The organism is Sphingomonas sp., assembly GCF_042091075.1.
Lineage (GTDB): Bacteria > Pseudomonadota > Alphaproteobacteria > Sphingomonadales > Sphingomonadaceae > Sphingomonas.
In genome coordinates, this window is the sequence record NZ_JBELIE010000005.1 from 1 (window position 1) to 41326 (window position 41326).

Consider the following 41326-nt stretch of genomic DNA (forward strand, 5'->3'; position numbering starts at 1 on the left):
CGTATACTCACTTTCCAGGCGAGCGCCTTCGACCACTCGGCCACCGCTCCGCATTCCCCGGGGCGTCAGGCCCTAGTGGAGCGCGGCGGATGGTGCAAGCGTCGGTTGTGCGCTTCGCTTCGCCCTGCCCCCTTGGCCCCGTCGCGCACCGGCGGGGATCAGCCGGCGCGAAGCCAGTCGGCGACCTGCGTGGCAACGTCGTTCGCGGCCTGGCTGAGCGCGCTGCCCGCCTGGACCGCGTCGATCGCGGTGACCGGCACCCGCGCCTCGAAGCGGCGCTTCTCGACGGTCTGGCGGCCCGCGCGGGTCAGCGAGGCGTCATAGATCACCACCGCCTGCCGTTGCGTCGCATCGAGGCCGAAGCTCCGCAATTCGCCCGACAGATCGGCACTCGGCTCCGAGAAAGACTGCGCCGCCGACAGCACCACCATATTCGCGCGGGCCGTCAACGTATCCGCCAGCAGGCGCGCAAACAGCCGCGCGGGCGGCTCGGACCATTGCGCGTCCTTCACATAGGCGATCTCGGTCGCGCTCGCCTGCACCGGCACGCGCACGGTGGAGATCGCCTGCGGCACGCTGGGCACCTGTACCACGATCGCCCGCGCGGTCGCCGAGGATTGCACCGCGCCAGGCTGCGGCTGCGCCACGGCGGATAGCGTCAGCAACTGCTTCGGCGGCTTGGCACCGAAGCTGAAACACGCCGCCAGCGGCAGGGACGCGGTAACGACGATCAGGCTCGCGGACATCCGACGCACGGTCATTTCCCCTTATACTCCGGCAGCTTCTGCTGGCCGATCAGCGAACTGGCGCCGCCCTGCTCGACACGTTGCGAAATCGCGGAGAGCGAGCCGGCCGTGACGCGCAGGTCGCGAACCAGCTGGTTGATCTGCGGAATCGTCTGCTTCGAGAAGGTCGTCAGGCCCGGTCGCGCATCGCCGATCGCGGCATTGAGCGTATCAGTGCTCTGCTTGGCGGAGCGGATCGTGTCGTTGAGGTTCGCCAGCGTCGGCTTGACGTCCTGCGTCATCACGCCGTTGGTGGTTTCCGCAAGCTTGCCGATCTGTTCCGCCGCGACCCCGGCCTGCGCGATCGCCACACGGGTTTGCGCCAGCGTCGCCGCGATTTCCGGCCCGCGATCCGCCAGCGCATCGGTCAGGCGGTTGGTATTGTCGAGGATGCCCGCGATCGACGCCTGGTTCTTGTCGCTGAGCATGCCCGTCAGCCGCTCGGTCAGCGTCGACAGCCGCTCCAGCAATTGCGGCGCGGAATTGAGGATCGCGCCGATCCCGCCGGTCTTTGTCGGGATCACGGGCACGCCCAGAGGGCACACGCTTTCGGCATTCTCTTCGGGGCAGGAGACCGGCGGCTGGCCCTTGATCGCGCCATCGAGGCTGACCGTGCTGGTGCCGGTGAAACTGCCCTGGATCGTCGCGGTGGTGCCGCGCAGGATCGGCGTATCGTTATTCACGCTGATGCGGACACGCACATATTGCGGATCGGGTTTCCACAGCGAGATCGTCTTCACCTGTCCCGACGGCACGCCGGAGAAGGTGACCGAGGACCCCTTCGCCAGCCCGTCGACCGCCTGACGAAAGAAAATATCGTACTCACGCTCCTCGTTGCCGCCGATTCGCGCGATCCACACGGTGAAGATCGCGACCATCGCAAGAAGGATCAGCACGACCGCGCCGACGAGGACATGGTTGGATCGCGTTTCCATCAGTCAGCCCCTGAAGCCCTGCGGGCGTTATTGTCGGCAAGGCCGCCCTGGCTCGCCTGCCCGATCGTCGTGGTCATCTCGTCAGCGGCCGCGGCGGCGCGCTGCGTGGCGGCCGTCGGCGCCGCATCGCGGTGCGCCTCCTGCGTCGCCACGGCGGCGCGGCCGCGCGGGCCGTTGAAATATTCCTGGATCCACGGGTGATCCAGCGCCAGCAGTTCCGCGATCGTACCCACCGCGATCACGCGCTTGTCCGCCAGCACCGCCACCCGGTCGCAGATCGCATAAAGCGTATCGAGATCGTGCGTGATCAGGAAGACGGTCAGCCCCAGCGTTTTCTGCAGCGACGCGGTCAGTTCATCGAACGCCGCCGCGCCGATCGGGTCGAGGCCAGCGGTCGGCTCGTCGAGGAACAGCAGGTCGGGATCCAGCGCCAGCGCACGCGCCAGCCCGGCGCGCTTCTTCATGCCGCCGGACAGTTCGGCCGGAAACTTCGGCCCCGCGTCTGACGGCAGCCCGGTCATCACCACCTTGTAGGAGGCGATTTCGTCGAGCAGCGAGAGATTGAGGTCGGGATAGAATTCGCGCAGCGGCACCTGCACATTCTCCGCCACCGTCAGCGTCGAGAACAGCGCGCCACCCTGGAACAGCACGCCCCAGCGTTTGCGGATGTCGACCGTCTCGGTCTCACTGCGGTCAAGCGTCGGCTCCCCGAACACCTCGACCTCGCCCGCGTCCGGTGATTGCAGCCCGATGATCGAGCGCATCAGCACCGACTTGCCCGTACCCGAGCCGCCGACCACGCCAAGGATCTCGCCGCGACGCACCTCCAGATCGAGGTTGTCATGGATCACCTGATCGCCAAAGCTGTTGCGCAGGCCGCGAACGCGGATCACGGGCCCGTCGTCGCGATCATCCTGTCGCTGATGTGCCGGCATCACAACCAACCGATCTGTTCGAAGAAGACCGCGAAGAAGGCATCGATGACGATCACCATGAAGATCGCCTGCACCACCGCCGCCGTCGTCTTCAAGCCGACCTGTTCCGCGTCGCCCTTCACCTGCATTCCCTGGAAACATCCCGCGATCGCGATCATCGCGCCGAAGACCGGCGCCTTGATCAAACCGACGAACAGATCGGTGATCGGCACCACCTCGCGGATGCGGGCCACATAGGCGACGGGCGGGATATCGAGCGAAATCCAGCACAGCAGCCCGCCGCCGATGATCGCGATGACCGACGAATAGAAGCCGAGCAGCGGCATCAACACGATCGCGGCGATCGTGCGGGGCAGCACCAGTGCCTCCATCGGCGATACGCCGATCGTCCGCATCGCGTCGATTTCCTCGGTCAACTGCATCGTGCCGAGTTGCGCCGCAAAGGCGGAGCCGGAGCGACCCGCGACCATGATCGCGGTCATCAGCACGCCCAGTTCACGCAAGGTGAGGCGGCCCACCAGATTGATCGTGAACGCCTCCGCGCCGAACTGCCGCAACTGCACCGCGCCCTGTTGCGCGATGACGATGCCGATCAGGAAGCTCATCAGCCCGATGATGCCCAGCGCGGACACGCCCACCACCTCGAACCGTTGCACCGTCGCGTTGAAGCGAAACCGCTTGGGGTGCCGGATCACCGCGCCGAACGCGATCAGCGTGGCGCCGAGGAAACCGAGCAGGCCAATTGCGGTCCGCGCCGAATGCATCGTCGCGTCGCCGATCTCCCCCAGCACCCGGCGGAAGGACGAGCGTGACGGCGGGCGCATCTGCACCGGCTGGTCCGCCGCGACGACCTGATCGAGCAGATGCTGTGCATCGCCCGTCAGCCCGGTAATGTCCGCCCGGTGCTGGCGAGCGAAGCGGTGGATCACCCAGGCGCCGATCGTGTCGATTCGCTCGATACCGGACAGGTCGAGCGATGCGACCTCCCCTCCCTCGCGATCCAGACGCTCGGGCACGTCGCCCAGCCGGGCCAGCGACATGTCGCCGGAAAAGCGCAGCACCCGCCCCGCCCCGTCCGAATCCTCACGATAGTCGGCTGCCGCACTCATCCAGCGATCCATGCGGCGACTGTCATGAGAGGGCAAGCGCTCCGCGACCCAAATCGTTCCGCGCGCGCATTGACTGCCGGTGCCGCGCCCGCGCGCCGCGGGCTCACAGCGCCACATCGACAATATGGATCGCCACCCCGACCAGCCCGCCGACCAGCGTGCCGTTAATGCGGATATATTGCAGGTCCTTGCCGACCGCATTCTCCAGCCGGTGCGTCACTGTGTCGGTATCCCAGCCCCGCACCGTTTCCGACACCAATCGCACGATCGCGTCGCCGTAATCGGCCGCCGCCCCCACCGCGGCGCGGCGGACGAAACGATTGATCGTGCGCGCCAGCCGGGGATCGTCCTGCAAGGTGATGCCCAGCTGGCGCAGCGCCTCGCCCAATTTGCCGCGCATCAGTTTTTCCGGATCACGCGCGGCCCGCAGCATCGCGACACGCGCCTGTTCCCACAGCCCGTTGATCCAGTCCTGCATGGCCGGATTCTCGAGCAGCTCGATCTTCACCCGTTCCACCCGGGCGCGCACCGCCGCGTCATGTTGAAGCTGCTGCGCCAGCGATCGCAACCCCTCCTCCACCTTCTGGCGCAACGGATGCTCGTGGTTCTCCGCCATCTCCGCCACCAGCCGGTCGAGACCCTGGATGATCTTGTTCGCGAGCGTTTCGTCCAGCCCTGTCCAGCGCAGGATCGAACCCGCGCGATCGTGCACCATCGCGCGGACGAGATGATCGTTGGCGGCCAGCGCGTCGCGCGCCCACCGCGCCGCATGATCGATCACCGGCCGATGGCGATCCTCCGCCACCGCCGCCTCAAGCGCGCGCCCCAGCATCGGCGACAGTTCGGTTTCGCGTACACGGGTCACCAGCATCGCCCGCACCATCCCGCCCAGACGCTCCTGATCGAGCGCCTGCAACACCTCCTGCGCGAGCCGCGAGGTGCCGCGCGCCAGCCGCCCGCCTGCCGCGCCCTGCGGCTGCGTCAGCCAGCGCCCCGCGGCGGCGGCGATATCCATCCGCCCCATCCGCCGTGCCACCACCGCCGGGGTCAGGAAATATTCGCGGAGGAACTGCGCGAGCTGATCGCCGATCCGGTCCTTGTTGCGCGGGATAATCGCGGTGTGCGGGATCGGCAGATGCAGCGGATGGCGGAACAGCGCGGTCACCGCGAACCAGTCCGCCAGCCCGCCGACCATCGCCGCCTCCGCGAAGGCGCGGACGACATCCCATGCCGGGTGACGCTCGGCGAGCAGCCGCGCCACCAGAAAGGTCGCCGCCATCGCCAGCAGCAGCCCCGTCGCTACCCGCCGCATCCGCACCAGCGCGGCCGGCGGAGGTGCCACGGCGCGGGCAGAAGGACGGATCGCAACGTTCATCGGCAGGACAATCCGCGATCCGTTCGAATGTTCAAGTCGTTTGGCGTACCAACCGAAAGGAAACCCGCCCGCCGACCGGCGCCTATTCCGCCGGATCGACCCCTTCGTCGCGGAAGCCGATCCGGCCGTGTGGTGCGCCGATCGCGCCGGCGGGGGCGTGATGCTCGATCACGCCTTGCTCGTCCCCGGGGCGATAGGTCAACAGGCGGCGACCCAGCCACGGCCCCAGCCGCCGCTCGACCCCGATCGCAAGCGAGAAGCACGCCGGCACGATCAGCAGCGTCAGGAGCGTCGACACGGACAGGCCGCCGATCACGACGATGCCCATCGGCGCCCGCCACGCCCCGTCCCCGGAGAGCGACAGCGCGGTCGGCACCATGCCGGCGACCATCGCCACCGTCGTCATCACGATCGGCTGCGCGCGCTTGTGCCCGGCGTCAATGATCGCGGCGCGCGGGGTCACCCCCGCCGCCATCTCCTCCAGCGCGAAGTCGATCAACAGAATCGAATTCTTGGCGACGATGCCCAGCAGCATCAGCAAGCCGATGAACACCGGCATCGACAGCGGATCGCCGACGACCAGCAGCGCGAGCAGCCCGCCGAGCGGCGCCAGCAGAAGCGACCCCATGTTGACCAACGGCGGCAGCAACCGGCGATAGAGCAGTACCAGTACCGAGAAGACGAGGAAGACGCCCGCGATCACCGCGAAGACGAAGTTGACGAGCATTTCCATCTGCCACTTCGCCTGGCCGACGTTCAGCTCCTGCACCCCGATCGGCAGCTTCTGCATCACCGGAAGCCGCTTGATCTGCTTCATCACGTTGCTCGTGACGATGCCGGGGGCAAGATCCGCCCCGACCGTCAACTGGCGCTGCTGATTGATGCGCGTGATCTTGGTCGGGCCGGAGCCGAAACCGATCTGCGCGACGAGACTGAGCGGCACCGAGCCGCCCGCCTGTGTCGCCACCGGCAGGTTCAGGATCGTATCCAGCCGCGAGCGCGAGCTTTCCGCCAGCGCGACGCGAATCGGCACCTGCCGGTCCGAAAGCGAGAAACGCGCGCTGTTCTGATCGAGATCGCCCAGCGTCGCGATGCGGATCGCGTTCGACAGCGCCGATGTGGTTACCCCCAATTGCGCGGCGAGGTCGAGCCGCGGCTTGATGATGATCTCCGGCCGGTTGAGATCGCCGGCGATCCGGGGCGCGAGCAATCCGGGCACCTTCGCCATCTGGCCGACCAGTTGATCCGCGGTACGGCGCAGCAGCACCGGATCGTCGCCGCCCAGCGTGATCGAGATGTCGCGATTGTTGTCGCCGAAACCGAATTGCGACTGGAAGTTCACCCGCGCGTCGGGGATTTCCGCCAGCGCCGGCGCAAGACGCCGCTCGAACTGCGTCGAGGTGATGTCGCGCTTCTCCTTCAGCGTGGCGATCACCCGGCCGTTGCCAACGAAGGTGCGGGTATAGAGGCTCTCCACCTCCGGCTGGTTCTTCAGGACGGCATAGACCTTGTCGACCACGTTCTGCGTCGTCGCCAGGGTAGCGCCCGGCGGCATCGTGATCGTCACCGCGCTGCGCGGCTGATCCACCGCCGGCTGAAACGTCATCGGGATGACGCCGAACAGCAGCAGCGTCAGCGCGAAGGCGATTCCGCCGATGCCGAGCGTCCACACGCGATGGTCGCGCCAATAGCCCAGCACGCGATGGATCCCCCCGCGCGCCCGCGCCGCCGGCGCGCCGCCATCGTCAAGCGTCCAGGCCAGCACGCGCTCGTACAGGCCGAGCAACCTGCCGCCATGATGATCGGCGTGGCCCGAGGATTTCAGGAAATAGGCGGCGATCATCGGCGTGATGAGCCGCGCGACCGCAAGGCTCATCAGCACCGCCACCACGACGGTCAGGCCGAAATTCTTGAAGAACTGCCCCGATATGCCCGGCATCAAGCCGACCGGCAGGAACACCGCGACGATCGCCATCGTCGTCGCCAGCACCGCGAGGCCAATCTCGTCCGCGGCATCGATCGACGCCTGATAGGCGCTTTTCCCCATCCGCATGTGCCGGACGATATTCTCGATCTCGACGATCGCATCGTCGACCAGCACACCCGCGACCAGGCTGAGCGCTAGCAGCGTCATCTGGTTCAGCGTGAAGCCCATCAGGTCCATGAACCAGAAGGCCGGAATCGCCGACAGCGGAATCGCCAGCGCGGATATCAGCGTCGCGCGCCAATCGCGGAGGAACAGAAAGACCACCACGACCGCGAGGATCGCGCCCTCCAGCATCGCGTGGAGCGCGCTCTTATATTGCTCCATCGCATATTTCGACCCGTCGACGCGCATCTTGAAATGCACCTTCGGGTTGCGCTTCTCCAGCGCCTCCAGCCGCTGCTTCGCCTCGCGGAAGACGGTGACGTCGGATGCGCCCTTCGCGCGCTTGAAATCGAAGCTCAGCGCGGCATGGCCATCGACCGCCGCCGCGCTGCGCTGTTCGGCGTAGAGATCGCGTACCGTCGCGACGTCCGACAGGCGGATCGTGCGGCCATTTCCGACGCTGATCTGCGTCTGTCCGAGTTCGTAGGCGTTGGCGGCATTGCCCAGCACGCGCACCGATTGCTCCGCACCCGCGATTTCCGCACGGCCGCCCGCGGCATCCAGGTTCACCTGCCGTAGCTGCTGGTTGATCTGGCTGGCGGTCAGACCATAGGACGTCAGTTTCGCCGGATCGAGGATGACGCGAATCTCGCGGCTGACCCCGCCATTACGCTCGACGCTGCCCATGCCCGGCACCGACAGCAGCTCCTTGGCGACGGTATTGTCGATGTACCAGCTGAGCTGTTCCAGCGTCATGTCGGTCGCGACCGCGGTGAAGCTGCCGAGATCGTCGTCGTTCACCTTGACCCGCTGTACCTGCGGCTCGAGGATCCCCTCGGGCAGGTTCGCGCGGATCTGCGTCACCGCGTCGCGCGACTCGTTCACCGCGCGATCGACCGGCGTGCCGATCGTCAGCTGGACAAATGTTGTCGACACGCCCTCGGACACGAACGACTGGATTTCGTCGACGCCCTCCAGCGTCCGAACCGCCGCCTCGACGCGCTGCGTCACCTGCGTTTCCAGCTCGCTCGGCGCGGCGCCCGGCTGATTGATCGTGATCGTCACCGCCGGGAAATCGATGTCCGGCTCCTGATTGACGTCCATGCGGATGAAGCTGACGATGCCCGCGACCGTCAGCATCATGAACAGCACGATCGACGGCACCGGATTGCGGATCGACCAGGCGGAAATGTTGCGGAAGCCCATGACCTGGCTGCTCCTCAGCGTGCGCCCGTTTGCCGCACCGGTTTGACCAGCTGCCCGGGGTTCAGGAACGCCCCCGCCGACAGCACGACGCGCTCGTCGCCGTTCAGGCCGCTGGCGATCGCGACCTTGTTTTCGGTCACGGAACCCAGCGTCACCTCGCGGCGCCGTGCGCGATTATCGGCATCGACGATATAGACGTAATTGCCGCGCGTGTCGCTCAGCAACGCCGATTGCGGCAATTCGGGCTGGCGCGCGCCGCCGGCGACGATCGTGGCGGACGCGAAGCCGCCGGGGCGCAGCGCCGGATTGTATGACAATTGAATGCGCGCGATCCCCTGACGCGTCTGTGGGTCGATCACCGGGGCGATCTGCCACACCGTCCCGGCGAAGCTGCGTTGCTCTCCCACCGGCGTCACCTGCGCGCTCGATCCGACATGGATCGTCTGCAGATCCGATTCGGACAGCTGCGCGCGCATTTCCATCTGGCCATCGCGCGCCATGCGGAACAGCACGCCGGTGGCGGAACTGACGATCTGCCCCGGCTCCACCCCGCGGGTCAGGATCAGCCCGGCGGCGGGCGCGCGAATATCCAGCCGCGCATTGCGTGCGCGCTGCTCGGACAACGCCGCCTGCGACACCCGCACCCGCGCCGCCGCCGCGTCGCGCGTGGCAATGCGGCGTTGCACGTCCGCCTTCGAGATGAAGCCCCGATCGACCAGGCTCCGCGCGCGATCCAGCTCCGCCTGCGCCAGCGTCAGATCGGAGCGGGCGACGTTGATCTGGCTCGCCAGCGAGGCGGCAGTCTGCGTCTGGACCGAGCGGTCGATCGTCGCCAGCACCTGGCCCGCACGGACCCATTGGCCGGGTTCGACCAGCACCCGCGCAACCATCCCGCCTTCGCCCGCGACGCCGACCGGCATCTCGCGCTTGGCCGCGAGCGATCCGGTCGCCGCGATCGTCCGCTCGACATTCTGCGCCCCGGGAACGACGACGGTGACGCTGGGCGCCTGATCCGCGGCGGCGGGAGCGTCCGGCGCATCCTTCGCGCGGAACGCGACATACGCGCCGATCGCGGCCAGCAGCGCGACAATGCCCGCCAGGACGAACCACCGCCGCCGGCGGCGCACGGTCGTCTCACCGATGGCCAGCTGCTCCCCCTCCAGATTACCGCTCACGAACGTCATGGTCCCCTTTCCCGAGCGGCGTGTATTACGATGGTAGATCACCGAACACAAGGGGAGCACCGCCGAAGTGGATCAAGACCCGAACGCCTCCGTCCGGCGCGTTCAGCTTGCGTTTCGACGCGGGATTGCACAGCCCGGGCATCACAACGGGAGATCATTGATGCGTGTACCTTCGGGCTGGCCGACCTTTGGCGCGATCGCCGCGCTGTCCGTTCTCGCGACCGCGGGGACGGCCTCGGCGCAGATCGCGCTGCCGATGGCGACGGTGGTGCCGGACGGCACCGTCCTAGACGTCACCGCGACCGGCATGGTCAGCCGGACCCCCGATATCGCGACGATCCGCGCGGGCGTCGTCACGCAGAACGCGATCGCCGCGACCGCCCTGTCGAACAATGCGACGCGCATGGCGTCGGTGGTCGGCGCGCTGAAGGCCGCCGGCATCGCCGATCGTGACATCACCACCAGCAACGTCGCCCTCTCGCCGCAATATCGCTATGCGGACAACCAGCCGCCGGTCGTCACCGGATATCAGGCCAGCAACACCGTGACGGTGAAGTTCCGCGACGTGAAGAAGGCCGGCCCGGTGCTCGACGCGCTGGTCCGCGCGGGCGCCAATCAGATCGACGGCCCGTCGATGTCGCTCGCCGATCCCGACAGCGCATTGGATGAGGCGCGCGCCGATGCGGTGACCCGCGCGCGCGCGAAGGCGGCGCTGTACGCGAAGGCGGCGGGCATGACGGTGGCGCGGGTCGTGTCGATCAGCGAGACGGGCGAGAATGGCGGCGAACGCCCCGAAATGCCGATGTTCCGGGTTCAGGCGATGGCCGCGCGCGACTCGGCGCCGACGATGGTGATGGCGGGTTCCACCGACGTCACCGCGACGCTGAGCGTGCGGTTTCTGCTGAAATAGGAAGATCAATGCCGGGGTGGCTGCCGCCCCGGCATGCAGACGCAACGAAACGGCCGCCCGGTTGTCCGGGCGGCCGTATGTTCATCCCATCCAGGCGCGGTGGTTAGCGAACGCTACCGCGACGGACGAGGTTGACGATCGCCAGCAGAACGACTGCCCCCAGCAACGAGACCAGGAACGAATAGATCGTCAGCGGCTGGTTGTTGATAGAACCGCCAGTGAACAGCAGTCCACCAATGAAGGCGCCGACGATGCCGACGATGATATTCAGGAAGATACCCTGCTGCGCGTCGGTGCGCATGATGATGCTGGCGAGCCAACCAATGACACCGCCGATGATCAGCCAAACAATAAGACCCATAGCTCATCTCCCCTGCGTTGCGCTCGACCGGCGAGGCACTCTGGCGGAAAAGACTCACGAAGCCACGGAATTGTTCCGGTCCCGTATTCACACAAAATCGCAATCAATATTTTTGCTGGCGCTCGTATAATGACTTGTAGTGCTGGATGCGCGTGACGCGCAGGCCCGGCATGCCGGAACGATCGATCGCGCGTTGCCAGCCGGCGAATTCCTCCACCGTCAGATTATAGCGCTGGCATACCTCATCCACCGTCAGCAGGCCGCCATTGACGGCCGCCACCACCTCCGCCTTGCGCCGCACGACCCAGCGCGTGGTGTCGGCTGGCGGCAGCGACTCGATCGTGAGCGGCTCGCCGAGCGGGCCGATCACTTTGGCGGGGCGGATTTTCTGGTTCTCGATCATTCCATAACCTCGGCTCGGGGCGTGGCCCCCAATCCCTGTCTCGGGTCCTCGCTACGGACCATCGCTTGAAGACTACCTAAAATGGCTCGGTTAACGGGCCGTTCACTGTTTTCGCCAGCTGAGCGCCAGGGCCGCCGCGGCCGGATTGAACGCGCCCGCGCCCTCCGGCAGCGGCGTGCGTGCCGCCAGTTCGCGCGCCAGATGCGCGGTTGGGGACCCGGCCTGGCGGGCCCGCATTTCGGCCAGCGGCAGCGGTTTCGGCGGGTGGCTCATAGTGCGTCATCATCGTTCGCCATCAATTGGTTCGAGGCGTGTCGCACAAGGCTGCTGAAGGTCTCGTAAAGCCCGATGAAACGCTTCGTTCATCAGGGTTTACGGTGACCATGCCGACACGGTAAAAGAGCCCATCATGGACATGGTGGATTTTCAGTTGCCGACGGGCGCGCGGCGCATCGTGGTGGCGATGTCGGGCGGGGTCGACAGCTCGGTGGTCGCGGCGCTGGCGGCGGCGAGCGGCGCGGAGACGATCGGCGTCACGCTACAACTCTATGATCACGGCGAGGCGACCCGGCGCGCCGGCGCGTGCTGCGCGGGCCGCGACATCCGTGATGCGCGCGCGGTATGCGATCGGCTGGGCATCGCCCATTATGTGTTCGATCATGAATCAAGCTTCCGCGAGCAGGTGGTCGATCGGTTCGCTGACGAATATCTTGCCGGGCGCACCCCGATCCCGTGCGTGCAATGCAACATGGGCCCGAAATTCACCGATCTGTTCGCCCTCGCGCGCGATCTGGGTGCGGACTGCCTCGCCACCGGCCATTATGTGCGACGGGTCGTCGGGACGGACGGCCCGCAACTGCATCGCGCCCTCGACCCGGCCCGCGACCAGAGCTATTTCCTGTTCGCGACCACCCGCGCGCAGCTCGATTTCCTGCGCTTCCCGCTGGGCGGGCTGCCCAAAAGGCGGGTGCGCGAACTCGCCACCGAAATGGGGCTGATCGTCGCCGACAAGCCCGACAGCCAGGATATCTGCTTCGTGCCCGACGGCGATTATGCCTCACTCGTCAAGAAGCTGCGTCCCGAGGCGGCGGCGACCGGCGATATCGTCGATCTGTCGGGGCGCAAGCTGGGCGAGCATCGCGGGCTGGTGCATTATACCGTCGGGCAACGTCGCGGGTTGGAGATCGGCGGCACGCCCGAGCCGCTCTATGTAGTGCGGCTCGATCCGCAGGCGCAGCGCGTGGTGGTCGGCCCGCGTGCCGCGCTGGCGGTGGCGGCGGCACGGCTGGACGATCTCAACGTGCTGGGCCCGCTCGACGGCGCGCTGACGGCGAAGGTGCGCTCGATGGCGAAGCCGGTGCCCGCGCGTATAACGGGGGACCTGCTGGAGTTCGCCGCCCCCGAATATGGCGTCGCGCCGGGCCAGGCCGCGGTGCTGTACGATGGCGAGCGCGTGCTGGGCGGCGGCTGGATCGCGACGACGCAACCCGCGCTGGCCGCCGCGTAACACCGACGTCGCTACCGCGCGGGTCAGGGCAGCAGGAACGCGCCCTCGATCACCGTCACACACTGCCCGCGCAGATACACGCGATCGCCCGCCAGACGGCAGCCGATGCGACCGCCGCGCGCGCTCGCCTGAAACGCGCTGAAGCTGTCGCGGCCGAGCACCCCGGCGTAATAGGGCGTCAGCACCGCATGCGCCGACCCGGTCACCGGATCCTCGGGAATGTCGAAATAATGCGTGAAGACGCGGCTGACGACATCGGCCGAATCGCCGCGCGCCGCGACGATCAGCACATAGGGGCCGAGCGCGCGGACCTTCGCCGGATCGGGGGCGGCCGCACGCACCGCCGCTTCGTCGCGCACCACCACCAGCGCATAGCCCTTGTCGTGCCACAGCGTCTCAACCGGCTCCACGCCAAGCGCGGCGACGATCTCGGGGATGGCTTTGGGCTGCGCGATCCAGGCGGGCAGCGCCATCTCATAACCCGTTCCCGCCCCCGGCGCGCGCGCGACCGACAACAGCCCGGCCTGCCGCGTGCGAAAGGTGACGCGGTCGCGCGTCGAATCGGAGGCGAGCACGACATGCCCGCTCGCCAGCGTCGCATGGCCGCACAGCGCGACCTCCGCCGCCGGGGTGAACCAGCGCAGTTCGTAATCCGCCGCACCGCTGGCATCCGCCACCAGAAAGGCGGTTTCGGACAGATTGTTTTCCTGCGCGATCCGCTGCAGCATCGCATCGTCGAGCCATTGCGCCAGCGGCATCACCGCGGCGGGATTGCCTGCAAACGGCGCATCGGCAAAGGCGTCGACCTGCGTGAAGGATATGCGCACGCGCGCCACTCCGTTCGTGATGGCGCCGATCAGACGCGCTTGGAAAACCAGTGCGGCGTCACATCCGCCTCGACCAGCGGATTGTCGGTGTCGACATGCCCTTCCGGATCGAGGTGGATCAGCGTTTCGACACGCGGGAAGGCGCCACGTAACGCCCCCTCGACCTGTTCAACGATATGATGCGCGTCACGCACCGACAATTCCGGATCGACCTCCATATGGAATTGCGCGAATTCATGGCTGCCCGCGCGGCGGGTGCGGAAGTCGTGGATACCGCGAATACCGGGCTGCCGCGCGGCCACCTCCATGAAGGCGGCGCGCTGATCCTCGGGCCACTCCTTATCCATCAGCATGTCGATCGCCTGGCTCGATGCCGAGAAGGCACCGAACGCCAGCCAGCCGGCAATCGCGATGCCGAAGATCGGATCGGCGCCCGCCACGCCGAGATATTGCTCCAGCACCAACGCCGCGATCACCGCCACGTTCAGCAGCACGTCGGACTGATAATGGACGTTGTCCGCCAGGATCGCGACCGAGCCGGTACGCCGGATTACGTGACGCTGATAGGCCAGCAGCGCGAAGGTGGCGAGGATCGCGGCGACCGACACGCCGATGCCCAGAGCCGCATCGTCGTTGACCGCCGGCGCCGACAATCGTTCGACCGCACGCCACGCGATGCCGATCGCGGAGGCGGTGATCAACACCACCTGGAACAGCGCCGCCAGGGCCTCCGCCTTGCCATGCCCGAAACGGTGATCCTGGTCCGCCGGCTCCGCCGCCAGCTTGACCCCGTACAGCGTGACGAGGCTAGCGAGCAGATCGAGCCCGGTGTCCGCCAGACTGCCCAGCATCGCGACCGAGCCGGTATGAAGGGCGGCATAGCCCTTGATGAGCAACAGCGAGCACGCCATCGCCACGCTGGCCAGCGCGGCGCGCATCGCCATTGGAATCACACGGCGGCGTTCGTCCTGCGTCATGGATACAGGAATCCCTCATCCCAGCCGCCGCCCGCAGCGGGCAGGAACAGGCGACGTTCGTGCAGACGGTGCGCGCGGTCCTGCCAGAATTCAAGTCGTTCCGGCGTGACGCGATAACCGCCCCAGAACGGCGGGCGCGGGACGTCCTGTCCGTCAAAGCGCGCCTTCATCTCCTCGAAGCGCGCCTCGAATGTGGCACGGGCATCCAGCGGGCGTGATTGCTCCGAGGCCCATGCGCCGAGCTGCGAATCGCGCGACCGGGTCGCGAAATAGGCGTCGCTCTCGTCATCGCCGACGATATCGACCGGGCCTTCGATTCGAACCTGCCGCCGCAGCGATTTCCAGTGGAACAGCAACGCCGCGCGCGGTTGGGCCGCGAGGTCGTCCGCCTTGCGGCTGCCGCGATTGGTGTAGAACACGAAGCCGTCGCGCCCGTGCCCTTTCAGCAGCACCATGCGCAGCGAGGGCTGGCCGGCGGCATCGACGGTGGCCAGCGCCATCGCATTGGGATCATTCGGTTCGCTGTCCCGCGCCTCGGCATACCAATGATCGAACAGCAGGAAGGGATCGTCGGCCATGACGCCCCCATACCGCCCCCCGCGCACGCCGTCACCTGCAGGCGTGATATAACGATTGGCCGACGTCATGTGCACGTGACGTGCGTGATACGATCGGCGGCCGATCGGCGACGATATCGCCCGCGACCATCCGGCTGCCGTGCCCTGAACGGAACTCCCCCTGTTTCAATGGATTGAATCGGCTTCGCAACGAGAGGCACGGCGATGGCGGCGCGCGCGTATTGGCAGGGGCAGATCCGGTTGGCGCTCGTATCGATCCCCGTGGAGATCTATTCTGCGACGCGATCGGGCGCGCAGATCAGCTTTCACCAGATTCACGAACCTTCGGGGAAGCGGATCAAATATGAAAAGGTCGCACCCGGTATCGGCCCCGTTGACGCCGATGAGATCATCAAGGGCTTCGAGGTAGAGAAAGGCGAATATGTCCTGCTCGACCAGGACGAGATCGACGCGGTCAAGCTCGAGTCGAAGAAGACCTTGGAACTCACGCAGTTCGTCGATGCTCACGAAATCGACGTTCTTTATTACGAAAAGCCCTATTTCGTCATCCCCGCCGATGATCTGGCCGAGGAAGCCTTTATCGTCCTGCGCGAGGCGCTGCGGCGAACGAAGAAAGTCGGGCTGGGGCAATTGGCGATGCGCGGACGCGAATATATCGTCAGCCTGAAACCGTGCGGCCGCGGCATGGTGCTGGAAACCCTGCGCTACGCCGATGAGGTGCATCGCGCGCAGGGCTATTTCCGCGACATCCCCGACGACAAGCCGGAACCCGAGCTGCTCGATCTGGCCGAGGCGCTGATCGAGAAGAAGGCCGCCGCGTTCGATCCCAAGGAGTTTCACAATCGCTACGTCGATGCGCTGAAGGAGCTGATCGAGCGCAAGCGAAAGGCGCATGGCAAGAAGATCATCGAGGAAAAGGACGACGGACCCGTGCGATCGGGCTCCAACGTGGTCGACCTGATGGCCGCGCTCAAGAAGTCGATGGAAAAGTCGGGGAATGCCACCGCCACGCGCGCCGCGTCGACCAAGAAGGCGCCCGCGAAAAAGCCCGCCGCGCGCAAGACGCCCGCCAAAACTCCGGCGAAGAAAAGCGCCTGACCGGCAATGGAAAGCGCCACCGATCCGCTTGCCGCCTATAACGCCAAGCGCGATTTCTCCCGCACCGCCGAACCGGCGGGCACACTGGCGCCCGGACATGGCAACAGTTTCATGGTGCAGAAGCACGATGCGACGCGGCTGCACTGGGACTTCCGGCTGGAGGTGGACGGCGTCCTGAAAAGCTGGGCGGTGACGCGCGGCCCCAGCCTCGACCCGGCTGAGAAGCGGCTCGCGGTGCGCACCGAGGATCACCCTTTATCCTATGCCACGTTCGAGGGCACGATCCCCGCGGGTGAATATGGCGGCGGCACGGTGATGCTGTGGGATCGCGGTACCTGGGCGCCGATCAAGGGCAAGAGCGCGAAGGACATCGACAAGGGCCATCTGCATTTCGTCCTCGATGGCGAGCGCATGAAGGGCGAGTGGCTGCTGATCAGGCTGAAACCGCGCGGCAAGGAAAAGCGTGAGAACTGGCTGCTACGCAAGATCGACGATGCCTTCGCGGGGCCGACCGACCTGCTGACCGAGGGCGCGCTGACCAGCGTGGCGAGCGGGCGGACGATGCAGGAAATCGCCGAGGGCAAGAAGGGTGCCCCGGCCCGCGCCTCCACGACGAAGGCGCCGGGGCGTGGCAAGGCAAAATCGAAACCGGCACCCTCATCCCCTCCCCCGTTCGAGGCGCCGCAGCTCTGCACCCTCGTCGACGCCGTACCGGGCGGCAGCGAGTGGCTAAACGAGGTGAAATACGACGGTTATCGCGCGTTGATCGCGATCGGCGGTGGGAAGGCGCGCGTGTTCACCCGCAGCGGGCTCGATTGGACCGACAAATTCGCCGCGATCGCCGACGCTGCCGCGCGCCTGCCGGTGGGCAGCGCGCTGATCGACGGCGAGATCGTCGCCTTTCGCGACGGGCGCCCGGATTTTTCGACTCTGAAGGACGCGATCTCCGGCGGCGGCGACATGACCCTGTTTGCGTTCGACGTGCTGGAGCTTGATGGCGAAGATCTGCGCGCGCTGCCCAATATCGATCGCAAGGAACGATTGCGGCCCCTTCTCGCGAACGCGGCGCCGCGGCTGCAGTTCGCCGAGCATGTCGTCGGCGCGGGCGAACGCCTGTTCGAGACGATGTGCAACGAAGGCCTTGAGGGGATCGTGTCGAAACGTGCCGACGCGCCCTATCGCGGCCGCCGCACGCAGGCGTGGCTGAAGATCAAATGCACACGCCGGCAGGAATTCGTCATCGTCGGATGGCTTCCGTCGGACAAGAAGCGCGGCTTCCGCTCGCTGCTGCTGGGCGTGCACGAGGACGGCGCGCTGCGATATGCGGGGAAGGTCGGCACCGGCTTCTCCGCCGAGCTGATGAACGATCTGCGGACGCAACTCGACAGGCTTGCCCGCAAGACCGCGACCGTCGCGGCGCCGCGCGCGGCGGTGCGCGGCGCACATTGGGTAACACCCCGGCTGGTGGCCGAGATCGCCTTTACCGAAACGACCCCCGATGGCGTATTGCGGCATCCGAGCTTCCTGGGGCTGCGTGGCGACAAATCCGCCAGCGACGTCACGCTCGAACGCCCCGCTCCTTCCTCGGCCGCGACGCCGCCCGCCAGCGCGGTCAAGGTGTCGAGCCGCGATCGGGTGATCTTTCCCGACAGCAAGGTCACCAAGGGGCAACTCGCGGATTATTATGCCGCGATCGCGCCGATCATGCTGCCATGGGTCGCGCGCCGCCCGATCAGCCTTGTCCGCTGCCCGCAGGGGCGCGGCAAACAATGCTTCTTTCAGAAGCATGACGCGGGGTCGTTCGGCGAGCAGGTGCATCGCGTGCCGATCCGCGAAAAGGACGGGTCGACCGAGGATTATCTCTATCTCGACAGCGCCGACGGGCTGGTGGCGTGCGTGCAGATGGGGACGATCGAATTCCATGGCTGGGGCGCGACGGTCGATGCGCTCGAATGCCCGGACCGGCTGGTCTTCGACCTCGATCCCGACGAGGGGCTGGACTTCGCCGATACCAAGCGCGCCGCCGAGCATCTGAAGGCGCAGCTCGCCGAACTGGGGCTGGTCAGCTTTCCGTTGCTGTCGGGTGGCAAGGGGGTACACGTCGTGGTGCCGCTCACCCCGCGCGCGGATTGGCCGGCCGTCAAGGATTTCGCGGATCGGTTCGCGCGCGCACTGGCGCAGGCGGAGCCCGACCGTTTTACCGCGACGATGGCCAAGGCGAAGCGCAAGGGGCGGATCTTCATCGACTGGCTCCGCAATCAGCGCGGCGCGACCGCGATCATGCCTTATTCGGCCCGCGCGCGCGCCGGCGCGCCGGTGGCGGCGCCGGTTTCATGGAGCGAGTTGCGCGATCTTGACACCGCCGCGCGATGGCATGTCGAGGATCTCGACGATCTGCTGGCGCGCGCGACATCCCGCGCGTTGCAGGGGTGGGGCGTGGCGGATCAGACGCTGCCGGATCTGTAGGCCCGCGCGCCCGGATCGCGCACCCCATAAGCCCCCTGCAAAACCTTTGTCTTGCATCGCAGCATCGCCTAGGGTCGCTGGCCGCCAGTTGAGGGGGAGTGCGTGGCGACCCAACCTGCTGACACCGATGCCGCTGCGCATGCGCTTCGCTGGGCGGCGGATCATGCCCGCGGCGGTGGCGCCGCCGACGTGTTCCATGATCCCGCCGATCCCGCCTGGCGCGCGATGCTGGAGGAATTGTCCGCGGTCGCGGGCGACGATCTGGGCCATGCGCGCGAACGGGTGCAGCGCCATGCCGCCGATATCGGCACGGGCTTTCGCATCATCGGCGAGGAAGCCGAACGGCCCTGGCCGCTCAGCCCGGTGCCGCTGCTGATCGAGGCGGCGGAATGGCGCACGATCGAACGCGGCGTCATCCAGCGCGCGGAGCTGCTCGAAACGATCCTGCGCGATCTGTACGGCGACGCGACGCTGGTATCGCGCGGGCAATTGCCCGCCGCGGTGGTGGCGGGCAGCCCCTTTTTCCTGCGGCCGATGGTGGGACAGGAGCCGCCCGGCGGGTGCCATCTGCATTTCGTGGCGATCGACCTGGGGCGTGGGCCGTCCGGGGAGTGGCGCGTCCTGGCCGATCAGCTGCGCACCCCGACGGGCGCCGGCTACGCCCTGGAAAACCGGTTGGCAATCAGCCGCACGCTGGGCGGCCTCCAGTCGCGGCTCAACGTGCGTCGCCACGCCCCCTTCTTCGCCGCGTTCCGCGACGGCCTGGCGGCCGCCTGCCGCCGCGCCGATCCGCGCATCGGGCTGCTCACCCCGGGACGCTATAATCCCAGCTACGCCGAACAGGCGCATCTCGCGCGCTACCTCGGTTTCCTGCTGGTCGAGGGCGAGGATCTCGCCGCGCTGGACGACAAATTATACGTTCGGACGATCGGCGGGCTGAAACGGATCGATGCGTTGTGGCGGCGGCTCGATCCGCGCCTGCTCGATCCGCTGGCGTTCGATTCCACCTCCCGGATCGGCGTGCCGGGCCTGATCGATGCCTGGGCAGAGGGCAATGTCGTGCTCGCCAACGCGCCGGGCGCCGGCGTGCTGGAAAGCGCCGCCTTCGCGGCGTTCCTGCCGCAGCTGGCGACCCGGTTGACCGGCGCCGACCTGATCCTGCCCAATATCGCCACCTGGTGGTGTGGCCAGCCGGTCGAGGCGGCGCATGTCGCGGCCGAATTCGGTTCGATGCTGCTCGCCAGCGCATTCGGCGCGCGGACGCTGGGTCTGCCGGGCGATCGGCCCGTCGCCGGGGCGGATCTCGACGCCGCCGCCCGCGCCGCCTTCATCGACGATCTGGCGCGGCGCCCGCAGGATTATGTCGGGCAGGAAGTGGTACGGCTCTCGACGATGCCGGTGGTGATCGGCGACCGGCTGGAGCCGCGCCCCTTCACGCTGCGGGTGTTCGCCGCGCGCGACGCGGCTGGCGCGTGGCAGGTGATGCCGGGCGGCTTCGCGCGGATCGGCGAGCATCCCGATCCCCGCGCCGCGGTGCTCGGCGAAGGCACATGGTCCGCCGACGTATGCGTCTATGGCAGCGATCCGGTCGCCCCGATGTCGCTGCTGCCGGCCGCCGATTCGCTGCACGTCCGCCGTAATCCGGGAACGCTGCCCAGCCGGGTGGCGGACAATTTCTTCTGGCTCGGGCGGTATCTGGAACGCGGCGAGGCGTTGCTGGCGATCATCCGCGTGATGCTGGGCAATTCGATCGATGCCGATGCCGGCGCGGCGCTGGGATCGGATACGGTCGGGCGACTGGTGGGGGAGATCGTCGCCAGCAACGCCGCCCCGCGCCCCGACAGCCTGCGCCGCGCCGACCTGACGCAGTTTGCGCGCATCGCGATGGAATCGACCGGCGATACGTGGCAGTCGGTCGCCGCGATCAATGCGCATGCGGCGCGGATCGCGGCCGGATCGCGCGACCGGCTGTCGGCGGATATGGTCCGCCTGCTCGACGCGCCCTTCCCCGCGCATCGCGGCATGCTCGATCGGGCGGGATCGCTGCAACGTCGCTATGCCGCGATCGCCGGCCTGTCCTCGGAACATATGGGCCGCACCGCCGCCTGGCGGTTCCTCGATCTGGGGCGCCGGGTGGAACGCGGCCAGGCGACCGCGCGCGCCGCCCGCGCGTTCGGCATGGCGGGCGCATCGCTCGACGATCTGTCGACGCTGCTCGATCTTGCCGACAGCCAGATCAGCTATCGCCAACGCTATCTGACCGGGATCGCGCGCGTCCCGGTGGTCGATCTGACCGTGCTCGACCCCGGCAATCCGCGCGCGCTGGCGTTCCAGGTCGATGCGATCCGCGAGCATCTGGCGAAGCTGCCTGTTCTCGACGACGACGGCATGGCCGAACCGCAACAGATCGAGGCGACCGGGATCCACGCGCTGGTGGCGACCGCGCAGGCCACGACGCTCGACGCCGCGATGCTGGGCGAAGTGGAGCGACGCCTCGCGCGGCTCTCCGAAGCGATCGCGCGACGCTATTTCCTGCAGGGCGCGGAGCCGCTGCGCGCGGGCGGGCTGACGCTGGCGTGAGCGCGGCGCCCTTCCCTTCGTCGCGCGTGGCATGCCCGGGCATGCCCGGCACAGCCGATCGCGACTGACCATCATGCGCTACGACATCCGCCACATCACCCGTTTCGACTATGGCAATTCGGTCAAGTTCGTGCGCTGCAACCTGCGGTTGCGGCCGATCGACTGGCCGGGGCAGAAGCTCGACCACTACGAACTGATCGTCTCCCCCGCCGGGCGGGCGACCCCGGCGCGGGCGGAGGCGGGGCTGGCGCATGTCACCCGGCTGGTCGTGTCCGAGCCGGTGCGCCGGCTGACGATCGAGAGCGTCGCACGGATGACCGTCGACCGGCTCGTTCCCGTGCCCGATGCGGGCGATCCGACGCTGGGCGATATCGCGGCATGGGCACGCGCCTCGAACGATCTGTCCGCCGCCAGCCCCGCGCCCTATCTTTTCCCCTCCCCGCTGATCCCGCTCGACCGCGAAATCGCCGCCTATTGCGCGCCCGACCTGTCGCCAGAGCGCAACGCGCTCGAGGCCGGGATCGCGCTGGCCCAGCGCATCCAGCGAGACTTTGCGTTCGATTCCACCGCCACGGTGGTGGACACCCCCCCGCACGAGGCATTCCGGCAGCGGCGTGGCGTGTGTCAGGATTTCGCGCAGATCATGATCACCGGCCTGCGTGCCGCCGGGCTGCCCGCCGCCTATGCCTCGGGCTATATCCGCACCATCCCGCCGCCCGGCGAGCCGCGCCTCGTCGGGGCGGATGCGACCCATGCCTGGGTGCTGTTGTGGTGCGGCCCGGCGCGCGGCTGGGTCGGCGTCGATCCCACCAACGGCATCTGGATGGCCGGCGACCATATCGTCATGGCGGTGGGCCGCGATTATGCGGAGATCGCGCCCGTCGACGGCGTCGTGCTGGGATCGGGTGCGCAATCGATGGAGGTCAGCGTCGACGTCGCGCCGCTGGACGAGCCGCGATGATTGCACTGCGACAACGATCGCCCCACATAGGCGGGTAACACACCAACCGGGGATAATATGGCCGATCCATATGCGACGCTGGGCGTGGCACGCAGCGCCAGCGAAGCGGACATCAAGAAGGCGTATCGGAAGCTCGCGAAGGAGCTGCATCCCGATCGCAACACGGACAATCCGAAGGCCGCCGAACGCTTCTCGCAGGTGACTTCGGCATACGATCTGTTGATGGACAAGGACAAGCGCGCGCGGTTCGATCGCGGCGAAATCGATGGTGACGGCAATCCGGCCGCGCCGTTCGGCTTCGGCCCCGGCGCTGGCGGCGCGCGTCCCGGCGCTGGCGGTTTTCGCCCGCAGAATTTCGAGTTCGGTGGTGACGGCGCCGACATGTCCGATATCTTCGAAGGGTTGTTCGGCGGGCGTGGCAATGGCGGATTTGCCAGCGGTTTCGGGCGGCGCGGCGCACCGCCGCCCAAGGGCGCCAATGTCGGCTACCGCCTGCAGGTGCCCTTCGTCGACGCCGCCGCGCTCGCGCCGCAGCGGGTGACGCTGGGCGACGGCCGCACGATCGATTTGAAGCTGCCCGCCGGTGTCGATACCGGCACGCAGATGCGCCTGTCGGGCAAGGGCGAGGCCGGGCCGGGCGGCGCGGGCGATGCGATCGTCACGATCGAGGTGCAGCCGCACCGCTTCTTCACCCGCGACGGTGACGATGTGCGGCTGGACCTGCCGATCACGCTGCGCGAGGCGGTGCAGGGCGGCAAGGTGAAATGCCCGACGGTGGAAAATCCGGTGATGATCACCGTCCCCGCCGGCAGCACCTCGGGCAAGACGCTGCGGCTGAAGGGAAGAGGATTTCATCGCAAGGGCGGGGAACGCGGCGATCAGCTCGTCACGCTGGTGGTCGACGTGCCCGCGAACGATCCCGCGCTGCAGGCTTTTGTCGCCGATTGGGAAGGCGGGGGGAACCCGCGCGCCGCGATGGGCGTCTGATCCGGCGTGACTGATGGGTGGACGGCACTTACTCCCGAGGATCGTGGCCGCCACCGTGGCGCGGCGCGCCGTCGGCTGGACCGGCAACGCGCCCGCGTTCGGCCGGTTTTGCATGCATGGGATGTAACCCGACGGGCGTTGCTGGGCGTCTATAACGACGGTTTCATGCACGCCGGCAACCTTGCCTATCTGGCGCTGATGACGGTGTTTCCCTTCTTCATCGTCGCCGCCGCGATCGCCTCCGTCTTCGGGCAGAGTAACGAGGTGCAGCATGCGGTCAGCAGCTTCCTGTCGGTGCTGCCGCCGAACGTCGCCGATATTCTGCGCAAGCCGATCGCGGACGTGCTGGCGGCGCGCACCGGGTCGCTGCTATGGCTCGGCGCGCTGGTCGGCCTGTGGACCGTCGGCAGTTTTGCCGAGACGATCCGCGACATCTTCCGTCGCGCTTATGGCACGAAGAGCACGCAATCGCTGTGGCGCGCGCGCCTGGGATTGAGCCTCGCGATCATCGCGTCGGTCATCATCGCGCTGGTCTCGTTCCTGGTGCAGGGCGTGCTGACCGCGGCGGAGCAGTTCATCTACCGGCTGTTGCCGCTCGCCCAGGATGTGGCAAGCTGGCTGGGGCTGGCGCGGCTGGTGCCCGCGGTGATCATGTTCGGCGCGCTGTACATGCTGTTCTATTCGGTAACCCCCGGGAAATACCGTCGCACGCACAGCCGCAAATGGCCCGGCGCGCTGTTCACCACCTTATGGTGGGTCAGCATGACCGCTGCCCTGCCGCTCGTCCTCGCGCAGCTCGGCGGCTACGATCTCACCTATGGCAGCCTCGCCGGGGTAGTGGTGATGCTGCTGTTCTTCTATCTGATCGGTCTGGGCCTCGTTTTCGGTGCACACCTGAACGCGGCACTGGCGGAGCCGCCGGAACCGGTAGTAGAGGGGTCCGTAACAATAGAGACGTAAACCATAAGGGCGGTATCGGCGTGAACGGATTGATGGCGGGCAAGCGGGGGCTCATCATGGGGCTGGCGAACGACAAGTCGCTGGCCTGGGGCATCGCCAGAAAACTGAGCGAGGCGGGGGCTGAACTCGCCTTCTCCTATCAGGGCGCGGCGATGGAAAAGCGGGTGCGCCCGCTGGCGGAGCAGCTCGGCGTGGCGCGGCTCTACGATTGCGACGTCGCCGACATGACCGCGCTGGACGACACTTTCGCCCAACTGGCGAAGGAATGGCCGACGATTGATTTCGTGGTGCATGCGATCGGCTTTTCCGACAAGTCGCAGCTGCGCGGCAAATTCTATGATACCACGCTCGACAACTTCCTTTTGACGATGAACATCTCCGCTTATTCGCTCGTGGCGGTGGCGCAGCGCGCTCGCGCGATGATGCCGGAGGGCGGCGCGATCCTGACGCTGACCTATTACGGCGCCGAAAAGGTGATCCCGCATTATAACGTCATGGGGGTCGCCAAGGCGGCGCTGGAAACCAGCGTGAAATATCTCGCGGTCGATCTCGGGCCGGAGAATATCCGCGTCAACGCGATCTCCGCCGGGCCGATCCAGACGCTGGCGGCACGCGGCATCGGCGATTTCAACTACATCCTCAAGTGGAACGAACTGAACTCCCCGATGCGCCGGACGGTGACCATCGACGATGTCGGCGGTGCGGGCCTGTACATGCTGTCCGACCTGTCGAGCGGTGTCACCGGCGAGATCCATCATGTCGACGCCGGCTATAACGTGATCGGCATGAAGGCCGAGGATGCGCCGGACATCGCGCTCGCCTGAGACGCCGGCGATGACGATCGCGATCCGTCCCGCCGGTGCGGCGCATGTCGCCGCGATCGACGGCTTGTTGCGCGCCAGCGTCGCCCGTGCCGAGGAAGCCGATCTGGTGCGGCGATTGTGCATCGACGGCGACATGGTGCTGATGCTGGTCGCCACCGACGAGGATGACGGCGACGCGCTGGTCGGCGCGGTCGCGTTCAGCCGGATGACGGTCGATGTCGCCGGACAGGCGGTGGCGGCGGTCGCGCTCGCCCCGGTCGCGGTCGCCCCCGCTTACCGCCACCACGGCGTCGCGGAAGCGTTGATCCAGGCGGGGCTGGAGCGGCTGGAGCAGGCCGGTGTGGTGCTGTGCTTCGTCCTGGGCGACCCGGCCTATTACCGGCGCTTCGGCTTTCACCCCGATTTCGCGCGCCAGTTCGCGTCTCCCTATGCCGGCGACTATCTGATGGCACTGCCGCTGCAGGGCGGGCTGATGCCATGCGGAGCGCGAGGTGCGGCGCGCCATGCGGCAGCGTTCGCCGCACTGGGCTGAGCGCGGCGATACGCTGGACGTTTGCCGCGCCCCGCGCCGTCATCGACGCCCCTGTCGCGCGCGCGTCAGTTCTGGCACAGGGCACATGTCACGCTGGCGCGACATCGTATCGCTGATGAATTGTTCGGATCCATACGCATGAGCTTCAACACTTTCGGCCGCGTCTTTCGCTTCACCACCTGGGGGGAAAGCCATGGGCCGGCGCTGGGCGCGGTGGTCGACGGGTGCCCGCCGGGGGTGGAATTGACCGAGGCCGATATCCAGCCGTGGCTCGACAAGCGCCGCCCCGGCCAGTCGCGCTTCACGACGCAGCGGCGCGAACCGGATGAGGTACGGATCCTGTCGGGCGTGTTCGAGGGGCGGACGACCGGCACGCCGATCAGCCTGATGATCGAGAATACAGACCAGCGGTCAAAGGATTATGCCGAGGTGGCGCTGGCCTATCGTCCCGGCCACGCCGATTACGCCTATGACGCGAAATACGGCTTCCGCGATTATCGCGGCGGCGGCCGATCCTCCGCGCGCGAAACGGCGGCGCGGGTGGCGGCGGGCGCGGTGGCGCGGCGCGTGATCCCACAGGTAACGGTGCGCGCCTGGGTGGAGGCGATCGGCGGCGACACGATCGACCCCGCGAACTTCGACGAGGCGCAGATCGACGCCAATCCCTTCTTCTGCCCCGACGCCGCCGCCGCCGCCCGCTGGGAGGCGACGGTCGATGCCGCGCGCAAGGCGGGGTCGTCGCTGGGCGCGGTCGTCGCGTGCCGGGCGACCGGGGTGCCCGCCGGCTGGGGGGCGCCGCTCTATGCCAAGCTGGACAGCGAGCTGGCGGCGGCGTGCATGAGCATCAATGCGGTCAAGGGCGTCGAGATCGGCGACGGCTTCGGCGCGGCTGCCCTGTCTGGTGAGCAGAATGCCGACGCGATGCGCCCCGGTGCCGACGGGCCCGCATTCCTTGCCAATCATGCCGGGGGGATCGCCGGTGGGATCGCCACCGGACAGCCGGTGACGCTGCGTGTCGCCTTCAAGCCGACCAGCTCGATCCTGACCGCGGTGCAGACCGTCACCCGTACCGGCGAGGCCACCGAGATCGCGACGCGGGGCCGGCACGATCCCTGCGTCGGCATCCGTGGCGTGCCGGTGGTGGAAGCGATGGTCGCGCTGGTGCTGGCGGATCAGGCGCTATTGCACCGCGCGCAATGCGGGTGACATCCGCCGATCGTGACACTGCCCATCACCACCGCCAAAGAGGTTCCACGACGAAGCGAGAGATTTAAAGGGCTGACGCAGGTCAGGTTATGGAACGACGCATAGGGTTAATCTGTTGAAAACTTTAAGGTCAGCAGGAGAGACTATCATGCGTTCGATGATCATTATGACGACGGCAGCATTTTTGTTGCCGGCAGCCGCCACGGCGCAGACGACCGGGACGGGCACCGCTGGCTCCACGATGGGCACCCAGAGCGGCGCCGGATCGATGAGCACGGGAAGCACCGGGATGCAGACGGGCCCGCAATCCCCCAGCCCGACCGCCACATCGGCGACCAGCGGGCGTGACCGGACGACGACGCGCTCTCGCAGCAACCGGACTCGTGGCAGCGCGAGCGGTTCGACCACCGGCACGATGAACGGCAGCACGATGTCGCCCAGCGGCTCGGCGACGACGACCGGGACGATGGGTACCGATCCGATGGGCAGCGATCCCAGCGGCACGATGACTCCGCCGACTGCGGGGCCGACCACCGGGACGACTCCGCCGCAGGGCTAAGCACCGCACGGCAACAAGCGAACGGCCCCGGGAGCGATCCCGGGGCCGTTTTCTTATGCGCTATCGACGTGCTTCAGTCCGCGAACGGATCGCGTACCAGGATCGTGTCGTCGCGCTCGGGGCTGGTCGACACCAGCGCCACCGGGCAGCGGATCAATTCCTCGACGCGACGGATATATTTGATCGCCTGCGCGGGCAGATCGGCCCAGCTACGTGCGCCGGCGGTCGAATCCTGCCAGCCTTCCATCACCTCGTAGATCGGCTCGACCAGCGCCTGATCGGCGGCATGTGCCGGGAAATAATCCAGCGTTTCTCCGCGCAGGCGGTAGCCGGTGCAGATCCGCACCTCGTCGAACCCATCGAGCACGTCGATCTTTGTCAGCGCGATGCCGGTGATACCACCCACCGCCGCCGATTGCCGTACCAGCACCGCATCGAACCAGCCACACCGACGCTTGCGCCCGGTGACGGTGCCGAATTCATGCCCGCGCACCCCCAGCCGCTCGCCGGTATCGTCCTCCAGTTCGGTCGGGAACGGGCCGGAGCCGACGCGGGTGGTATAGGCCTTCGCGATACCCAGCACGAAGCCCACCGCCGACGGCCCCAGCCCGGACCCGCCCGCCGCGGTGCCAGCGATCGTGTTGGAGGACGTGACGAATGGATAGGTGCCGTGATCGATATCGAGCAGCACTCCCTGCGCGCCTTCGAACAGGATGCGCTTGCCGCCCTCTTTCGCGGCATTCAGATCACGCCACACCGGCTTGGCGAAGGGCAGCACGAACGCCGCGATCGAACGCAGCTCCGCGATCAGCGCGGCACGGTCGATCGGCGCTTCGCCGAAACCGGCACGCAATGCGTCATGATGCGCGGTCAGCCGGTCGAGTTGCGGTCCCAGATCGTCGAGATGCGCCAGATCACAGACGCGGATCGCGCGGCGCCCGACCTTGTCCTCATATGCGGGGCCGATGCCACGCCGCGTCGTGCCGATCTTGCCCGCCCCGCTCGCATCTTCGCGCAGGCCGTCGAGATCGCGGTGGAACGGCAGGATCAGCGCGCAATTGTCGGCGATGCGCAGCGTGTCCGGCGTGGCGACGACACCCTGTTCCGCCAGCCGCTCGATCTCGGCCTTCAGCGCCCAGGGATCCAGCACCACGCCGTTACCGATCACCGATGGCGTGCCGCGCACGATCCCCGACGGCAGCAACGACAGTTTGTAGGTCTTGTCGCCGACGACCAGCGTATGCCCGGCATTATGCCCGCCCTGAAAGCGGACGACGACATCCGCGCGCTCGGCCAGCCAGTCGACGATCTTGCCTTTGCCTTCGTCGCCCCATTGCGCGCCGATGACTGCTACATTGGCCATGGATACAGGTCTCCGCCTGCCGGGCGAACCCGCGCGCCCTTCGACAGGACTCGGCGCGCGAGTGGTTCAGCGATGTCGCGGCGGCGGGTAGCGGGGTGACGACGACAGGTCAACCGCTCCCCGCCCGCTAAAGTCAAAGTGCAACGAAAATGGCGCGAGGCTGCAACACCGCTCTGCCATGCGCGCGGCGACGACGAACAACGCGGAGACCGATCGCATGGTTCGCCTTGGCCGACGCTGGCGCATTGCCGCCCTGTCCATCATCATTGCCGCCTCCACCGGATCGATTCCATCACAGGGCCATGACGGCGCGATCGAACGCACGCGCTTCATCGGCGCGCTGCCGCTGGATGGCGAACTGTTCCACGTCCAGGGGCTGGAGGTGGATGGCGATCGCCTGTGGGTCACCTCGGTCGATCGACGCGCGCATCGCGGCTATCTGCACCTTTTCGACCGCCGCACCGGACGCTTCGTGCGGCGTATCGAGCTGACCGATGGCGCGCGCTATCCTCCCGGCGGGATATCCCGGCAGGGAAGTTCCTTGTGGATCCCGGTCGCCGAAATGCGCCCCAACAGCAGCGCGGACCTGATCGAGCTGGACGCGAATACGCTGCGGGAGCGCCGCCGCATCCGCGTCGCTGACCATCTCGGCTGTATCGCCGCGCGCGACGGTGAGCTGGTCGCCGGCAATTGGGACAGCCGGCTACTCTACGTTTTCGACCTCAACGATCTTTCGCGCGTGCGTGCCGTGCCCAATCCGTCGCGCACCCATTATCAGGACATGAAATTCGTTGGTGACCAACTCGTCGCCAGCGGCAGTCGGACGTGGCTGAGCGGGACGGTCGACTGGATCGACTGGCCGTCGTTGCAGATCCGCGACACGCTGCGCGCTGGCGCGATCGGCCCGGTGCGTCCGTTCGGCCGTGGCGGGCCGTTCACCGGCGAGGGCATGGCGGTCGACGGACGCGACCTGTTCGTGCTGCCCGAAGACGGGCCAAGCCGCGTCTTCCATTTCCGCCTGACCTCGTAAACCCGACGTCCCAGCACGCGCGGGCGCACGTACCAGGCAATGTGGGCGAGCGTCGCGCTTAGCCCGCCAGCGCGCGCGCTTCCCCGTCGGCGTAGAAATGGGTGCACAATTGCGCCTCGGGCGTGTCGCCGGCTTCGAGCGCCGCGACGGTGACCCAGCCCTGCGCCCGCATTCTGGCGCCCGCCTCGACGGGGGTTCCGAACGGCAGGAACAGCCGTCGCCGCTCGATCGCCGCCGCCCCGCCGACGATCGCATCGGCGTACAGCGAGAAGCCTGCCGCCGCTTCCTCCGCGCCGTCGCCATGCACGATCATATAGGTGCCGCCGCGCCCCAGCTCGCGCATCACGCCGCGCGCGAACAGCGAGAAGCCAAGCCAGGTCTGATATTCGAAGCCATGCCGCTCGGTCGGGTCGAGCGTCAGCGTGACGCCATCGGGCAGCGCCTCCGCGATCGCCGCCAGCCCGTCGAGCCGCGAGGCCAGCGCGCCGTCGCGATCGAATGCGCGCAACTGTTCCAGCGCGCGCGCGAACGGGCCGGCAGCCGCGATCAGCGGCAGATACGCCGGCGCGATCGCCGCGACACCGCCCGCATCCTTGGCGTCCAGCCGCTCACGCAGCGGCGCGATCTGCTCCGCGGCGACCGGCAACGGCCCCGCCGCGAGCGTATCGACAAGGTCCGGCAACGTGAAGTCGATCGACACGCCGGTCACCCCCGCCGCGCCCAGCCCCTCGACCGCGACGCCGACCACTTCCCGCGCGGCGGCGACCGAATCCAGCCCGATCAATTCGGCGCCCACCTGCCGGCGTTCGCGCTGCGGTGCGAGCGGCGAGGCGCGCAGCAACAGCACCGACCCGGCATAGGACAGCCGCACCGGGCGCGGATGATGCCCCATCCGCGTCACCGCGATCCGCGCCACCTGCGCGGTCAGATCGGGGCGGACCGCCATCGTCGTCTGGCTGATCGGATCGACGAAGCGCACCGCGTCGCGCAGCCCGCCCGCCTTCAGCCGCGTCGCCAGCCCCTCGGCGAACTCGACCAGCGGCGGATCGACCCGTTCATAACCGTGCACCCGCGCCGCCTCCAGCACACGCTGCTCCGCCACGCCGACCGCGTCGGCGAACGGTGGCAGACGATCGTGGAATCCTTCGGGAAGCAGGCCGGATCGGGTCATGGCGCCGCGGATAGCGACGACGGCGGCGAATCGCCAGAGCCCGCGGTGGGCGCGGGCGCCGGACCGGGTACGGGCGCCGGCGCGGTATCGTTCGCTGGCGCTGGCGGAGTGCCGGTAACCGGCGCCGGGGTCGTCTCCGCCGGGGCCGCGCCGGTCGGTGCGGGCGCAGTCGCCTTCGGCGCGGTATCGGCGCCGGGGCCGATCGGGATGATCACCGGCGGTGCGCCATTGCGCTGCTTCAGCCGGAACGAGCCCTTCGGCGGCTCGTTCATGCCCCCCACGTCGCCCTTCGAGCGCCCATGCAGCGCGTCGATCTCGTTCTGGCGGCGTTGCAGATAGAAATCGCGCTGGATGGCGTATTTATCGCCCGGCGCCTTATCGAGCGCCTTGTATGTGTCGTCGAACTCCGATCGGTGGTCGAGCGCGCTCAGCACGCTGACCGGGATCGCGAAGCGCAGGTCGGTCACCCCCTGCCCCAGCGTCAGCGGCAAGGCGAGGCGGTCAATCGCGCCGCCCAGAATGTCGCGCACGGTCGTCGGCCCCACCAGCGGCAGATACAGGAACGCACCGTTCGGCACGCCGTAGAAAGCCAGCGTATTGGAGAAGCCGTTGCTGCGCCGCGGCAGATGAAACGGCTTGCGCTTCGCAATGTCGAACACCCCCGCCACGCCGGCGGTGGAATTGATGCCGAAGCGGGCCAGCGTTTCGACGGCCTTGCCGATCTTGTGCTGGAACAGATAGTTGAAGAAGACGATCGGCTCGCGCAGATTGTACAGGAAGTTATGGATGCCGTCGCGGATCGTGCTCGGCACGCCTCGCTTATAGCCGCGCGCGACCGGACCGATCACCGCCTTGTCGACCTTGTCGGTCACGACGAAAGACTTGGCGTTCAGATTGCTGAGCGGGTCTGGCGTTTCCCATCCCTGCTTCGCATGGATGACGATATCCGGCCCGGCGGCCGGATCGGCCCCGGTGCCGTCCGCCACGACCGCACCAGGCGGCGGAACGTCGATCAGCGGGATAAGCGGCGGCGGGGGCGGCGGGTTGGCGATCAGCACCGGCGGGGTCGATTCCGCCACGGCCGTGGTCGCGGCCTGCATGGTCAGAACCAGCGGCGCTGGCTGCTCCGCCACCGCAAGCATCGCAACGAACACGGACCCGATCACGCCACTACCCCCACCGCAACCCACGTCGCCGCAGGCCAAGCGGCTGCCCTATCAAGGAATAGGGGCGTGCGATAGCCCGCCCCATGGCGGCGCGCGGCCACCCCCGGCGACGCCGGCGGGACGGGGCTGGCACACACGCCCCGTCCCGCCGGGCGATCAGAACGACAGGCCCATCGCGGTGCGCACGCCCGGGAGCGCCTTCACCTTCGCGAGCAGCGCGCCATCCACCGCTTCATCGACCGAGAGCAGCAGCACCGCTTCGCCGCCCGCCTGGCGCCGACCGAGGTGGAAGGTGCCGATATTGACCCCCGCCTCGCCCAGCAGCGTGCCGATCCGACCAATGAACCCCGGCGCGTCCTCGTTGACGACATACAGCATCGGACCGACGAGATCGGCCTCGACCTTGATCCCGAACAGTTCCACGAGCCGCGGCGCCGCGTCGCCGAACAAGGTGCCCACCACCGAACGCTCGCCATCGGCGGTGCGCACCGCGACACGCAGCAGCGTATGGTAATCGCCCTCCCGCTCGGTGCGCACCTCGCGCACCTCGACACCGCGATCGCGCGCCAGCACGGGCGCATTGACCATGTTCACCGTCGCGGTCTGCGTGCCGAGGAAGCCCTTCAGCACCGCGCTGGTGATCGGCTTTGGATTGAGCTCCGCCGCCGCCCCCTCGCGATGGATAGAGATCCGGTCGATCGCGCCATGCGCCAGCTGCCCGACTAGGCTGCCCAGCTTTTCCGCCAGCCCCATATACGGCCGCAGCTTCGGCGCTTCCTCCGCCGACAGGCTGGGCATGTTGAGCGCGTTCGTGACCCCACCCGAGACGAGATAGTCCGCCATCTGCTCCGCCACCTGGATAGCGACGTTCACCTGCGCCTCGGTCGTCGACGCGCCCAGATGCGGGGTGGAGATGAAGTTGGGCGTCCCGAACAGCGGCGATTCCTTCGCCGGCTCGCTGACGAACACGTCCAGCGCCGCGCCCGCGATATGCCCCGAATCGAGCCCCTGCTTCAGCGCCACCTCGTCGATCAGCCCGCCCCGCGCGCAATTGACGATCCGCACGCCCTTCTTGGTCTTGGCGAGATTTTCCGCCGACAGGATGTTGCGGGTCTGATCGGTCAGCGGGGTGTGCAGCGTGATGAAGTCGGCGCGCGCCAGCAGCTCGTCGAGCGCCACCTTGGTCACGCCCAGTTCGACCGCGCGCTCCTCGGTCAGGAACGGATCGAAGGCGACGACCCTCATCTTAAGCCCCTGTGCGCGATCGGCGACGATCGAACCGATATTGCCGGCACCGATCAGCCCCAGCGTCTTGCCGGTCATCTCGACGCCCATGAAGCGGTTCTTCTCCCACTTGCCCGCCTGCGTGGAGGCGTCCGCCTCCGGCAACTGGCGCGCGAGCGCGAACATCAGCGCGATGGCATGTTCGGCGGTGGTGATCGAATTGCCGAACGGCGTGTTCATCACCACTACGCCCTTCGCGGAAGCGGCGGGGATATCGACATTGTCGACCCCGATCCCGGCACGGCCGACCACCTTCAGATTGGTGGCGTGTTCGAGGATGTCCTTCGTCACCTTGGTCGAGCTACGGATCGCGAGGCCGTCATATTCCCCGATGATCGCCTTCAGCTCGTCGGGGGTCTTGCCGGTAATCTCGTCCACCTCGACCCCGCGTTCGCGGAAAATCTCGGCAGCGCGCGGGTCCATCTTGTCGGAAATCAGTACCTTGGGCATGATCTACACTCCGTCGCCCCTGCGCAGGCGGGGGCTTGTTTCTTGTGAATGGGGGATAGCGGCTGACACGGGCGCGATGCGGCGCGTGTCAGCAGCAGAAAGGGAACAGGCAGACATCGGCCCCCGCCTTCGCAGGGGCGATGCTCAGGCCTTCGCCGTCGCGTAGGCCCAGTCGAGCCACGGGCCGAGCGCCGCGATATCGGCGGTATCCACCGTCGCGCCGCACCAGATGCGCAGCCCCGGCGGAGCGTCGCGATACCCGCCGATGTCGAAGGCGGCGCCTTCCGCCTCCAGCAGCGACACCATCTTCTTGATAACCGCTTCGTCCGCATCGACCGTCAGGCAGACGCTGGTTTTCGACCGCGACGCCTCGTCCACGGCGAGATGCCCCAGCCAGTCACGCTCCGCGACGATCCGATCCAGCGCGGCGGCATTGGCGTCGGATCGCGCGATCAAGCCGCCAGCGCCGAGCCCCTTGGCCCATTCCAGCGCCCAGATCGCATCCTCGACCGCCAGCATCGAAGGCGTGTTGATCGTCTCGCCCTTGAATACGCCCTCGGTCAGCTTGCCCTTGGAGACGAGGCGGAACACCTTCGGCAGCGGCCAGGCGGGAGTGTAGCTTTCCAGCCGCTCGACCGCGCGTGGGCCCAGAATGAGCACGCCGTGCGCGCCCTCGCCGCCCAGCACCTTCTGCCAGCTGAACGTCGCGACATCGATCTTGTCCCACGGCAGGTCGTAGGCGAACACGCCGCTGGTCGCATCGGCGAAGCACAGCCCCTCGCGATCGTCCGCGATCCAGTCGCCATTCGGCACGCGCACGCCGCTGGTGGTGCCGTTCCAGGTGAACAGCACGTCGTTCGACCAATCGACCTGGCGAAGATCGGGCAGTTGGCCGTAATCGGCGCGGATCACCGTCGGATCGATCTTCAGCTGCTTGACCGCGTCGGTCACCCAGCCCTCACCGAAGCTTTCCCAGGCCAGCGCGGTCACCGGGCGAGCGCCGAGCATCGTCCACATCGCCATTTCATAGGCGCCGGTGTCGGAGCCGGGGACGATGCCGATGCGGTGGGTGTCGGGCAGGTTCAGCAGTTCGCGCATCAGGTCGATGCAATATTGCAGGCGCTGCTTGCCCAGTTTCGAGCGGTGCGACCGCCCGAGCACGTCGGTCGCGAGCCTGGCCGGATCATAGCCGGGCGGCTTGGCGCAGGGACCGGAGGAAAAATGCGGACGCGCCGGTTTGGTGGCGGGCTTCGCAGGCGCAAGAACGGCGTCGGCGGCAGTCGAATCAGTCATGTCAGACTCTCCTCACAGAGAGCACGCGCGGCGTTGGGACCGCGTGGCCCGTCGACGGCCCTAGCGGCGGCGCCCCACCTTGGCAACCTCCCGTCGCGCCGACGACTCTCTTCGTCACCACGGGCTTGTTCCGGGGGGCGCCGTGCCGCAAGCCGACGCGATGCGGGATCAGCGGATGGGCGGCCGCCGGATCGGGTCCGGCATGACATGGGTATCATTGGTGCTGGCCCTCGCCGCCTGCGGCCGGATGGAACGGCCCGCACCGCAACCGCCGCGCCCCGAGGTCGCCGGCCCATCCGCGCGCGAAACCGCGCAATGTTTCGCCGATCTGCGCGCGCTGGGGGTCGAATTCCAGCCGCTCCCGGATCGCCGGACGGGACCGGGCTGCGCATTGATCGGCACCGTCAAGCTGCTCGACATCGGGGTGCCGACCGCCAATCTGGGCGCGATCCGGTGCGGTCAGGCGCGTGCCTTCGCCGCCTGGGCGCGCAACGGCGTCGCCCCCGCCGCCTATCAGATCCTCGGGTCGGAATTGTCGCGGATCGTCAGCATGGGCAGCTACGCCTGCCGCAACACCGTCGGCACCACCGGGCCGGCGCGACGTTCCGGCCATGCGATCGCCAACGCGATCGATATCGCCGCGTTCGAGCTGAAGGACGGCCGCCGCATCTCGATCCTGTCGGACTGGCATTCGCCCGATCCGGCGGTGCGACGCTTCCTGACGACGAGCCACACCTCCGCCTGCCGGCGCTTCGGGACGGTGTTGTCGCCGGATTATAACGCGGCGCACCGAGACCATCTGCACCTCGAGGACGATGGCGCGCATTTCTGCCGCTGATCGGAACGTTGCGGCCCGGGCCGGCTTATTGCGGCTGTCATCTTTGAGGCCTATCGACCGCCCATGTCAGATACACGAGTACCCAGCCGCGTCTTTCCCCGTGCAAAGCAGGATGCCGACGCCGCCGCCCACAATATCGCCACCCCGCAGACCGAAAGCCCCGCCTATCGGCTCGCGTTCCAGGACATGGATTTCCTGCTGCGCGAGGATCTGCGGCCGGTGCGCTTCCAGCTGGAGCTGCTGAAGACGCAGTTGCTGCTCGACGAGGCGCATATCGGCTCCACCTTCGTTTTCTATGGCTCGGCGCGTATTCCCGAGCCCGACAAGGCGCAGGCACTGCTCGATATGGCGACCGACGAGAAAAGCCGCCGCATCGCCGAGCGGCTGGTGGCGAAGAGCAAATATTACGACATGGCGCGCGAGCTGGCGCAATTATGCTCCAACTTCCCGCGTGACGAAGCCGGGCGGCGCCATTTCGTCGTCTGTTCCGGCGGCGGCCCGTCGATCATGGAGGCCGCCAATCGCGGCGCCGCCGACGTCCATGCCGAATCGATCGGGCTCAACATCGTGCTGCCGCATGAACAGGCCCCCAATCCCTATGTCACGCCGTCGCTCAGCACGCAGTTCCACTATTTCGCGCTGCGCAAGATGCACTTTTTGCTCCACGCCCGCGCACTGGCGGCGTTCCCGGGCGGATTCGGCACCTTCGACGAGCTGTTCGAACTGCTGACACTGGTTCAGACCGGCAAGGTCGAACCGATCCCGGTGCTGCTGTTCGGACGCGAGTTCTGGGAGCGCGTCGTGAATTTCGAGGCGCTGGTGGAAGAGGGCGTGGTGTCCGAACGCGACCTCGCGATCTTCCGTTATGTCGACAGTGCCGCGGAAGGCTGGGCCGTGGTGCAGGACTTCTATCGCGCCCGCGCGGAACAGGCGGCGCGCTGAACGCAAGCATCTCCGCCCCGACCGCCACCGCGGCCGGGGCGACGGCGCCTTATGGCTTCGCCGATGGCGGCACCACCGCGAGGCCCTTGTCCTTCTGCGCCGCCGGATCGACCGAGGGAGCGCCGGAGGCGGGAGTGCCGTGATTGGCGAGATCGGCGGTGTCGCCCTTCGCGCTATCGGTGACGTTCGCCACCGCCGCCGCATCAGCCGGCTTCGCATCCGCGGCGGGGGCCGCCGGCAGCGGCAGGTTCGATCCCTGCTGGTTCAGATACAGGATCACATTGGCGCGATCCTGCGGGTTGCCCAGCCCGGCGAAGGTCATCTTCGTGCCGTTGGCGAACTTGCGCGGCGACGTCAGCCACGCGTCCATCTTCTCGAAGTCCCAATTGCCGCCGACGCCCTTCAGCGCGTCGGAGAAGGCGAACCCGCCCTTGCCCTGCGCGATCCCCTCGCCAAGGGTGGCGTACAGATTCGGGCCGATGCCGTTCGCGCCGCCCTGGTTGATCGTGTGGCACGCGGCGCACTTCTTGAAGACGTCGGCGCCTTTGGCCGCGTCGGCGGTCGCCAGACGGGTCGCGATCGGCGCCGCCGCCTCACCGCCGCCGCCAGCGCCGGCCTCTTCGACGCCCTCGATCGGGTAGCCCATCTTCTCGGGGCGTTCGCCATGGAACATCATACCGCCCACGATCGAAAGCCCCAGGGCAACACCGGCCCCCGCCAGTACCCAGCCCGCAATCGTGTTGTTCCGATCGTCCATGTGCGCCATCCGCCCCTTTTGATTGTGGCAACCCATAGAAAAGCGATCTGCGCACCGCAAGCGCTTGAGCGTAACGCGCCCGTCTTCTACGTCGCCGCTCCATCATGGAGAATTACGCCGCCCCCGCCCGATCGCTCGTCGCCACGCTGTCCGCCGCCGCCGCCGCCGCGCCGGAACGGGCGGTCGCCTTCCAGGGCGCGCCCGGCGCGAACAGCCATGTCGCGGTGACCGAAGCCTTTCCCGACGCACTGGCGCTGCCCTGTTTCGACTTCGACGACGCGCTGGAGGCGGTGAAGGACGGGCGCGCCGGCTGCGCGATCATTCCGATCGAAAATTCGCTCCACGGCCGCGTCGCCGACATTCATTTCCTGTTGCCGGAATCGGGGCTGGTGATCGTCGGGGAGCATTTCCTGGCGATCCGCCACGCCCTGATGGGATGCGGCCCGCGCGACGGCGTGCGCCACGCGATGAGCCATCCGCAGGCGCTGGGGCAATGCCGCCACTGGCTGAAGGCGCATGGCATCGCGCCAATGAGCTACCCCGACACCGCCGGGGCGGCGGCGGTGGTGGCGGAGGCGCGCGACCCATCGGTCGCCGCGCTCGCCCCGCCCGGCGCGGCGGCGCTGTACGGGCTGGATCTGCTGGCCACCGATATCGCCGATGCGGACCACAACACCACCCGCTTCGTGACGCTGGCGCGCGGCGCCCGACCGCTCACCGGCGCGGGTCCGTGGATGACCAGCTTCATCTTCGAGGTAAGGAACGTGCCGGCGGCGCTGTACAAGGCGATGGGCGGGTTCGCGACCAACGGCGTCAACATGACGAAGCTCGAAAGCTACCAGCGCGGCGGCAGCTTCGCCGCGACCGAATTCTTCGCCGATGTCGAGGGTCGACCGGGTGAACCGGGTTTCGACCGGGCGATGGAGGAACTCGGCTTCCATTCGAAATGGGTGCGCCTGCTCGGCACCTATCCGCAGGCACGTTCACGCGGCTGAGCCGTCATATCCGCGCGCCGCTCATCCCCCCTCGGCCGCCCAAACCGACAGCAGCGTATGGGCGATCGCATAAGGCGGCGGGGCCAGGAACGGCCCGTCACCGCGCAACGCCGCGCGCACCTCCTCGCGGGACACCCACATCGCATCCTCGAGCTCGTTGACGTCCAGCGTGATGCGATCGTGCGTCGCCTCCGCGACACAGGCGATCATCAGTTGCGCGGGGAACGGCCACGGCTGGCTGGCGACGTAGCGGACCGGGCCGACCGCGATGCCGGACTCCTCGGCGATCTCGCGCCGCACCGCCTCCTCGATCGATTCGCCGGGCTCCAGAAAGCCCGCGAGCGCCGAATAGCGGCCCTTGGGAAAGGTCGGCTGCCGCCCCACCAGCGCGCGCCCGTGATGCTCCGCGAGCATGATGACGACCGGGTCGACACGCGGAAAGTGCTCGGCGGTGCAGGACGGGCATTTGCGCCCCCACCCGGCGCGGAACAGCGCGGTTTCGTGCCCGCAATTGGCGCAGAACCGATGCCGCAGGTGCCAGTCGACCAGTGACCGCGCCGCCGCATAGATCGCCGCCTCGCCCGGTCGCAGGTCCCCGAGCAGCTTGAACAGGTGCGGGGAGCGGGCGAACGGCGCCGCCTGCACCCCCGGCACCACCGCCGCGAAACGCGGGCGCCCGTCCTCGAGCCCGAGCAGCACGAACTCCGCCTCGTCCGGCGCGTCGGACAACATGCCCCAGGCAAGCCGGCCGTCCGCATCGATATCGGGATCGAGCCCGTCGAGTCGCAGTAGCCGTGCCTGCCAATTGCCCATCGCCGCAGCGATCCCCTCCGCATCGTGGCGAAGATGGTCGGCGCGGTCGAGCGTCCCGCCGGTGAAACCGGGCGCAGCCGTCACGGACGCGCCCTCATCGCGCCGGCCATATCGCGCAGCAGCGCGGCGGGAACCTCGCGCCGCAGCGGCATCGAGCCAGGCGGGAAGATGTTGACCATCACCACGCCGCGAAATTTTCGCGTCGGATTGACCCAGGACACGGTATTGGCGGCGCCGTCCCAGCCATAGGTGCCCGCCAGCACGCCGGGCCGGTCGACCAGCGTGACATAGCCGCCCGCGCCATAGCCCGCCTCGTCGGTGGCGCCGTTCGATGCGGGGAAGACCACGCCGGGCGGCAACAGGTTCGACGTCGCCAGGCGCACCGTCTCGGGCTTCAGGATACGCACGCCATCCAGCGTGCCGCCTTCCTGGATCATGTGCAGGAAACGATCGTAATCGCGCACCGACGCCACCAGCCCCGCGCCGCCATAAGCGAAGCTCGGCCGCTGCAGGAACACCGATGTCGCCGCCGGGTCGAACGGCAGGCTTTCGCCGTTGAGCACCGCATAGTTCGTCGCCAGCCGCGACGCCTCCGCCGCCGGCACCTGCCAATAGGTCGACGTCATCCGCAGCGGATTCAGGATGCGGGTCTGCACGAAGCGGTCGAGCGGCATCCCGCTGGCCTTCTCGATCACCGCCCCCATCACGTCGAGGCCGATCGAATAGCTCCACTTCGTGCCCGGCTCGGCGATCAGCGGCAGCGTCGCCACCCGTTCGGCGAAGGCTGCCAGCGTCGCCGGACGCGCCGCCCGCGCCTGTCGCTCGGTTGCCGCGTTCACCTGCAGGGGCAGGATACCCTGCCGCTCATATTCCTTCAGCAACGGCCCTTTGGCGTTGATACTATACGCCAGCCCGGCAGTGTGGGTCAGCAGTTCGCGGATCGTGATCGGTTTCGTCGCGGGGCGCGATTCGAGCGACGTGTCGGGGCTGGTCAGCACCCGCATCGTCGCGAATGCGGGAAAATATTTCGACAGCGGATCATCCAGCCCGATCCTGCCCTCCTCGATCAGGATCATCGCCGCCATCGCGGTGACCGGCTTGGTCATCGAATAGATCCGCCACAGGCTGTCCGGCCCCGCGGCGGGCGCGCCGGCCGCATAGGACAGCCGCCCGGCCGCAACGAAGACCGTCGGGGCGTCACCGACGCCAAAGGCGCCCGCGATCCCCGGCACGCGCTTCGCCGCGACATAGCCGTCGAACAACGCCTGCGTCGCGGGCAGCGGCGTCGAACGCGGGATGGAGACGGACGCCGCGGTGGCGGCGGGGCGGGGCGCCGCGGCGGGCGTGGCACGCTGCGCCTGCCCGGCCCAGCCACTGCCGGCGGCAGCGGCGGCGAGCGCGATCGCACCGGCCGCACTCCAGATCATGTGCGCTTTCATCGACTACGCTCTCCTCACCGCCTCAGCCGCCTTGGCGAACAATGTCGGCAGCCCCGCCGACTCCAGTCGATCGATCGGCCACCATTCGCCCTGGTTGCTGGCGTGATGCGTGTCCGCCCGCACAAGCGCAAGGTCGATCGTGAAATGGGTGAAGCCGTGGCTGACCTGTGCCGCGACGGCGCGCCAGTCGGCAGCGACCGGCGCGCCGGCCAGACCCGGCGGCGTGTCGCTCCACGGCCCGGTCGGCAGCGCGCGCATGCCGCCCAGCAATCCCTGGTCGGGTCGGCGCACCAGCAGCACATGGCCGTCGCGCTCCAGCCAGAAGATCGTGCCGTAGCGGTGCGGCCGTACCGCCCGGGGTTTCTTGACGGGGAAGGCATCGGGCGTTCCCGCCGCGCGCGCGGCGCACCTTTCCGCGATCGGGCACAACA

At 67.8% G+C, this 41326-nt stretch carries 38 protein-coding genes; 15 read left to right on the forward strand and 23 right to left on the reverse strand.

All coding sequences use genetic code 11. From position 1 onward, the window contains the following. Window positions 1-158: 158 nt before the first annotated feature. The 7 genes from ACFDSW_RS01005 to ACFDSW_RS01035 all read right to left on the reverse strand — a co-directional run bounded on the left by ACFDSW_RS01005 (window position 159) and on the right by ACFDSW_RS01035 (window position 9618). Window positions 159-761: an ABC-type transport auxiliary lipoprotein family protein gene (locus tag ACFDSW_RS01005; RefSeq protein ID WP_375248406.1), complete on the reverse strand. Its 603-nt coding sequence runs from the start codon at window positions 759-761 to the stop codon at window positions 159-161. Further along, a complete protein-coding gene (locus ACFDSW_RS01010; RefSeq protein ID WP_375248407.1) occupies window positions 758-1720 on the reverse strand; it encodes an MlaD family protein in 963 nt (320 codons plus the stop codon). The genes ACFDSW_RS01005 and ACFDSW_RS01010 overlap by 4 nt, the downstream gene beginning before the upstream one ends. Beyond that, window positions 1720-2655: an ABC transporter ATP-binding protein gene (locus ACFDSW_RS01015; RefSeq protein ID WP_375248445.1), complete on the reverse strand. Its 936-nt coding sequence runs from the start codon at window positions 2653-2655 to the stop codon at window positions 1720-1722. The genes ACFDSW_RS01010 and ACFDSW_RS01015 overlap by 1 nt, the downstream gene beginning before the upstream one ends. After that, a complete protein-coding gene (locus ACFDSW_RS01020) occupies window positions 2655-3764 on the reverse strand; it encodes an MlaE family lipid ABC transporter permease subunit (RefSeq protein ID WP_375248446.1) in 1110 nt (369 codons plus the stop codon). Before ACFDSW_RS01020 ends, ACFDSW_RS01015 begins: the two co-directional genes overlap by 1 nt. Before the next feature lie 103 nt (window positions 3765-3867). Next, window positions 3868-5076: a DUF445 domain-containing protein gene (locus tag ACFDSW_RS01025; RefSeq protein ID WP_375248447.1), complete on the reverse strand. Its 1209-nt coding sequence runs from the start codon at window positions 5074-5076 to the stop codon at window positions 3868-3870. Window positions 5077-5221: 145 nt separating this feature from the next. Beyond that, window positions 5222-8434, reverse strand: a complete 3213-nt coding sequence (locus tag ACFDSW_RS01030) for an efflux RND transporter permease subunit (protein ID WP_375248408.1) — start codon at window positions 8432-8434, stop codon at window positions 5222-5224. A gap of 14 nt (window positions 8435-8448) precedes the next feature. After that, complete coding sequence (locus tag ACFDSW_RS01035; protein WP_375248409.1) at window positions 8449-9618, reverse strand: efflux RND transporter periplasmic adaptor subunit; 1170 nt, start codon at window positions 9616-9618, stop codon at window positions 8449-8451. 160 nt (window positions 9619-9778) lie between these two features. On the opposite strand from ACFDSW_RS01035, the gene ACFDSW_RS01040 reads away from it, so the two are divergent. Then, a complete protein-coding gene (locus tag ACFDSW_RS01040) occupies window positions 9779-10528 on the forward strand; it encodes an SIMPL domain-containing protein (RefSeq protein ID WP_375248410.1) in 750 nt (249 codons plus the stop codon). Window positions 10529-10631: 103 nt separating this feature from the next. Here ACFDSW_RS01040 and ACFDSW_RS01045 read toward each other — a convergent pair whose 3' ends face one another. The 3 genes from ACFDSW_RS01045 to ACFDSW_RS01055 form a co-directional block, all read right to left on the reverse strand. Beyond that, complete coding sequence (locus tag ACFDSW_RS01045; protein ID WP_375248411.1) at window positions 10632-10889, reverse strand: GlsB/YeaQ/YmgE family stress response membrane protein; 258 nt, start codon at window positions 10887-10889, stop codon at window positions 10632-10634. Between the two features lie 103 nt (window positions 10890-10992). Then, window positions 10993-11292, reverse strand: a complete 300-nt coding sequence (locus ACFDSW_RS01050) for a DUF1153 domain-containing protein (RefSeq protein ID WP_375248412.1) — start codon at window positions 11290-11292, stop codon at window positions 10993-10995. 102 nt (window positions 11293-11394) lie between these two features. Beyond that, complete coding sequence (locus ACFDSW_RS01055; protein ID WP_375248413.1) at window positions 11395-11565, reverse strand: hypothetical protein; 171 nt, start codon at window positions 11563-11565, stop codon at window positions 11395-11397. A gap of 136 nt (window positions 11566-11701) precedes the next feature. Between ACFDSW_RS01055 and mnmA the strand changes: the two genes are divergently transcribed. Next, window positions 11702-12799: a tRNA 2-thiouridine(34) synthase MnmA gene (gene mnmA / locus ACFDSW_RS01060; protein ID WP_375248414.1), complete on the forward strand. Its 1098-nt coding sequence runs from the start codon at window positions 11702-11704 to the stop codon at window positions 12797-12799. A 23-nt stretch (window positions 12800-12822) separates the two neighbouring features. Here mnmA and ACFDSW_RS01065 read toward each other — a convergent pair whose 3' ends face one another. Genes ACFDSW_RS01065 through pdxH form a run of 3 tightly spaced genes read right to left on the reverse strand, consistent with a single transcriptional unit; the run spans window position 12823 to window position 15181 of the window. After that, window positions 12823-13626: a PhzF family phenazine biosynthesis protein gene (locus tag ACFDSW_RS01065; RefSeq protein WP_375248415.1), complete on the reverse strand. Its 804-nt coding sequence runs from the start codon at window positions 13624-13626 to the stop codon at window positions 12823-12825. A 29-nt stretch (window positions 13627-13655) separates the two neighbouring features. Further along, the gene (locus ACFDSW_RS01070) at window positions 13656-14603 is read right to left on the reverse strand and encodes a cation diffusion facilitator family transporter (protein WP_375248416.1); all 948 of its coding nucleotides are present in this window, start codon (window positions 14601-14603) and stop codon (window positions 13656-13658) included. After that, entirely contained in the window at window positions 14600-15181 is a 582-nt protein-coding gene (gene pdxH / locus ACFDSW_RS01075; RefSeq protein ID WP_375248417.1) for a pyridoxamine 5'-phosphate oxidase, read from the reverse strand. Before pdxH ends, ACFDSW_RS01070 begins: the two co-directional genes overlap by 4 nt. A 204-nt stretch (window positions 15182-15385) precedes the next feature. Between pdxH and ACFDSW_RS01080 the strand changes: the two genes are divergently transcribed. From ACFDSW_RS01080 to aroC, 9 genes are all read left to right on the forward strand, one after another. Then, window positions 15386-16279: a Ku protein gene (locus tag ACFDSW_RS01080; RefSeq protein ID WP_375248418.1), complete on the forward strand. Its 894-nt coding sequence runs from the start codon at window positions 15386-15388 to the stop codon at window positions 16277-16279. Window positions 16280-16285: 6 nt separating this feature from the next. After that, entirely contained in the window at window positions 16286-18745 is a 2460-nt protein-coding gene (gene ligD, locus ACFDSW_RS01085; RefSeq protein ID WP_375248419.1) for a DNA ligase D, read from the forward strand. Window positions 18746-18847: 102 nt separating this feature from the next. Then, the gene (locus ACFDSW_RS01090; RefSeq protein ID WP_375248420.1) at window positions 18848-21325 is read left to right on the forward strand and encodes a circularly permuted type 2 ATP-grasp protein; all 2478 of its coding nucleotides are present in this window, start codon (window positions 18848-18850) and stop codon (window positions 21323-21325) included. A 73-nt stretch (window positions 21326-21398) separates the two neighbouring features. Continuing rightward, entirely contained in the window at window positions 21399-22286 is an 888-nt protein-coding gene (locus ACFDSW_RS01095; protein ID WP_375248421.1) for a transglutaminase domain-containing protein, read from the forward strand. Between the two features lie 57 nt (window positions 22287-22343). Beyond that, window positions 22344-23273, forward strand: a complete 930-nt coding sequence (locus tag ACFDSW_RS01100) for a DnaJ C-terminal domain-containing protein (RefSeq protein ID WP_375248422.1) — start codon at window positions 22344-22346, stop codon at window positions 23271-23273. Between the two features lie 165 nt (window positions 23274-23438). After that, window positions 23439-24233 (forward strand): YihY/virulence factor BrkB family protein, encoded by a 795-nt coding sequence (locus ACFDSW_RS01105; RefSeq protein WP_375248423.1) that lies wholly within the window; start codon window positions 23439-23441, stop codon window positions 24231-24233. Between the two features lie 20 nt (window positions 24234-24253). Then, window positions 24254-25057, forward strand: a complete 804-nt coding sequence (gene fabI / locus ACFDSW_RS01110; protein ID WP_375248424.1) for an enoyl-ACP reductase FabI — start codon at window positions 24254-24256, stop codon at window positions 25055-25057. A 10-nt stretch (window positions 25058-25067) separates the two neighbouring features. Continuing rightward, window positions 25068-25589 carry a GNAT family N-acetyltransferase gene (locus ACFDSW_RS01115; protein WP_375248425.1) on the forward strand — a complete coding sequence of 174 codons (522 nt, stop codon included), beginning with the start codon at window positions 25068-25070 and terminating at the stop codon, window positions 25587-25589. 138 nt (window positions 25590-25727) lie between these two features. Next, the gene (aroC, locus tag ACFDSW_RS01120; RefSeq protein WP_375248426.1) at window positions 25728-26795 is read left to right on the forward strand and encodes a chorismate synthase; all 1068 of its coding nucleotides are present in this window, start codon (window positions 25728-25730) and stop codon (window positions 26793-26795) included. Window positions 26796-26882: 87 nt separating this feature from the next. On the opposite strand, the gene ACFDSW_RS01125 is transcribed toward aroC, so the two are convergent. Continuing rightward, entirely contained in the window at window positions 26883-27299 is a 417-nt protein-coding gene (locus ACFDSW_RS01125) for a hypothetical protein (RefSeq protein ID WP_375248427.1), read from the reverse strand. Between the two features lie 128 nt (window positions 27300-27427). Further along, window positions 27428-28717: an adenylosuccinate synthase gene (locus ACFDSW_RS01130; RefSeq protein ID WP_375248428.1), complete on the reverse strand. Its 1290-nt coding sequence runs from the start codon at window positions 28715-28717 to the stop codon at window positions 27428-27430. Window positions 28718-28934: 217 nt separating this feature from the next. Between ACFDSW_RS01130 and ACFDSW_RS01135 the strand changes: the two genes are divergently transcribed. Continuing rightward, entirely contained in the window at window positions 28935-29747 is an 813-nt protein-coding gene (locus tag ACFDSW_RS01135; RefSeq protein WP_375248429.1) for a DUF6454 family protein, read from the forward strand. A 58-nt stretch (window positions 29748-29805) separates the two neighbouring features. Here ACFDSW_RS01135 and ACFDSW_RS01140 read toward each other — a convergent pair whose 3' ends face one another. The 4 genes from ACFDSW_RS01140 to ACFDSW_RS01155 all read right to left on the reverse strand — a co-directional run bounded on the left by ACFDSW_RS01140 (window position 29806) and on the right by ACFDSW_RS01155 (window position 35111). Further along, window positions 29806-30918: an ATP phosphoribosyltransferase regulatory subunit gene (locus ACFDSW_RS01140; protein ID WP_375248430.1), complete on the reverse strand. Its 1113-nt coding sequence runs from the start codon at window positions 30916-30918 to the stop codon at window positions 29806-29808. Continuing rightward, entirely contained in the window at window positions 30915-32084 is a 1170-nt protein-coding gene (locus tag ACFDSW_RS01145) for a VacJ family lipoprotein (protein WP_375248431.1), read from the reverse strand. The genes ACFDSW_RS01140 and ACFDSW_RS01145 overlap by 4 nt, the downstream gene beginning before the upstream one ends. A 156-nt stretch (window positions 32085-32240) precedes the next feature. Continuing rightward, on the reverse strand, window positions 32241-33818 hold the full coding sequence (serA, locus tag ACFDSW_RS01150; protein WP_375248432.1) for a phosphoglycerate dehydrogenase: 1578 nt from the start codon (window positions 33816-33818) through the stop codon (window positions 32241-32243). 144 nt (window positions 33819-33962) lie between these two features. Next, window positions 33963-35111, reverse strand: a complete 1149-nt coding sequence (locus ACFDSW_RS01155) for a phosphoserine transaminase (protein ID WP_375248433.1) — start codon at window positions 35109-35111, stop codon at window positions 33963-33965. 202 nt (window positions 35112-35313) lie between these two features. Between ACFDSW_RS01155 and ACFDSW_RS01160 the strand changes: the two genes are divergently transcribed. Both ACFDSW_RS01160 and ACFDSW_RS01165 read left to right on the forward strand, forming a co-directional pair. After that, window positions 35314-35949: an extensin family protein gene (locus tag ACFDSW_RS01160; protein ID WP_375248434.1), complete on the forward strand. Its 636-nt coding sequence runs from the start codon at window positions 35314-35316 to the stop codon at window positions 35947-35949. Window positions 35950-36012: 63 nt separating this feature from the next. After that, window positions 36013-36891 carry an LOG family protein gene (locus tag ACFDSW_RS01165; protein ID WP_375248435.1) on the forward strand — a complete coding sequence of 293 codons (879 nt, stop codon included), beginning with the start codon at window positions 36013-36015 and terminating at the stop codon, window positions 36889-36891. Window positions 36892-36940: 49 nt separating this feature from the next. Here ACFDSW_RS01165 and ACFDSW_RS01170 read toward each other — a convergent pair whose 3' ends face one another. Beyond that, window positions 36941-37648, reverse strand: coding sequence for a c-type cytochrome (locus tag ACFDSW_RS01170; protein ID WP_375248436.1), 708 nt, complete (start codon window positions 37646-37648; stop codon window positions 36941-36943). Between the two features lie 104 nt (window positions 37649-37752). On the opposite strand from ACFDSW_RS01170, the gene ACFDSW_RS01175 reads away from it, so the two are divergent. Further along, on the forward strand, window positions 37753-38643 hold the full coding sequence (locus ACFDSW_RS01175; RefSeq protein ID WP_375248437.1) for a prephenate dehydratase: 891 nt from the start codon (window positions 37753-37755) through the stop codon (window positions 38641-38643). Between the two features lie 21 nt (window positions 38644-38664). Here the strand turns inward: ACFDSW_RS01175 and nudC are convergent, their stop codons facing one another. The 3 genes from nudC to ACFDSW_RS01190 form a co-directional block, all read right to left on the reverse strand. After that, a complete protein-coding gene (gene nudC, locus ACFDSW_RS01180; protein WP_375248438.1) occupies window positions 38665-39540 on the reverse strand; it encodes an NAD(+) diphosphatase in 876 nt (291 codons plus the stop codon). After that, window positions 39537-40895, reverse strand: coding sequence for a serine hydrolase domain-containing protein (locus ACFDSW_RS01185; protein WP_375248439.1), 1359 nt, complete (start codon window positions 40893-40895; stop codon window positions 39537-39539). Before ACFDSW_RS01185 ends, nudC begins: the two co-directional genes overlap by 4 nt. A gap of 3 nt (window positions 40896-40898) precedes the next feature. Continuing rightward, window positions 40899-41326: NUDIX domain-containing protein (locus ACFDSW_RS01190; protein WP_375248440.1), on the reverse strand; the 428-nt coding region annotated here is incomplete at its 5' end.

Coding starts and splice junctions, on each gene's coding strand:
- ACFDSW_RS01005 (WP_375248406.1), bottom strand. CDS start 761: ATGACCGTGCGTCGGATGTCCGCGAGCCTGATCGTCGTTACCGCGTCC.
- ACFDSW_RS01010 (WP_375248407.1), bottom strand. CDS start 1,720: ATGGAAACGCGATCCAACCATGTCCTCGTCGGCGCGGTCGTGCTGATC.
- ACFDSW_RS01015 (WP_375248445.1), bottom strand. CDS start 2,655: ATGCCGGCACATCAGCGACAGGATGATCGCGACGACGGGCCCGTGATC.
- ACFDSW_RS01020 (WP_375248446.1), bottom strand. CDS start 3,764: ATGAGTGCGGCAGCCGACTATCGTGAGGATTCGGACGGGGCGGGGCGG.
- ACFDSW_RS01025 (WP_375248447.1), bottom strand. CDS start 5,076: ATGCGGCGGGTAGCGACGGGGCTGCTGCTGGCGATGGCGGCGACCTTT.
- ACFDSW_RS01030 (WP_375248408.1), bottom strand. CDS start 8,434: ATGGGCTTCCGCAACATTTCCGCCTGGTCGATCCGCAATCCGGTGCCG.
- ACFDSW_RS01035 (WP_375248409.1), bottom strand. CDS start 9,618: ATGACGTTCGTGAGCGGTAATCTGGAGGGGGAGCAGCTGGCCATCGGT.
- ACFDSW_RS01040 (WP_375248410.1), top strand. CDS start 9,779: ATGCGTGTACCTTCGGGCTGGCCGACCTTTGGCGCGATCGCCGCGCTG.
- ACFDSW_RS01045 (WP_375248411.1), bottom strand. CDS start 10,889: ATGGGTCTTATTGTTTGGCTGATCATCGGCGGTGTCATTGGTTGGCTC.
- ACFDSW_RS01050 (WP_375248412.1), bottom strand. CDS start 11,292: ATGATCGAGAACCAGAAAATCCGCCCCGCCAAAGTGATCGGCCCGCTC.
- ACFDSW_RS01055 (WP_375248413.1), bottom strand. CDS start 11,565: ATGAGCCACCCGCCGAAACCGCTGCCGCTGGCCGAAATGCGGGCCCGC.
- mnmA (WP_375248414.1), top strand. CDS start 11,702: ATGGACATGGTGGATTTTCAGTTGCCGACGGGCGCGCGGCGCATCGTG.
- ACFDSW_RS01070 (WP_375248416.1), bottom strand. CDS start 14,603: ATGACGCAGGACGAACGCCGCCGTGTGATTCCAATGGCGATGCGCGCC.
- pdxH (WP_375248417.1), bottom strand. CDS start 15,181: ATGGCCGACGATCCCTTCCTGCTGTTCGATCATTGGTATGCCGAGGCG.
- ACFDSW_RS01080 (WP_375248418.1), top strand. CDS start 15,386: ATGGCGGCGCGCGCGTATTGGCAGGGGCAGATCCGGTTGGCGCTCGTA.
- ligD (WP_375248419.1), top strand. CDS start 16,286: ATGGAAAGCGCCACCGATCCGCTTGCCGCCTATAACGCCAAGCGCGAT.
- ACFDSW_RS01095 (WP_375248421.1), top strand. CDS start 21,399: ATGCGCTACGACATCCGCCACATCACCCGTTTCGACTATGGCAATTCG.
- ACFDSW_RS01100 (WP_375248422.1), top strand. CDS start 22,344: ATGGCCGATCCATATGCGACGCTGGGCGTGGCACGCAGCGCCAGCGAA.
- ACFDSW_RS01105 (WP_375248423.1), top strand. CDS start 23,439: ATGCACGCCGGCAACCTTGCCTATCTGGCGCTGATGACGGTGTTTCCC.
- ACFDSW_RS01115 (WP_375248425.1), top strand. CDS start 25,068: ATGACGATCGCGATCCGTCCCGCCGGTGCGGCGCATGTCGCCGCGATC.
- aroC (WP_375248426.1), top strand. CDS start 25,728: ATGAGCTTCAACACTTTCGGCCGCGTCTTTCGCTTCACCACCTGGGGG.
- ACFDSW_RS01130 (WP_375248428.1), bottom strand. CDS start 28,717: ATGGCCAATGTAGCAGTCATCGGCGCGCAATGGGGCGACGAAGGCAAA.
- ACFDSW_RS01135 (WP_375248429.1), top strand. CDS start 28,935: ATGGTTCGCCTTGGCCGACGCTGGCGCATTGCCGCCCTGTCCATCATC.
- ACFDSW_RS01140 (WP_375248430.1), bottom strand. CDS start 30,918: ATGACCCGATCCGGCCTGCTTCCCGAAGGATTCCACGATCGTCTGCCA.
- serA (WP_375248432.1), bottom strand. CDS start 33,818: ATGCCCAAGGTACTGATTTCCGACAAGATGGACCCGCGCGCTGCCGAG.
- ACFDSW_RS01155 (WP_375248433.1), bottom strand. CDS start 35,111: ATGACTGATTCGACTGCCGCCGACGCCGTTCTTGCGCCTGCGAAGCCC.
- ACFDSW_RS01160 (WP_375248434.1), top strand. CDS start 35,314: ATGACATGGGTATCATTGGTGCTGGCCCTCGCCGCCTGCGGCCGGATG.
- ACFDSW_RS01165 (WP_375248435.1), top strand. CDS start 36,013: ATGTCAGATACACGAGTACCCAGCCGCGTCTTTCCCCGTGCAAAGCAG.
- ACFDSW_RS01170 (WP_375248436.1), bottom strand. CDS start 37,648: ATGGACGATCGGAACAACACGATTGCGGGCTGGGTACTGGCGGGGGCC.
- ACFDSW_RS01175 (WP_375248437.1), top strand. CDS start 37,753: ATGGAGAATTACGCCGCCCCCGCCCGATCGCTCGTCGCCACGCTGTCC.
- ACFDSW_RS01185 (WP_375248439.1), bottom strand. CDS start 40,895: ATGAAAGCGCACATGATCTGGAGTGCGGCCGGTGCGATCGCGCTCGCC.